We start from the raw sequence: 57,372 nt of genomic DNA, 5'->3' as shown, positions 1-57,372 counted from the left end.
GCGTTCGTCAGACTGCGCATCCAGCAACGGGTGCAGGCGCTCCAGTTGGTTCTGGCCCAACGTCAGCAGCGGCCACAAGCCATCACAGTTAATCAATTTCGGGCTTTCGGCCAGCGCGGTTAGCAGGTGCAGGCCGCGAATCTGTTCTTCGCCTTGTAATGACGCGGCCATCCATGCCTGCTTCAGCAGTATGTTGAGGGAGTCTGCCAACTGCGGGCGGCTACGCACCGAGCGCGGAAGCGCATCCAGCCAGCACAGTAGCGCTTGCCACATACCGTCCATATCCCACTCATAACGTCGGGCCAGCACCGTGAGGTCGCCTTCGCCCTGCTCCAGCAGTTTCAGCAGCCAGTGCTCCGGCAGAATTTCTGCATGGGCTCGGGTCTGGCACAGGGATGCAGCCCCTTCCAGCGCACGGGCGCAATAAGGATTAAGGCGACGTAACAGGACGGCTGAGTTTTCCATTTTTCTCTCTCTTAGGTTTTCCTGGGCACGCTACCGCCCATCGCTTTCCCTTTTGACAAGGAACCCAAAGCGCATCAGGTCAGGCAGATTGTGTAATTCTTTGCTGAACGCCTGTAAGGACAGACACTCAGCAAAAAACTGCGGACAGGTTGTACTGTCCGCATCAGGCTTACGCGGTGGCGCGTTCGTTCCAGGAATCGGAATGAATGATGTTGCCGTCTTTATAGGTCCAGGTGATTTTTTCGTAGCGCAGCTCGATCTGCTCAAGGTGGTTATGCTTCTCGAAAGAAGGATCCTTAATGTCGTGCATCACCGGATTCACTTTCACCACTTTCACGTTTTCCAGTTTGGTGTTGAAGTACTCCACTTCCTGGCCAGCATCGTTGATTTTGTACCACCGGAATTCCGCAGACTTCAGGGTCTGACCGGTGGTCACCGCCTTGTACAGATACGGGCTGGACGAGTCGATTTCTTTGGTGAACAGGAACGGGGTGTGGATACGGGTACCGGTCAGCTTGCCGGTGTTGTTGTCGGTCGGGATGTACAGGTTATGCTCCTGAGCCACCACTTCGATGCTGCCTTCACGATCCTGTACATCAACAGAACCTTTAATGTCCGCGCCGCCGTCATCTTTCAGCCAAAGGTAAACAGGAATTGCCATCGGATTTACTCCATTTAGTGTTGAGAAACGTCATCATCCTGCGATGACGCCGGGGTTTTGCCCGGTATCAGACAGGCATTGGCCTGCGGTACCAGACTAATTTCGACACGGCGGTTGAGCGCACGGCCTTCCGTAGTGTCATTGGTTGCTATGGGGCGACTTTGACCGTAGCCCTGCACCGCAAAACAGCTTTCCGGTACATCACCGTTGTCACGAATCCAGTCGCGTACCGCGCTGGCGCGTTGCAGGGATAACGACTGATTGAGCTTCGGATCCCCGGTGCTGTCGGTATGGCCTGCCACTACAATCAGCCAGCCCGGCTTCGCTTTAATACCTACCAGGGTGTTGATCAGCATTTTGGTGGACCCGACTTTGAGCGCCGATTTGCCAGAATCGAACAGCGACATGCTGTCGAGAAGGACAATTTTCGCTACCGGTTCGGACTTCGGCTGCGGTTTGGGCGGCGGAGGTGGAACCCAGGTATCAATGGCCTGCTGAATGCTCAGCCACAAACGCTCGCCCGGATAAAGCCCCAGACCGTAACGCTGCGGTGTCCCCTGGCGCTGCCAGCGTTCCAGCAGCAAGGCATCCTGTTGCAGGGCATGTAGTGACTGCGCTTTCGATGTGTAGTGCGTCATTGGAATGGCGTACCAGCGCTGCAGATCGGAGGCGATCCGCCCGATAAGAGACTGGTTGTGCAGGACGGACAAGCCAAGCGCGCTGACGATGCAAAGCAACAGAAACATCACCACACCACGCCCAGTTTTCCCGCCCTGAAGAGGCATGGCATAAGGCGCAAGCAACGGCAGAACTGGATCAGCAAAATGCCACAGCGCCGGATACGTTGAGCGGGTTGCCGTTGGTAACAGTTTCGAATGGCGGAACAACCACTGCGGCCAGATAGCCTCTGCCCGCGTACGGACTGCCCCGCTTCGAACCACTACCGCAAACGGCGTGACAGCCGGACATAGCCTGTCCGTTTTCGTCAGTTCATCCATCATCACCTGTTGCAGCAGCCCCATCGAATGAGACAAATACGGCAAACGGATCACGTTTTCAGGCAGAGCGCTCCATTCATTCAGTGTCAGCGCAGGCTCATCTGTCGGACAGACCAGCGGCGTTTTACCCCGAATCACAATCCAGGGCGTTTCCGGGCCGGAAAACTCGCCAGCCAGCACGACAGGAGGCAGATAGCCGGAAAAATTCTTTAGCTGGTTCACCTGCTGGCGTAGAACCTTCAGGGAAGCACGCAGTAGCCCTTCATCTTCATGCAAATCCGGCAGGCAGCGGAACATCACCACAAGTTGCCCGGCCATACGTGGTTCACGCGCCAGTAAACGATCAGCAAATTTGCTTAACTGATCCGTGGAACCCACTTTCAGATAACAGCCCTGCGCCGTGGTACGACACCCGCCTTCCGCAAACAGAGGGTCGTTAAGATCGCCACACAGCAGCAAAACTGGCCCGGTAAAACCTGACGGTGGGTAAACACCCTCATCAGCATGCTGCCCGGCAGGTTGCTGGCAACGATAGCGGCGACATATCAGCAACATCGCCACAATTATCCCTACCAGCGTCAGCAGGCCTTTGGTCAGCACGAAGAAATTCAGGAATCCCCACATCAGCCAAAGCGCGGCAACCAGACAAATCAGCACCGGAAATGCAGCCCGTAACAGTGCAGATTTTCGCATCAGCGCAGCTCCGGTAATTGCTGATGCAGAAGATCCTGCAACCACAGGTGACCACCAGCCCAGAGCAGTGACGTGAGTACCACAGCCAGAATGATCCAGAACCACACTGAACGCAGAACGTTGTACCGGCGCTTGCCGGTCTTCTGTACGACCAAATCAACACTCGCCTCAAGCGGCTGAACTCGCGCATTCAGGGCAGCAATGACTTCTTCACGCTGTTCTTGTCCGACGCCGAACAGGCTGAACTGCCCCTGGAACCCCAGCGCAAGAACACGCTGGTAGCAGGTCAGCACTGCCGGAACCGGTGACGGCTGACGCAGCACTTCAGCAATGCGCTCATACAAAGCCCCACCCGCACGTAACGAGCCAAAGTAACGGGCCTGCAACGGAGCTGCGCGCCAGGCTTTGATGCCTTCATCCACATCGGCCTTCTGCGGAGCCTCAGTTTCAGATTCAAAGCCCGGCGAATGCGTCTCTGCATCCGCAGACACGGGCTTGCGGTTCATCACCGCTTCATCCAGCAGGGCACACTGCGCATAAGAAATATGCGTGATGCTTTCGCTGTCGTAACCGGCGAGCTCCAGCGCCTCACGTACGTTTTCCACCTGTGCACAGCAGTTTTTATACAGCGCATTACCATCCGGAGCTCTGGCACCGTGACGCAACTGCGCCACGGTGAGCCAGGTGTCCGCCATCAGGCTGTCGATATCGATATCCTTTCTCATGAACGCAGCACCGCAAACAGTTCAAGTTCAAGCTCGCCCAATAATGACGGTACGTAGAACAGGCACACGCCCTGTTCCAGCATGTCATGCGCCGCACGGCTCTCCATATCCAGCACGAAGTACTGATTTTCCAGGCGCACCGGCAGTGCGGCAGGAACACGGCTGAGAGGGATAAGACCAATACCTTCCATTGCCACGCCGGAAATCTGGCCAACATCATCCGGGGTGCCGGCCATGGCCATTTCGGCAAATTTCTCAGCCACCTGCCAGGCAGGCAGATTTGAACGGACAGACAGGTAGAAATCAGCTTCTTCTCGCAGACGAATATCGTGCAACACCGCTTTCCAGGTCTGCTCGTCCTGGCGAATCATGTTCACGGCAACAACGCGTGACGGTAGGCTGGCTTCCAGCAGCTCACTGATAAGTTCAAATAATGGCGGGAAGGTATTTTCCGGTACCTGATGGTCATAGCCCGGAATGGCATCCAGATCGCGATCCAGTGAAAATGTCATCATACTGCCTGCAAGTCGCGCCAGTTCTGCCCACACCTGTTCAGGATGACGGGCCGGGATGCGTTCGAACTCAGTCAGCACGCGGGCGTGAGTATTCAGCGCATTCAGCAACCAGAACAACGACACGTCGGCAACCGCAAAGTCCGCCATGCGGTCGTTGCTTTCGCGGCGCATCTCCATCAGACGCTGGCGACGGGAGCGCAACTGGCGGTTCAGCAGTACCAGACGCTCGTACAACAGGCTGCTTGCGGAGAACATAGCCATCGGCGGCACAAAGTCCGGATCCAAACGCCAGCCGCCCTGGCCGTCACGAAACAGACGAGCTACGGCACAGGTCTGCCAGGCATCGTTACTTTCATGGTCAAAGCGGAAAGCAAGATTAAAACGAGCCACAGCCATTGGCTCTTCTTCCTGACCAAACGCATCCTGAACTGTCACCCACTCTTCGCGATAGCGCAGCGGACGTTCGGCAGGCACAGTTTCGGTCTGGACATTGATGATGCCGGCTTGCATCACCGGTAGTGCAACCAGCACGGTCACCCTGTCCGTCTGGCCGGAATCCGGCAGCACCACTTCCCTCGGCTCAGGCGGCAAATCACTATTTTGTGTGTCAATCAGCGTGCCATCCGGTAGCCACAAACGCAGGGTCTGCGCCTGCACCCGACCGGACGCGAGGAGTGCGTCATTGAGTTCGACACGCTCAACCCCCCAAGGAAAAGGGCTGAAAAGCAGGGACAATCCAGTACGGGAAAAAGCTTCCCACGCGGACTGCTGCTGAAACTGCTGAGGGGCCAGAAGGGCCCCTTCATTCCATAACGGACGATAAATCTTCATCCCTGGTATTCTCTCGCCTTATGATTTGGCTTTCGGCATCTGGGAAACCAGTGACAGGTTGACGTCCATACCTTCCACCTGGAAGTGCGGGATGGCATACAGCTTCACGCGAAAGAAACCGGGGTTATCCTCGATATCTTCCACTACCACTTTGGCGTCACGCAGCGGATGTGAGGCCTGCAGTTCGTCGCCAGGATCGGTCATTTCCGTTACCAGACCACGAATCCAGGTGTTCAGCTCCAGTTCCAGCAATCGGCGATCTTTAGTGGTGCCGATGTTTTCGCGTTGAATAAGCTTTAGATAGTGCGCGATACGCGACAGCAGAAAGATGTACGGCAGACGCGAATTAATGCGGCTGTTAGCGGTCGCATCCGCTGTGTCGTACAGCGCCGGTTTCTGCGTTGAGTTTGCCGAGAAGAAACACGCGTAATCGCGGTTTTTGTAGTACGACAGTGGGATAAAACCGAGGTTGGCAAACTCAAATTCGCGCGTTTCCGGGATCATCACCTCGGAAGGGATTTTCACCTGATTACCGGTACCCAGATCGTACAGATGAATTGGCAGATCCTGCACAGCGCCACCCGCTTGCGGACCACGAATCTGAACACACCAGCCGTTATTGATAAAGCTGCGAACCATGTTTGCAGCAAAAGCAAACGAAGCGTTGGTCCACAGATATTTGTTGTGATCCGGGCCTTTCACCTCTTCGATGTAGTTGAAGCTACGAACAGGTACGGTGTCAGGACCATAAGGCAGACGCCCCAGTACACGTGGCATCACCAGACCGATATAGCGGGCATCGTCCGTCTCACGGAAGGATTTCCACTTGATGTATTCAGCGCGATCAAAGTAGTTACCGATATCTTTGATGGCCGCCACATCCTCCATGCTGTCTTTCAGGAAGAATTTCGGGCCTGCCGAGCCGATAAACGGCATATGCGCCGCGGCAGAGACTTTAGCGATATTACGCATCAGCGCCACATCCTGCGCCGAGGCATCAAATTCATATGCAGAAATCAGCGCTGCAATCGGCTCTCCGCCCGGGGTGTCGTACTCATCGATATAGGTGTGTTTATACAGCCCGCTCTGGATGATTTCCGGGCTGTCCTCGAAATCCTGTCGCAGGTCTTCTTTGGACATGTCCAGCAGCTCAATTTTTACGTTCTGGCGAAAATCCGTTTTATCCACCAGCGACTTCACACCACGCCAGAGGCTCTCTGCAGCCTGAAACTCCTCATGGTGCATCACCGCATCCAGTTGGCGGCTAATCTGATAATCGAGTTCTGCAATATGATGGTCTATCAGGTTCTTATCGAGCTTTTCAATTTTAGAACCAGCTTTTGTCAGACACTCCAGAAAAACCTGCATTCCAGCGGTCAGACGCTCATCTGCGGTGGCATCAGACATTGCCTGCGCATCCTGCCAGATATCCAGAGCACTCAGTTCAGAGACCGGATTCAGGTTAATTTTTTCAAACAGAGAAGCATAAACCCCACCTGCCGCAGGACGATCCAGAACCACGCTTTCGCCACCAGCAATATTTTCATTTTGTACAGACATGAGCATTCCTTGATTAATCCGTTAAAAATAGTGAGGCAGTTAGGGTTGTTCAGGTGACAGCGCGGACAGCTCGCTGCGCAACTCAGCGCTAAGCGCCGGGTCGAGGAGGATTTTTTCCAGCTCTTTCCGGAAGGCCTGGTTATCCAGCAGGTTTGCCTTTAAATCACGAAGCAGATTGCGCATGGCGAGCATAGCCTTAAGCTGGGGAATTTGGCGGGCCACCTGTTCCGGAGAGAAATCCTTCATGCTTTGAAATGTCAGGCTAATATTGTCTTCACTGCCATCATCGGCGAGCGTATTTTTAACGGTAAGGTTAACTTTTGGGGAATATTCAGAAAGAACACTGTCGAAATTATTTTTGGAAATATTGACTTTACCACGCTCTGATAATGGCGCTGTTTCCTGCCCGTGACTAAAATCACCGGCAACCAATAATTTCAGTGGTAATTCCGTTTTTTTGCTCGCCCCACCCGTATGCAGATCAAGTTTTAAATTAATACGTGCCTTAGGCACTTCACTCTGGAAGCTGTCAGCCATTTCACTGTCCCTCTGTTTATCGCCGTGCAACTTTATGCACGACTTTTCCTGGTTCGCGATAATAGAACAATGATCTACAAAATATCAAATACACAAACCCTTAAACCGTTAAAATAAACTTATTAAGAATTTTCAGCCGAGAGTTAAGAAAAGAGCGCCCTGATAAATCAGAAAAAAGAGCTATCACCGCCGCTAAAAATGAATCTTTATAGCGAAAAAAAGCAAAGGGTAGAACATTATTAAGAATGTGATTTCACAATGATATGAATCAATATTAAGAAAATAGAAATACTCATTTGCAATAATAGATATAATTACAGAGAGAAGTAGCGGAAAAGGTAATAAAATGGCAGAGGTGATGGATAAGGTAAACACGTCGAAAACATGTTCATAGGGCAATAATTATTTTAAGGCCGATCTGAAATGTTAAATAAAAGCGTCATCAGGTGTTTCCGTTCGACCGCAAAATTTAATGCACGGCAAAAAAACTATGCTGAGGGCTTAATCCTCTGCCAAACAGAATGCGGTCAATAATTAATCGCGAAGAAAGCACTCTATTCGCAGCCTGCTGCGGCCAGGAACGTCCTCATGCGCTTTCATTTTCCACGCGTCGATAAACAGGTACGCGCCGTGTTGTTCCGGTCAAATTATCAAAAACGTCCGTTTCTGCAGTGGCTATCTTAAGACCGGTTTTTCTCAGCCGCTGCACATCGGCGGCGATGCGCTGAATACCGAACCAAAAAAGCCCGTCCAGCGCGGTTACCTGTAATCCTTCCGTCAGCGCCACTTTAAGACGCTCACGCGGCGCTTTAGTCTCTTTCGCAATCTGTTGATAAGGCGCGGCTGTATTGCCTTCGGCATCAATCCGGCGGATGCGCGTTGACAGCCGGTACTGAAATTCATCCGGAATGCCGCTCAAATCGTTTCTCAGCGTGTAGACGCAACCAAAACGCTTACCGTTGAACAGCACATTTTTCTGGCTGATTTGCAGTTCATCACGCAGGCTGGCGATCAGTTGCGGAGCGCGAATAAGCAGCAACCGAAAAGGTAATTCAAAGCTGGTGACATAATCGACATTCAGCAGCGCGATCCGCAGACGTTCTTCGGCTCCGGCCTGCATCTGACGGCACTCTTCTGCCACATCGGCCCATTGCTGCGTCAGGCGCGGCGTTTCACCCATTTCCGTAAAACTGTACTTCTCTATCTGGTAGTCAATTCTTCCGGTCACGCTGAGTTCCCTGCTGGTCACGTTACAGTATGCTTCACTTTACCAACCCAGGCGTTTAACCGGAAGTGAGTTAACGAACCGCAATCCGGTGATGCTTATGACAAAATATCCGGTAGCAGCAGTGCCAGATGGCGCTCCGCCAGCATCCGCATGGCCTGCTCGATATCCGGCGCGAAGTAGCGATCTTTATCGTAATGGGCCACCCGTTCACGCAACAAATGGCGTGCTTGCTCAAGTAACGGGCTGGAGGTTAATCCTTCCCGCATATCCAGCCCCTGACAGGCAGCCAGCCATTCCACGGCAATCACGCCGCGGGTATTAGCCGCCATCTCCCAAAGCCGACGGCCAGCAGCAGGTGCCATCGACACGTGATCTTCCTGGTTAGCAGAGGTTGGCAAACTATCGACACTGTGCGGATGCGACAACGCTTTGTTCTCACTCGCCAGCGCTGCGGCTGTAACCTGGGCAATCATAAAACCGGAGTTAACACCGCCGTTTTTTACCAGGAAGGGCGGAAGTTGCGACATATGACTGTCCATCAACAGAGCGATACGCCGCTCCGCCAGCGAGCCGATTTCAGCGATGGCCAGCGCGATATTATCAGCGGCCATCGCAACCGGCTCCGCGTGGAAATTACCACCGGAGATCACCTCATTTTCAGCGGCGAAAACCAGCGGGTTATCAGAAACCGCATTCGCTTCGGTCAGCAACACATCGGCGGCAAAACGCAGCTGCGTCAGACACGCTCCCATAACCTGCGGCTGGCAGCGTAATGAGTAAGGATCCTGCACTTTATTGCAGTTGTGATGAGACTGTGAAACCGCGCTATCATCAGTCAGCACATGGCGATAGAGAGCCGCCGCGTCGATCTGCCCGCGCTGACCGCGCACTTCGTGAATGCGCGCATCGAATGGACGACGTGAACCGAGCGCCGCCTCGGTAGTCAGCGCGCCACAAACTACTGCAGAAGCGAACAGATCTTCGGCCTCAAACAGGCCGCGCAATGCAAACGCTGTCGAGGTTTGCGTCCCGTTGAGCAGCGCCAGCCCCTCTTTCGCCGCCAGCGTCAGCGGAGCAAGCCCGGCTCTATTCAGTGCTTCAGTTGCAGGCAGCCATTCACCTTGCCAACGCGCTTTACCTTCGCCAAGTAGCGTAAGCGACATATGGGCCAACGGCGCTAAATCGCCAGATGCGCCGACAGATCCTTTCGCTGGGATCCAGGGATAAACACCCGCATTGACCATCGCCACCAACATCTGGATCACCTGCAAACGAATGCCGGAAAAGCCACGCGCCAGGCTGTTGATCTTCAGCGCCATAATCAGGCGCACCATGTCATCATCCAGCGGTTCTCCAACGCCTGCGGCGTGAGAAAGCACTAGAGATCGCTGTAAATTTTCCAGATCGTCGGTCGCGATACGCGTCTGAGCAAGCAATCCAAAACCGGTATTAATGCCGTATGCCGTACGCCCTTCCACCATGATGGCATTGACGCAAGCGACGCTGTCGTTGATGGCGGTAAAGGCGCGCTCATCCAGCGTTAACTGGTGCGGTTGGCTATAGATATCACGCAGTTGGGTCAGTGTCAGTTGACCGGGGATGAGGGTTACATTTTTCATTGTCAGCAAAGTCTCTGCAGTGAGGATATAAATACATATACTTGTCTATACATATCCACGCAAGCCAGCTTTTAACAAGAAAGATACAGTTTTGTTATATTGCGCCTGCAATCACGGTTTTACGCAAGACAGCGTGAAATGTCGCTCGCCCAACCATACGATTTAAGGCCCTATTCTCAATCCTCACATAAGTATGCATTATGCCGTTAGTGTGCAAAATGTGACCACCATCAAAAAATAATCTTAGAATTCAAGTGGAAATGAACCGTTTCAGCTTAACGTTTTTTGCGTCGCTCAAAGGCTATTTATTTAGCAATGAAAGTATTGTGTCGCCAAAGCCCGACACATTGTAAGTCACTAAAATTTCATTAAAAAAAGCCTCTTGTAAGGCCAAAAAATTAAGCGTACATTAGCCCCCGTTGGTGAGGAATTCACCCGAAATTCTGAGATGGAGCTGTGGCCGGAATGGAGATAATTCTCAATTTGGTTTTGGCGTAGTTTCACCTCTCTATACTCAGTCCTTGTTAAGGTCATTAAGTGCATACTCAAACGTATGCGGAGCGATGAACGTGAAATATTTCTTTATGGGCATTTCTGTGATGGTCATTGTGTGGGCCGGCACCTTCGCCCTGATGATCTGACCTGAGCTATTGATGCGGAAAAAAACAGGAGCCTCGCGGCTCCTTTTTTTTAGGGTTCAATATCTTCTGTTGCGCTTTTTTGCGTCACTGGCAGTAGCCCGTCGTTGCGGAACATAGTCTTAATGCCGCGTACTGCCTGACGAATACGATCGCGGTTTTCAATCAAGGCAAAACGGACATGGGTGTCGCCGTAATCGCCAAAGCCAATGCCCGGAGAGACGCACACTTTGGCGTCTTGCAGCAACTTCTTGGCAAACTCCAGCGAGCCCATCGCCGCATAGGGTTCCGGAATTTTCGCCCATACGTACATTGATGCTTTTGGCATTTCGACCATCCAGCCCGCTTCATGTAGCCCTTTCACCAGCACGTCGCGGCGGCGCTTATACTGCGCGGCAATATCACGTACGCACTGCTGATCCCCTTCCAGCGCAGCAATTGCGGCGACCTGCAAAGGCGTAAACGTGCCGTAGTCATGGTAACTTTTAATGCGCGCCAGCGCGTTCACCAGTACCGGGTTACCGACCATAAATCCAATGCGCCAGCCGGCCATATTGTAGCTTTTCGAGAGGGTGAAAAACTCCACCGCAACGTCGCGCGCGCCCGGCACCTGCATAATCGACGGCGCTTTCCAGCCATCATAAACGATATCGGCATAAGCCAGATCGTGAACCACCAGCACGTCGTAACGTTTAGCCAGCGCGACCACTTTCTCAAAAAATTCCAGCTCCACGCATTGTGCCGTTGGGTTCGACGGGAAACCCAGAATCATCATCTTTGGTTTCGGGTAACTTTCACGGATCGCGCGTTCGAGTTCATTGAAAAAATCCACGCCTTCAACCAACGGCACAGAGCGAACCTGTGCACCCGCAATCACCGCGCCATAAATGTGGATCGGATAGCTTGGGTTCGGCACCAGGACGGTATCACCGTGATCCAGTGTCGCCAGCATCAGATGCGCCAGCCCCTCTTTCGAACCGATGGTCACAATAGCCTCAGTTTCCGGATCGATCTCGACCTGATAGCGATCCTGATACCAGCGGGAAATGGCCCGACGCAGACGAGGAATGCCGCGCGAAGTTGAATAACCGTGCGTATCCGGACGCTGGGCAACCGTGCAAAGTTTCTCAACAATATGCGGTGGTGTCGCACCGTCCGGGTTACCCATACTGAAATCGATAATATCTTCGCCGCGACGACGCGCAGCCATTTTCAGTTCAGCGGTGATATTAAAAACATAAGGGGGAAGACGATCGATACGCGTAAAACGACGTTCAGGACTGAAGTCAGCCATAGATTCCTCGGAGTAACGTTAGCGCCCGGACCGTCCGAGCGACGTCGCTGTCAACACAGCGTGCTTAAAACATATCCTGAAAAATTTCCTGCTGTCGAGAGAAAAAAAGAAAAATAACAGGTAGATCTAAAAGAGGAACATCGATTTAGGAAAAGGAAATCAACCTTATCCTCTTATCGCTAAATTGCGCGTTAAATTTAACAATATGATATCAATATAATTACTTTTATTTTTCAGTACCTTTCGCCTTTCCCCACTCTCCTTTGAGCATCTTTTAATCCCCTTTTGGAAATATGGTTTTTCCTCATTGATCTAATGAATATGGTGACTGGTCATCTGCGGCCGGGTTCCTTATCATAGCTTTTTGACGTTATTCACCGAGTCCCCCGTGCACGAAATATTCGATATGTTATTAGCGGTTTTCGACCGCGCGGCGTTGATGCTGATCTGCCTGTTCTTTTTGATCCGCATGCGCCTGTTTCGCGAACTGCTGCATAAAACCGCCCACACGCCAAAAGAGTTGCTTGCAGTTACCGCGATCTTCTCCATGTTCGCCCTGTTCAGTACCTGGTCCGGCGTGCCGGTTGAAGGTTCGCTGGTTAACGTGCGTATTATTGCCGTTATGGCCGGTGGGATTCTGTTTGGCCCGTGGGTCGGAATTATTACCGGCGTCATCGCTGGGGTGCATCGCTATCTGATCGACATTGGTGGCGTTACCGCAGTTCCATGCTTTATCACCAGTATTATCGCCGGGATTTTTTCGGGGATAATTAACCGAAAAGTTCCCAAAGCGCAGCACTGGCGCGTGGGGATCATTGGTGGGATGATTTGCGAAAGCCTGACCATGATTTTGGTGGTCGTCTGGGCGCCAACCACCGCGCTGGGGCTGGATATTGTCTCCAAAATCGGTGTGCCGATGATCCTCGGCAGCGTTTGTATCGGCTTTATTGTGCTGTTAGTGCAAAGTGTCGAAGGGGAAAAAGAGGCTATCGCGGGTCGCCAGGCAAAGCTGGCGCTGGATATTGCGAATAAAACATTGCCGTTATTCCGTAACGTCAATAGCGACTCGCTGCGTCAGATATGCGATATCATTCGTCGCGATATAAAAGCCGATGCCGTGGCAATCACCAATACCGATCATGTGCTGGCATACGTTGGTGTCGGCGAAAATAACTATCGCGACAGCGACGATATTCTCAGCCCGACCACGCATCAGTCGATCAGCACAGGCGAAATTATCATTAAAAACAATGATGAAGCCCACCGTACACCTGAAATTCACTCTATGCTGGTGATCCCGCTGCGGGAGCAGAGTGTGGTCACCGGCACGTTGAAGATCTACTACTGCCATGCGCACCAGATCACCTCATCTTTACAGGAGATGGCGGTCGGGTTATCGCAAATTATCTCGACCCAACTGGAAGTTTCCCGCGCTGAGCAACTGCGTGAAATGGCAAACAAGGCCGAACTGCGCGCATTGCAAAGCAAAATAAACCCGCACTTCCTGTTTAATGCTCTGAATGCCATTTCTTCCTCTATTCGCCTCAATCCGGATACCGCCCGGCAATTGATTTTCAATTTGTCGCGTTATCTGCGCTATAACATTGAATTAAAAGACGATGAGAAGATCGACATCAAGAAAGAGCTATATCAAATTAAAGATTACATTGCGATTGAACAGGCGCGCTTTGGCGACAAATTGACCGTCATTTATGACATTGATGAAGAGGTCAGTTGTGTGATCCCCAGTCTGTTAATTCAGCCGCTGGTAGAAAACGCCATTGTGCACGGCATTCAGCCCTGTAAAGGCAAAGGTGTGGTAACGATAAGTGTGGAAGAGTGCGGCAACCGCGTACGCATCGCGGTACGTGACACCGGCAACGGCATCGCACCGGAGATGATTGCCCGCGTTGAGGCCGATGAAATGCCGGGCAACAAGATTGGCCTGCTTAACGTTCACCAGCGCGTAAAATTGCTGTATGGCGAAGGACTACATATTCGCCGCCTAACGCCGGGAACCGAGATCGCCTTTTATGTCCCGCGCTCGCCGTCCGCCATATTGTTGCCCTGACAGGAGAAGCCGATGAAGGTCATCATTGTTGAAGATGAATTCCTGGCGCAACAGGAGTTGATCTGGCTGATAAAAGAGCACAGCCAGATGGAGATCGTCGGTACCTTTGACGATGGTCTCGATGTTCTGAAATATTTACAGCACAACAAGGTTGATGCAATTTTTCTGGATATCAATATCCCATCTCTGGATGGCGTATTGCTGGCGCAAAACATCAGCCAGTTCGCACATAAACCCTTTATTGTGTTTATTACTGCGTGGAAAGAGCATGCGGTCGAAGCCTTTGAGCTGGAAGCGTTTGACTACATTCTGAAGCCGTACCAGGAGTCGCGAATTATCAGCATGCTGCAAAAGCTGGAAACGGCCTGGCAGCAGCAATCGGGTACCGCCAGCAGCCCGCAATCACGGGAAAACGCCACCATTAATCTGGTGAAAGACGAACGCATTATCGTTACCAGCATTAATGATATTTATTATGCGGAAGCGCATGAAAAGATGACTTTCGTCTATACGAAGCGGGAATCATACGTGATGCCGATGAACATCACCGAGTTTTGCAGCAAGCTGCCAACGGCGCATTTCTTTCGCTGCCACCGTTCGTACTGCGTGAATCTGGATAAAATTCGCGAGATCGAACCGTGGTTCAACAACACTTATATCTTGCGGCTGCGGGACCTTGATTTTCAGGTGCCCGTCAGCCGCAGCAAAGTTAAAGAATTCAGACAGCTAATGAATCTTTAAAGGAAATGCCCCAGCGTCTGGCGCAAATGTGCGCCGGAGCCGAGCAGCCCGGGGTTATCGTGCACAATCAGATAGACCGGAATGTCCTGCACATAGGATTTGAAACGTCCTTTATCTTCAAAGCCGCCACGGAAACCGGAGGCGGTAAAGAAATCAAGGAAGCGCGGCACAATCCCGCCCGCGATATAGACCCCGCCGAACGTGCCGAGATTCAGCGCCAGGTTACCGCCAAAACGCCCCATAATGACGCAGAACAGCGACAGTGCGCGGCGGCAGTCAATGCAACTATCCGCCAGCGCCCGTTCGGTAACATCTTTGGGTTGCAGATTCTCCGGTAAACGACCATCAGATTTCACGATCGCCCGATAGAGATTGACCAGCCCAGGACCAGAGAGCACACGTTCAGCGGAGACATGGCCAATTTCTGCGCGCAGCTCTTCGAGGATAATCCCCTCTTCTTCACTGTTCGGCGCGAAATCGACGTGACCACCTTCGCCCGGCAAACTCACCCAGCGTTTATCGACATGCACCAGATGCGCAACGCCAAGCCCCGTGCCAGCGCCGTACACAGCGATCGGCTTGCCTTCTACCGCCTCACCGCCGCCAAACTGGATCAGGTGATCTTTTTTCAGCATCGGGATCGCCATTGATACGGCAGTAAAATCATTGATAATTTCCAGATGTGCAAAGCCGAGGTTTTTCTTCATTTCCGCAATCGAGAAAGCCCATGTGTGATTCGTCATCGCCACCCAGTCGCCGGTAATCGGACAGGCAATCGCGATGCAGCCGTCTTCCACGCTGACGTCATGTTCATCAAGATAAACGCGCACTACGGCTTCCAGGCTGGGATAATCGAGGCCGGAATAGGTTTTGGCCCGGGAGATATCACCACTGTCGACATCGCACAACGCTAAGCGCGCGTTGGTACCGCCCACGTCTCCCACTAAAGCATACTTTGTCATTCTTTTACGGCTCCGCTAAAGTCAGAATAAATCTTTGGCACACTGTAAATTCAAGGCGCTGTAACAACAACGACCATAACACGAGTGCCCCAGGATAATCGATCTGCGTCACAGATTAACCCGCGGGCTGCCGCCAGATTGTTCTGCGTCGCCCCGACGTCTTTACAAGGACCTATCTATGCTTCATCCGCGAGCCAGAACACTGTTACTGCTGGCCCTGCCTGCGTTGACTATTGGCGTGGCCTCCAGCCTTGTGCTGATACTGGTAATGAAGATCGCTTCGCTGCTGCAAGCCGTTTTGTGGAGCGGTATTCCGTGGCAACTGGGCATTGCGCCCGATTCACCAGGCTGGATCTTATTGATACTGACGCTGACAGGGATCGCCGTTGGTCTGGTGATCCGTTTCAGTCACGAACACGGTGGTCCGGATCCGGTGACCGTTCCGCTGATCAATGCACCGGTGTCCGTCAAAGCGTTGCCCGGCCTGGTACTGGCGCTGATCCTCGGGCTGGCGGGCGGCGTTAGCCTTGGGCCGGAACATCCAGTAATGGTGCTCAATATTGCGCTCGCGGTGGCGCTGGGCGCTCGCGTCTTCCCGCGCGTAGCACCGCTGGACTGGACTATCCTCGCCTCAGCGGGCACCCTTGGCGCGCTGTTCGGCACGCCAGTGGCGGCAGCGCTGGTGTTTTCGCAAACCCTGACCGCCAGCAATGACGTGCCGCTGTGGGACCGTTTATTCGCGCCGCTGATGGCTGCATCGGCTGGCGCACTCACCTCCAGCTTGTTCGCCCTGCCCCATTTTGCCCTGCCCATCCCCCATTATCCCCAGTTGCATATCGTCGATATCATCAGCGGCGCGGTGGTCACTGTTTTTGCTATCGCGCTGGGTATGGTTGCTGTCTGGTGTCTGCCGCGCCTGCACCGGTTGATACACCGGCTGCACAACCCGGTGATGGTTCTTGGCGTTGGCGGCTTCCTACTTGGCCTGTTGGGGATCATTGGTGGCCCGGTCACGCTGTTTAAAGGGCTGGACGAGATGCAACAGCTGGCCTTCGCCCAGACGCTAACGGTGACGGATTACCTGCTGTTTGCGGTGGTAAAACTGGCTGCACTGGTGGTTGCTGCCGCCTGCGGTTTTCGCGGCGGGCGTATTTTTCCGGCGGTATTTGTCGGTGTGGCGCTCGGGCTAATGCTGCATGAGCATGTCGATGCCGTACCCGCCGCCGTGACGGTTTCTTGCGCGGTGCTGGGTATGGTGCTGGTGGTAACGCGCGATGGCTGGCTGAGCCTGTTTCTTGCCGCCGTGGTAGTGCCGGATACCACGCTGCTGCCGCTGTTGTGCATCGTGATCCTTCCCGCGTGGCTGCTGCTGGCCGGAAAACCGATGATGATTGTTCCCCGGCGCGATGAATAACGCTTAGCTGTTACGCGCTTCGAGTGCATGGGTGACTTCCCGTAGCAGATCCGGCAGATCGGCTTTTGGCAGCATCACTTCTATCAACGCAAGGCGGTGGTGATGCGCCGCCGCTTCCAGCGCTTCCGCCAATTGCACGGTTTCACTCACGCGCCAGCATTCTGCCTGGCAGTCCACGCTTAAAGCATGGGGAAGATGGGTCCAGTTCCCGTTATAGCGCTGTTTTGCGCCGTGAATAGCGCGTTCGACCGTATAACCATCATTATTGAGCAGTAAAATAATCGGCCGTTGCCCGTCACGCAGCATCGATCCCAGCTCCTGAATGGTCAGTTGCGCCGCGCCATCGCCAGTGATCAACACCACCCGGCGTTCCGGGCAGGCGGTTTGCGCACCAAACGCGGCGGGCAGGCAGAAACCAATCGATCCCCACAATGGCTGAACCAGCAGTTCCGCTCCGGCAGGCAGACGCAGGGAAGCTGCGCCAAACGCGGCTGTCCCCTGATCCGCCAGCAGAATGTCATCAGGACGAATAAACGCCTGTACCGTCTGCCAGAGCGTCTCCTGATTGAGTGTTCCTTGATGAACCGGGGCGTGAGCAGCCTGCAGCGGGCGATGATTCGCCGCGGAATACGCTCTGGCACGCACGAGCGGAATCAACGCATTTATCGCCTCCCGCATCGGAATGCCGCTAAACCACACGTCGCCGACGCGGGCAGCAAACGGCTGGATTTCAATGGTACGCTCCTGCGCAAGCCGCTGGGTAAACCCGGCGGTCAGCGTATCGGTAAAACGCGTGCCGATACAGATCACCGTATCCGCCCCCTCTATCGCCTCTCGCACTGGCGCCGGGCTGGCCGCGCCGCTGTAGGTGCCAACAAAACCGGGTTGCGTTTCATCAAATAACCCTTTCCCCATTAGCAGTGTGGCATGCGGCAGCGGCGCATCTTTCATCCAGCATTGCAGCATCTTATGAACGCCAAAACGGCGGGCGAGAAAATCCGCCAGCAACGCCACGCAAGAACTGGTTGATAACATCGCCTGCACATGCTGACGAAAGGCATTCAGACACGCTTCGTTTACCGGGAACGGGGAAATTGTGAGAGCGTTTACAGGCGGGGTGGCAGGCATTTTTGCCACATCTGCAGGCAGCATCAGATAGCCCGGCCGGGACTGTGTCAGCATCACTTCGAGCACACGATCGATCTCATAGCAGGCATTTTGCGCCGTTAAAATGGCGCGTGCGGCGGTGACCGGCTCGCTCATCCGGTAAAAAGGGTGGAAATCGCCGTCGCCAAGCGTGTGGTGCAGCAATTCACCCCGTTGCTGTACACCGCTACAGGGCGCACCAACGATATGCAATAGCGGAACATATTCGGCATAGCTGCCTGCCACGCCGTTGATTGCGCTCAGTTCGCCCACACCGAAGGTGGTTAGCAACGCGCCCGCGCCCCGACAACGCCCGTAACCATCGGCGGCATAGGCGGCATTAAGCTCATTCGCGCAACCCACCCACTGCACGGCCGGGTGTTGAATCACATGATCGAGAAATTGCAGGTTATAGTCACCCGGCACACCAAAAAGATGGTGGATACCGCAGCCGGCGAGCCTGTCGAGTAAGTAGTCGGCAATTGAATAATCACTTTGCATAACGTTGTTCCCAGAGCTTTGACGTTGATCTGAGTATTAAAGAAGTGTGATGGGAGTCCAGGATGGACGCTCTATTCCAGGTGGAAAGTAAGCTTTACGACACAACCCGGTGTACTCTCGTTGAAGCCAACTTTGTGTAAACGTATACACTCAATCTACAACGACTAAAAAGGAGCACGGCATGGCTTTTCAGGCAGATCCTTCCCGTTATCAAAACATGGCTTATCGCCGCTGCGGCGACAGCGGATTAAAGCTTCCGGCCATTTCACTTGGGCTATGGCATAACTTTGGTGATACCACTTTGCTGGAAAATAGCCGTCAATTAGTGCAGCACGCTTTCAATCTCGGTATTACGCACTTCGACCTTGCCAATAACTATGGGCCACCGCCGGGATCCGCAGAATGCAATTTTGGCCGTATCCTGCATGAGGATTTTCACTCCCTGCGGGACGAACTGATTATTTCCACCAAAGCCGGTTACACCATGTGGGGTGGCCCGTATGGTGACTGGGGTTCCCGTAAGTATTTGATTGCCAGCCTCGATCAAAGCCTGCGCCGGATGGGGCTTGAGTATGTGGATATTTTCTACCATCACCGCCCGGACCCGGAAACACCGCTAAAAGAGACGATGCGCGCGCTGGATCATATTGTGCGCCAGGGCAAAGCACTGTACGTCGGCCTGTCTAATTACCCGGCAGCACAAGCGCGAGAAGCAATTGATATTCTTAATGATCTTGGAACACCTTGCCTGATTCATCAGCCCAAATATTCGATGTTTGAGCGCTGGGTTGAAGACGGATTGCTGGATGTGCTGCAGGAAAAAGGGGTCGGCAGTATTGCCTTCTCTCCGCTGGCAGGCGGGCAGCTAACCGATCGTTATCTGCAGGGGATCCCGGCGGATTCACGTGCTGCCAGCGGCAGCCGTTTTCTCAACCCGGAGCAGCTCACCACGCAAAAACTGGACATCGTGCGCGTGCTGAATGCGTTGGCGCAACGGCGTGGTCAGAAGCTGTCGCAGATGGCGCTGGCATGGGTGCTGCGGGATGATAAGGTGACGTCAGTGCTGATTGGCGCCAGCAAAATAAGCCAACTCGACGATGCGGTTGGCATGCTGCAAAACCGTCACTTCACTGCAGATGAACGTGCTGAGATCGATGCAATTCTGAGCAGTACAAAATAAATACCGTTTTAGCAAAAAGTGCTCCCATTCACGATTTAAGAGTTCCGCCAATAATACGGGGTATTGCCGCCCCGTAAAATTGTTGTAACAGGCCGTTTCGGCCCGATCGTGAGGAGAAGAGTATGTTCAGGTCACTGATTCTGGCAGCAGTGTTAATGGCTTCAGCGCCACTGGTCGCTAATGCTGGCGAAATCACCCTGTTGCCGTCGATTAAATTGCAAATTGGCGATCGCGATAATTATGGTAACTACTGGGACGGCGGACGCTGGCGTGACCGGGACTACTGGGGTCGTCACTATGAATGGCGCGGTGACCGCTGGTACAGACACGATCGCGGCTGGCATCGCGGCTGGGATAAGCACAAGGCTTACGAACGCGGCTATCGTGAAGGCTGGCGCGACCGCGATGATCATCGCGGCCCAGGGCGCGGCCATCACCACTAATTTTCGTGCCGCATAGCGCTCCGCTAACCGGCATTTAACACCCAGCCCGCAGCGCTAAACGCCTGCGGGCATTTTCATTATAAATCCGCAAGTGTTCCGATCAGCAGCCAGCCATTCAAGCTCACCACCAGCACCACAATTAACCAGCCTGTACGTTTCACCAGCGGACTATTTACCAGCCCGCCCATCAATTTTCGGTCGCTGGTAAAGACCAGTAACGGCACCAGCGCCAGTGCAATGCCGAAGCTCAACAGCACCTGGCTCATCACCAGGATACGGGTCGGATCCAGCCCCAGCCAGATAACGATAAACGACGGCATCATAGTAATGCTGCGGCGCACCCACAGCGGAATGTGAAAGCGAACAAACCCCTGCATCACCACCTGCCCCGCCAGGGTCCCCACCACGGTGGAAGAGAGACCAGCCGCCACCAGGCTCAGCCCAAAAATGGTTGCCGCTGCATGGCTTAAAAGCGGTTCCAGCGTCAGATAAGCCTGATCGAGATCGGCCACGCCGGTATGTCCGTTAAAATGAAACGCCGCCGCAGCCGTCGCCATCATCGCCAGATTAACAAAGCCGGCAATGGTCATGGCAATGCCTACATCCCATTTTGTCGCCGAGTAGCGCTCGCGCTGCGTGCCCTGATGCAGATGCTGCGTCAGCGACGAGTGCAGGTAAATCACGTGTGGCATGATGGTTGCGCCCAGCACACCAGCAGCAAGGAACACGGCGTCAGTTCCCGGCAAGCTGGGGATGACAATGCCTTGCGCCAGTTGCGCCAACTTCGGCTGAGAAAAGGCCAACTCAACAATATATGCCGCTGCCACAAACAGCAGCAGCCCGCCAATAACTTTCTCGAGCGGTTTTTGCCCGCGACGTTGCAGCATCAAAATAAGGAATGTTGCAATACCGGTGAGGACTGCGCCTTGCAGCAGTGAAACGCCAAGGATCAATTTGAAGCCAATCGCGGCACCAATAAATTCAGCCAGATCGGTCGCCATGGCGATGATTTCCGCCTGAACCCAGTAAAACCACACCAGCGGACGCGGATAGTGATCGCGGATCTGCTCGGCGAGATTTTTTCCGGTAGCGATACCGAGTTTGGCAGACAGTAGCTGGATCAACATCGCCATGATGTTGGCCCACACGACAACCCACAGCAGCTGGTAGCCAAAGCTGGCTCCTGCCTGGATATTGGTGGCGAAATTCCCCGGATCGATGTAGCCAATCGCGGCAATAAACGCAGGCCCCATTAACGCCAGCTTTAACTTGCGCGCTGCACGCCCACTGCTACTCTCAACGCGACTATTGTTCATTTATTGCCCCTAAATATAGCCTTTGCTATGTTTCATGCTAGCAAAATGAGAATGATTATCAAGTTCATTTAATGTGGATTTACCTGATTTCTCTGATAGCCAGAAACGATAGAAGGGCCGGATCGCAAGGATGGTGACGGCGATAGCAGGAACCATCGTCGAATTATGTTAAGAGTGTAGCATTTCAACGCAACTTTTCACTCCTTTACTTAACATAACAGAAATGTATGTTTGATCACTATTTTTGAGTCTGGTCACAGGACATCAATATAGTGCGTGTTTGATCTCGTTTTCTTTCCGCTTGTTACATAGAATGTGCACGAAATTTCTACCCGTCTCATATTTGGAGCAAATATGTCCCGCGTTCTGCACTTTGTCCTGGCGCTTGCTGTTGTGGCGCTGCTTGCCCTGCTTTTCAGCAGCGATCGCAAGAAGGTCCGCATTCGTTTTGTTATTCAACTGCTGGTGATTGAAGTTTTACTGGCCTGGTTCTTCCTGAACTCTGATATTGGCCTTGGCTTCGTGAAAGGCTTCTCCGAAATGTTTGAAAAACTGCTCGGTTTTGCCAACGAAGGTACTAACTTCGTCTTCGGTAAAATGAATGACGAAGGTCTGGCGTTCTTCTTCCTGAAAGTGCTGTGTCCGATCGTCTTTATTTCCGCCTTGATCGGTATTCTGCAACACATTCGTGTGCTGCCAATCATTATTCGCGCCATCGGGACGGTGCTTTCCAAAGTTAACGGCATGGGCAAACTGGAGTCCTTTAACGCCGTCAGCTCCCTGATTCTGGGTCAGTCCGAAAACTTTATCGCCTATAAAGATATCCTCGGCAAAATGTCACGCAACCGCATGTACACCATGGCCGCGACAGCAATGTCTACGGTTTCCATGTCCATCGTCGGCGCGTACATGACCATGCTCCAGCCGAAATATGTGGTAGCGGCGCTGGTACTGAACATGTTCAGCACCTTTATTGTTCTGTCGTTGATCAACCCGTACCGTGTTGAAGAGAGCGAAGAAAACCTGCAGATGGCAAAACTGCACGAAGGTCAGAGCTTCTTCGAAATGCTGGGTGAATACATTCTGGCAGGCTTTAAAGTGGCGATTATCGTGGCGGCAATGTTGATCGGCTTTATCGCGCTGATCTCCGGCCTGAACGCGCTGTTTGCTGCTATTTTCGGCATCTCCTTCCAGGGCATTCTCGGTTACATCTTCTATCCGATCGCCTGGGTTCTGGGTGTGCCGGCGCACGAAGCGCTGCAGGTCGCCAGCATTATGGCAACCAAACTGGTGTCTAACGAATTCGTGGCAATGATGGATCTGCAAAAAATCGCAGCGAATCTCTCCCCGCGCTCTGAAGGCATCCTGTCGGTATTCCTCGTTTCCTTCGCAAACTTCTCCTCTATCGGCATTATCGCAGGCGCGATCAAAGGCCTGAATGAAGAGCAAGGCAACGTCGTTTCCCGCTTTGGTTTGAAGCTGGTGTACGGCTCAACGCTGGTCAGCGTGCTCTCTGCGGCCATCGCCGCGCTGGTTATCTGATAGCGACGCAAGCGACAAAAAACCGGGGAATTCCCCGGTTTTTTTATTCGTTCTCAGCCAACGGCTGCGGCTTGCCAAATAAATATCCTTGCAGATAATCCACTCCCGCCTCCAGCAGCAGTTCGCGTTGCGCTTCGTTTTCCACATACTCCGCCACAACGGTAAGAGATTTTGCTTTCGCCAGTTCGCAAATCGCTTTCACAATCATCACATCCTGCCGATCCTGGAGAATATCCCGCACAAAGCAGCCATCGATCTTGATGATATCCGCCTGCAAACGTTTCAGGCGCTCAAAGTTGGCATAACCGGTACCGAAATCGTCGATAGCAATTTTGAACCCTGCCTGGCGCAATTGCTGGATGTTAAGAATGCTGACTTCGGAATTGGAAAAGGCCTGCTCTTCGGTGATTTCGATAATCACCGTCTGCGGCGCTATCGCATAACGCTCAAATAACGCCAGAAACTGCGGAGCAAAGGCTTTTTGCATCAGCGTCATCGGCATCAGATTCACGGAAAATCGCGCATACGGGCCGGTTTGTGGGTGCCGCTGCATCCATTGCAGCAGGCGTTCAATTACCAGCATATCGAAGCGTGTTCCGAGATTGAACTGGGCGATAACGGGGATAAATTGGTCTGGCGTCATGATCTCGCCATCGCTGAAAAGGCGGGTAAGAATTTCCTGATACCCCTGCCCGTGCGCATCAACAATTGGCTGGCCGTAAAGCTGGATGCCGTTTTCATCCAGCGCGCGTTTGATCTTATTGAGCAGTAAAATGCGATCCGTCGTCTGGTCCGTCACCGTTTGCAGGCTGTTCGTGAGCGCCAGCACCTGATGCTGCACACTGGCCTCCTCGGCCAGCCAGCTTAATTGGCCAAGCGTCTGGTGCAAATCTTCGCCGCACGCGTGCAATTTGCCCCATGAGGCGCCAAATTCGATATCAAGCCCGACATTGTTCCAGAAGATGCGCCCGCTATTCAGATAATCGACCATATGCTGTAACCGCCCCGCCGTTTCCGGCCCCCTCAGCAACAGTAACAGCTCGCCCCCTGGCAACTGAAAAAAACGTTCCCCTTCCTGCAATAACGGCTGCAGGCGACGGGCAACGCTGCGCTTTACATACACGCGCATCATCATGCCGAAGTGTTTACTGAGGAACTCCATATTCTTCATATGCAGGCAACACACCACATCGTTTGGCTGTTGCTCCAGTTGTTTCTCCAGCGCGCGCAGATTCGCCAGGCCGGTTAACGGATCGCTCATTGCCTGTAACTGCCAGCGTCTTTTCAGCCACTCGCTGCGATGGTAAACCTGCGTCATATACAACAGGCAAATGGTAAAGCTGATCAACACCGACATAACAAATGCCAGCGAGTAGTCCGAGCTCACCCCTTGCAGGAAGTTGTTGTTATAGGCCAACAGCAAAAAAGCCGAAACAGACCAGCTAAGAGTAATAAATGAATAACTTAACCTGCTGATACCCAGCGTAAAAATAATGAAAATAACCGGCACCAGATAACCCGCAATATAGTCAGCTTTAAAAGGCGCACACAAAACAATAACGATAGTTATTAATATGCTTAACCAGCTAAACATAAATAAGCGATTTTTCGCCGATAAAAAAGGGCGAATGCTGCGATACCAGAATGCACGTGCGAATTGCGGATTGATTATCATCCGTAACGGATAATAGATAATCATGGTAAAAATGAGCGCTGCGCAAATCAGACTTTGTATATCTATTATTGAGAAAATGATTGTACCGGAGCCGAAAAAATTCGAAAGATTAATTGGATAGTTAAACCAGACTCCCGCAATATACATTGAAGCTTTTATGCTAATGGGTGCGACAAATCCCATCCATACGGTACGCACCGCCATGTCTTTGTTCGGAATGCCGTGGCGCCAGCGGGCACCGAGCCGCCAGCGAACAATAGCGCAGATAACAAATACAGGAATGAGCTGACAGAATAACAATACCGTCGCTTCAGTAACAGGAAGGTGTAAAGAAATCTCATTTACCATCCCGAAACTGATAAGTATTGGAATTATTCCATGTCGGCCGAATAAGAGAATGATCGCCAGCACTACGCTTAACGGTAGCCATGCCAGATATAGGCTCGACGCATCAACAACTGCACGCGGAGAAATAAATCGGGAAACAGTGAGCGCAACCAGGCATAAAATTAACGCAAGCAGGAATTTTCTTATACAACTATTTTTGCTATATATCATCTATGTTAATTAAATGATCCTGGCCGAAGAAAAGAATAGCCAGAATAATAGGTTTATTCATTTAATGAATCAAGTTATCAGACCGACAAACACCTTTCATTACTGCGGCCTTACCGGACTAATACTTTTTCAGTTTTTATTGTAAGAAATTGACAAAGCGGAAGCTGAAAAGCAAAAACCCCCGCGTAAACGCGAGGGTTTGAAATTTTGGTGGAGCTAAGCGGGATCGAACCGCTGACCTCTTGCATGCCATGCAAGCGCTCTCCCAGCTGAGCTATAGCCCCACAATTTATCTTTACGCACCAACTCCGTTGGGTTCGGAATTTGGTGGAGCTAAGCGGGATCGAACCGCTGACCTCTTGCATGCCATGCAAGCGCTCTCCCAGCTGAGCTATAGCCCCATTGCGTAAAGCGTGTCGTGTTGACGGGCGGCATAATATGAATTCCCTTGCCAGGTGTCAACGGCAAAATCGTACCGCGTCAATCAATCGCTGAAAAAGCATGCAAATTAAGGACATTGCGTAACTCCTCGCAGTCAGTAGTTAAACGTGTCACATTTTCCCGTAAAATGGTGCTATAACATAAGCCACTAATTACCCTTACAACTATTCGGGAAATTACATGCTCAAGGAACGAATGACACCAGAAGAGTTAGCCAGTCTTACCGGATACAGTCGGCAAACCATCAATAAATGGGTACGCAGAGAGGGCTGGATCACCTCGCCAAAACCCGGCGTGCAAGGGGGAAAAGCCCGGCTGGTGCATGTAAATGAGCAAGTCCGCGCTTTTATTCGCAGCGCGCAGCGTAGCGAAGAGCCAGCCCCTGCGATGCGCACGATCGGTAACAACTCACTTGAAGCTTTGCTTATTTCGTTGGCGAAAGAGATGACCGACGCCGAGCAAAAGCAGCTCATCTCTCTACTCTTACGTGACGGCATAACCGGGTTATTGCAACGTCTTGGCATCCGCGATCAGAAATAAAATGATGAAACTCGCTAACAAAATGACGACTGAAGAGCTAGCCGATTTTCTTGGTGTTGCCAGACAAACCGTTAATCGCTGGATCCGTGAACAAGGTTGGCAAACGGAAGCGCTACCCGGTATCAAAGGTGGTCGCGCAAGGCTGATTCACATCACCAAAGAAGTGCGGAGCTTCGTGATGAAAACGCCCTCCATGCGCCAGCGTCATTCTCCTTACTCCATCGCCGAACCAACACCATCTTATACGAGTGAAAACAGTTCGCTGCGGGAGATCGTCAAAGTCTTACAGAACATGACGCCCGAAGAACAGAAGCTGCTGGCGGTGTTACTGGCCCGAGAAGGAATCTGCGGGTTTTTGCAGCGTCTCGGCATAACGCAGACGATCGATGAGTAAAAAAAACCGGCCCTGATGGCCGGTTTTTAGTTTGTACGTTTAATGCGTATGCGGGTGGTTCTCCCGACGATACGCACCCGGCGGCTGATTAAACGTGCGGGTAAAGGTACGCGTGAAGGTTTGTTGCGAATCAAAGCCGTACTTCAGGCAGATATCGTAAACCTTCTGATTGGTATTGAGTAAATCCTGCGCGGCAAGCGACAGTTTACGCTCGCGAATATAACGTCCAAGACTCTCCCCTTTGTACTGCAAGAAGAGGCGTTGCAGGTGCCATTTGGAATAGCCCGCGTGCGCTGCAATATCATCAATACGTAACGGTTGATGGAGATTGTCGTCGATCCACTCGACGATAGTGTCGATAACCTGAGCGGAAATAGTCATACTGCGCTCCCCCTCTGCTCTTCGATTAATAAACGGGTTTATTCCCACCAGGCACGGAATTCCTGCGCATCGTTAGCCGCAAGAACCGGTTCGCCCAGCATCGGTGTGAGTAAACGAAAACTTTTGCCCCGACTTGCTGCCGCCAGCCGTTTGTACGGATCGTCCCATGTGTGTTTTGCCAACACAAAACGCCCCGCGTGGCCCGGCAGAACCGCGCGTGCATTAATCTCTTCCGCCGCCTGTGCGGCCTGTTCCGGCATCATGTGGATGTACTTCCAGTCTTCGTCATACTGACCGTTTTCCATGATGGCGATGTCCACCGGGCCAAACTGCTCGCCGATGGCTTTAAAATGCGGGCCGTAGCCAGTATCGCCGCTGTAATAGACCTTACGCTGATCGGTGACGAACATAAAACTGGCCCACTGCGTCTGGTTACGTTTCAGACCGCGCCCGGAAAAATGGCGCGCCGGCAGCACATGTACCGCCAGTTCATCGTCGATCGCTACCTTCTGCTGCCAGTCCGCTTCACGAATAATCTGCGGATTCATGCCCCAGTAACGCAGGTGAGAACCGACGCCCAGCGGCGTTACGACCTGTTTGATTTTCGGCATCAGCGCTTTGATGGTGGCGTAATCCAGGTGGTCATAGTGATCGTGAGAAATGATCAGCAGATCGATCTCCGGCAGGCTCTGCGCTGTCCATGCCTCATTCCCGGCAAACGCTTTATTGAGAAATGAAAACGGCGCGGCGTAGTCGCTCAGCACCGGATCGATCAGGATACGTTTGCCCGCCAGTTGCAGGTACCACGAAGAGTGCCCCATCCATACCAGCGTGTCCTGTTCCACAGGCAGGCTGGCAAGATCCGTTTGCACCATTGGCAGCGGCTGCTGCGGACGGACATTTTCCCGTTTGGTGACCAGAAAATCCCACCACGCGGCCAGCATATTTTTCTTGCCGGTAAAGCCTGGCGTCGGCAGCGTATTTTGAAATTTGCCGTCACGGTAATGGGGTGATTTTTCGACTTCCGTAAGCTGTTCGCCTTGCGGCGCTTTGCCAAATCCGGCATTCAAAACAAAGGGTAAACTGGCGGCGGACGCAACGAGCATAACCATGACCACGCTGAAAATGAGACGCTTCATATCCTGACCCGAAGAAATCGCTCCAGTCCGTAGAGACGATATGAACTAAACTTGATTATGAGTGAGTAAGCACTCATTATAGAAAGCAACAGCAAACCGTCAAGATCATTTTCTTTCTTTGACATTCGACGTTGCAGCGCCCAGGTGGGCATGTTTCAATCGTGGTTTTTATAACGTGTGAGGAAAAATGTAGTGGCTCGTCCAAAGAGTGAAGACAAAAAGCAAGCGTTACTGGAAGCAGCAACCGAAGCCATCGCGCAGTCCGGGATCGCCGCTTCCACCGCCTTAATAGCCCGCAATGCGGGAGTTGCGGAAGGAACGCTGTTTCGCTACTTCGCCACCAAAGACGACCTGCTGAACGCACTTTACCTGCATCTGAAAACAGACCTGTGCGGCACCATGCTGGAGAATCTCGATCGCACCATCAACGATCCGAAAGTGCATACGCATTCGGTCTGGGACAGCTATATCGACTGGGGAATTCGTCACCCCAACGGCCACTGCGCAGTGCGGCAAATTTCCGTCAGCGAAAAACTGCGCCCGGAAACCCGCCAGCAGGTTACCGATATCTTTCCGGAGCTGCATGAGCTCTGCCACCGCTCGGTATTGCCGGTTTTTCTCGACGGCGAATTCGCGCCGTTTGGCGATGCCATTTTCCTGACGCTGGCGGATACCACCATCACCTTTGCCAGCCGCGATCCTTCCCGCGCCAAAGAGATCAAACGCCTCGGTTTTGAAGCGATGTGGCGCGCACTGACCGCTGAGGGGATAGATGGACAGTAAAACATTGCGGGCCTGCGCGCACCGTATTGCGCTTGAGATGCCATTTACCGAGCACTGCTGGCCGTTTGGCCCGGAATATGATGTGTTCAAAGTGTGCGGCAAAATTTTTATGCTAACCGCCACTGCCCACGGCAGAGCACTGGTGAACCTGAAAGCAGAGCCGCAAACTTCCCTGCTCAACCAGCAAATCTACCCCAGTATTGAACCGGGGTATCACATGAACAAAAAACACTGGATTTCCGTCTATGCAGGGGAAGATATCGACGAATCGCTGCTTGCCTCGCTGATTCAGGCGTCGTGGGATCGGGTGGTGGATGGCCTTTCGCGCAAAGAGCAGCAGCGCCTGCGCCCTACGCGTTCTCAGCCAGCCAGCTAAGCGCCCGCTCCCCCGCTGCATCCACCGGCAGATAAACCAGCAGCCGCGAACCGTTACGCGGTGCTGAGTACCAGTACATTTGCTGTAAGGTAAACTCTCCCAACTGCGGATGGGTAAACAGTTTCAGCTTGTTTTCCACGCCGCGCACATCCAGATATTTCCGCCACAGCGTGGCAAATTCGGTCGATGCCGCGCAAAAGCGCGCCAGCTTCGCTTCCCATAACGGATCGCCACGGTGCTCCGCCATCGCCGCACGAAAATAGGCCACAAATGTCTGCAATATGCTGTCATCGCTGCCAAGACGGTTGCGCCACTGCGGATGCGTCAGATAAAGGTAGATGCAATTGCGCTCATCTTCGGGGATTTCAGCGAACTTAATCCCCATCAGACGCTCAAAAGCGACGTTCCACGCCACAATATCAAAATTAGGTTTCTGAATACTGGCCGGTTGCGGCAACAGGCTATCCAGCAGGCGGCGCGTGCCCTCGCTAATTCCCTCGCATTGCGGCACATTCAGCGTTTCGGCAGGCGTTAATCCGGCGAGTAAAAACAGGTGCCGCGTTTCGGTGGGCGAACACTGCAACGCGCTGGCAATGGCCTGTAAAACCGCTGACGAAGGGTTCACATCCCGTCCCTGCTCCAGCCAGGTATACCAGGTGACGCCAACATCGGCCAGCAGTGCCACTTCTTCACGTCGCAGCCCCGGCGTGCGCCGCCGACCACTGCGCGGCAGCCCCAGACGCTGCGGATCGAGGCTCTCCCGGCGGGCGCGTAAAAATGCGCCGAGCTGTTTGCGGTTTTCATCCTGGATGGTTACATCCATCATCCGATCGCTTATTAGCGTCATTACACCCTCCAGCATGGTAGTGCCAGTACCAGTATACGTAAGAACTGGTACCCGTTTTTCTAATCGGTGATGCTACGTCTATCTGATGAATGACGCAATGGAGTCACCATGAAAACGTCTGCTGTTTCACCAGGCCGGGCAGGCCTGATCCTTCTGCTGACCGGGCAGATGCTGCCCCAGATAGATACTTCAATCACCAACGTTGCGCTCGATTCGATCACCCAGTCGTTGCACACCAGCGCCACGCAACTGGCGTTAATCGTTGCCCTGTACGGCGTGGCGTTTGCCGTCTGTCTGGCGATGGGCAGCAAGCTGGGCGATAACTTTGGCCGCAAACGCCTGTTTTTAGCGGGCGTAGCGCTGTTTGGCCTCGCCTCGCTGCTGTGCGGTCTGGCGAACTCCGTCTCCGCACTGTTGGCCGCCCGTACGTTGCAGGGTATCGGCGCGGCGCTGATCGTGCCGCAAATTCTCGCCACGTTGCATGTCACGTTAAAAGGCACCGCGCACGCTCGCGCCATTAGTCTGTATGGCGGTATTGGCGGCGTGTCATTCATTATTGGCCAGATGTGCGGTGGCTGGCTGGTATCAGCGGATATCGCCGGGTTGGGCTGGCGCAACGCCTTCTTTATCAACGTCCCGATTTGTCTGCTGGTACTGGCGCTGAACCGCTACCTGCCGGAGACGCGCAACGACACCCGGACACGTATTGACTGGCAGGGCACGTTCGCACTGGCGCTAATCCTCTGCTGCCTGTTATTCCCACTGGCGCTCGGCCCGGAGCTGCACTGGCCGTGGCCGACACAGGCCGCGCTGCTGGCGCTGTTCCCGCTGGCTCTGTGGATGCGTACCAGCGCCTTGCGACAACAGCGCACCGGTCTGGTTCCGCTGGTGCCGCCGCATCTGCTTAAGCTGCACAGCGTTCGTTTTGGTCTGCTGATTGCGCTGCTGTTTTTCACCGCGTGGTCCGGCTTTATGTTCTGCATGGCGCTGACGTTGCAGGCGGGCATGGGAATGACGCCGTACCAGTCCGGTAACAGCTTTGTGGCGCTCGGTATCGCCTATTTTGTCTCCGCCTGGTATGCGCCGAAACTGATTGCCCGTTACAGCATGCGTACGATTTTACTGACCGGGCTGGTCATTCAGGTGAGCGGCCTGCTGGCGCTGATCGCCACATTACAACTCTCCGGGCGGCTGGTCGGCGTGCTGGCGCTGGCGCCTTCCACTGCGCTCATTGGTTACGGCCAGGCGCTGATTGTGAACAGCTTTTACCGCATCGGAATGCGGGATATCACCACGCAGGATGCGGGCGCTGGCAGCGCGCTGCTCAGCACGCTGCAACAGTCGACACTGGGTCTCGGCCCGGCCGCGCTCGGCAGCGTATTTCTCTATCTGGTGGGTCAGTCAAACGGCAATTACAGCACCGCGCTGAGCGGCTTTCTGGTGACAGAAGTGGTCATGATGCTGGTACTGGCAGCCGCAGCAGTCAGCGCGCGCCAGCAACTGGCTCACCGTTGTCCGGCCAGTTAAAGAACGCTATCCGTTGTCGCGAAACAAGGTTAGTGTTATCACTTTGTAAAGAAAGGAGCGAAGCGGTGGAACTCGATATTTATCAGGTGGACGCGTTCAGTGCGCGTCCTTTTTCCGGCAACCCGGCGGGCGTATGCATCACGCCGCACGGGCTGGAGAGCGGGTTAATGCAGCAGATTGCCGATGAGATGGCAGTGTCGGAAACCGCGTTTCTCAATCTTGCTGATAACAACCTGCGCTGGTTCACACCGCAGGCCGAAGTGGATTTGTGCGGCCACGGTACGCTGGCGACGGCGCATATCCTGCGCCAGACCGGGCGGCTGCAAGCGGGTGAAACGATCACGTTTCAGACGCTCTCCGGCCCGCTATCCGCCACGCTCGGCGCAGAGAGTATCCAGCTCGATTTCCCGTTACTCACCCCGCAACTGCACAGCGCGGTGCCGCCGGCTTTACTCGATGCGCTGGGGCTGGAGCGCGGGCAAGTGCGTGATTACGGCCTGTTTGGCCCTAAGCAGTTGGTGGTGGTTGATGATGCGCAGATCGTGCGGGCATTGCAGCCGGACTTCCAGGCCCTGAGCGCATTACCGGGACGCGGCGTGGTCATTACCGCGCCAGGCGATGGGGAATATGACATGCTGTCGCGCTATTTTGCGCCGTGGGTTGGCGTCAATGAAGATCCGGTCACCGGCTCGGCGCACTGTGCGCTGGCAGCCTACTGGTCAGAGCGACTGGGTAAGCGCTCGCTTACCGCTTACCAGGCATCACGGCGCGGCGGCGTGCTGGCGCTTCACTGCACCAACGATGGCCGCGTGCTGATGAGCGGCGCGGCACATACGGTACTGGCAGGAACATTACACCTTTGAGGGCAGACGTGACACCATCCGCCAGCGGAACCAGATCTGCGCGAGCAGGATCAGCACCCCGCCAATAATTTTTTGCAGCGGCAGACGCTCGCCGTACCAGAGGGAGGCGGCAATCACCGTCAACAGTGGCTCCAGCACCATAATAATGGCGGCGCTGGCAACGGCAGCATATTTCTGCCCCTGCAATTGCAGGCCAAAGCGCAAGCTGGTGGCGATCAGGATGCTGGCCGCCAGCCAGCCTGCGGTGCTGGCGGTGAACGGTTGCGTCCATGACTCAAACAGCGCCGAAATCGCTAATCCGGCGATACCGGTAATCGCCAGTTGCACCGCCGTCAACGGCAGCAGCGGCACTTCCCGCGCACAGCGGCTGGTATAGCAAAAGTAGATCGATTGCACGAACGCCGTCAGCAGGAACCAGCCCTGGCTGGCGTGAAACGTAATTGGCGTATGCAGGCTTAACAGCCCGAGGCCAATAATCGCCACCGGCAGACACTCCCAGTACGCGCGCGCCGGACGGGTGTGCATCATTCCCCAAGCAACCAGCGGCACAAAAAGCATCGACAGGCTCATGATAAATGCCCCCTCGCCCAGCGACGCCGTGGTCGATACCGACCAGATCCACAGACAGAGGTTAAGCGCCATCCACAGGCCGCTAATCACCACCTGGCGCATTTTCTCCCACGGAATCCGCTGTCCACGGCAAAACGGCAGCAGCACCAGCGCGGCGCCGAAAAAACGCAGCCCGAGAAAGGCAAAAACCGGCATACCAGAAATCGCCTCGCGGGAGAAAATCCAGCCACAGGCGGCAATCATGGTGGTCAGAACGAGGAAGAGGTCGGCTTGTCGTTGCCGGGTCATGTCAGCTCCAGAGCAATAAAAAAGCCAGCGCGGACGGCTGGCGAAATTTTTCCTTATCATGCCTGAAATATCAGGCGCTGGCGCGGGAAATATCACGTCAGTCCATCGTTATGCTTTCTGATATTACGTCAGAGAATCAACGGAAGTCAGCAAACTCGCGGACAGTGGTAAAAATTCCCGCCGGATCCGGCGGGAAGAGAGCGGGATTACGCGCGCTGCGGTGCGCGACGCAGCAGCTTGAAAGCCACGAACAGGAATGCGATCCACGCTGGCAACAGCACGGCTGACAGGCGCATATCTTCCATGGTGTACATCAACACGAGGATCATCAGCATAAAACCGATGCACAGATAGTTGCCCGCCGGGAAGATCAGCGCCCTGAATTGCGGATCGCGCCCTTTACGGCGCATCGCTGCGCGGAACTTCAGGTGCGCCAGCGAAATCATGATCCAGTTCAGCAGCAGGGTCGCCACCACCAGTGCCATCAGCATGCCGAACGCTTTTTGTGGCAGCAGATAGTTCACCAGCACCACCAGCGAGGTGATGGCCGCCGAGAGAAACAGCGAGTTGATCGGCACGCCGCGACGGCTGACGCGAGTCAGAAACGCGGGCGCGTTACCCTGCACAGAGAGGCCAAATAACATACGGCTGTTGGAGTAAACCCCGCTGTTATATACCGACAGAGAAGCCACCAGAATCACGAAGTTCAGCGCAGAAGCCACCAGATTGCTGTCCAGATCGTGGAAAATCATTACAAACGGGCTGCTGTTCGCTTTGACATCAATCCACGGATAAAGCGCCAACAGCACGACCAGCGAACCGATATAGAACAGCAAAATGCGGTACACCACCTGATTCACCGCTTTCGGAATGGTGGTGTGCGGCTCGCTGGCTTCGGCGGCAGTGATGCCAATCAGCTCCAGACCGCCGAAAGAGAACATAATCACCGCCAGCGCGAGAATCAGCCCATGCCAGCCGGTGGCGAAAAAGCCGTTGTAACGCCAGAGATTATCGAAGCTGGCGCGTTCACCACCGTGACCGGTAAACAGCATCCACAGGCCAAAAGCGATCATACCGATGATGGCGATCACTTTGATCAGCGCAAACCAGAACTCGGTTTCGCCGTACAGGCGCACGTTCACCAGGTTGACGGCGTTGATAATGACAAAGAACGCGGCCGCCCAGATCCAGGTCGGCACCAGCGGGAACCAGTACTGCATATAGATCCCGGCGGCAGTCAGCTCGGCCATGCCCACCAGCACAAACATTGCCCAGTAGTTCCAGCCAGAGAGGAAACCGGCAAACGGTCCCCAGTATTTATAGGCAAAGTGCGAAAACGAACCGGAAACCGGCTCTTCTACCACCATTTCGCCAAGCTGGCGCATGATCAGGAAAGCAATAATCCCGGCGATGCCGTAACCCAGCAGCACGGCAGGCCCGGCCATTTGAATCGCCGGGCCAATACCAAGGAATAACCCGGTACCAATCGCGCCGCCCAGCGCAATTAACTGAATATGACGGTTTTTTAATCCCCGTTGTAGTGTCGGCCCTGTTTCCGGCCCGGCATCGGTTACGTTACCCGCTGCCTGTGACGCGTTTTTCACGTCCTTCCCCTTTCTGGTTTTATCGAAGGGGCACCTTTTAACATCTCAGGTCAGGGCTGGCAAGAAATGGAAAAGAGAGGAAGGATAAACAATGCGAATCGTCATATCATCAATGCTTACCCCTACACCCTTCACAGGAGATAACAATGAAAATAGCCCACGTCGCGCTCTGGACGCGTAACCTCGACGCTCAGCGAATATTCTGGCGCGACTTTTTTTCCGCCAGCAGTAATGAAAAATATGTCAGTAAAAATCGCGCGGGATTCGCCTCGTACTTTATCTCGCTAAAAGATGGCCCGACGATTGAGCTGATGACGCTGCCGGAACTGGCCGATGCGCCAGCAAACCCGGAATTTGTCGGCTGGGCGCACATCGCCATTACCGTTGGCCGCGTCGAAACCGTGGATGCGATGGCAGAAAAAGCGCGCCAGCAGGATAAACTCGCCAGCCCGGCAAGATGGACTGGCGATGGTTTTTATGAAGCGGTGATCCTCGATCCAGACGGCAACCGTATCGAACTGGTCGCCGAATAGCGCGACCAGCGGCGTTACGCTTCCAGCCGGAATTGCTGCACGCTTTGCGCAAGCTGCTGCGCCTGATCCTCAAGCGAAGTAGCGGCTGCGGCCATCTGCTGCACCAGTGAAGCGTTCTGTTGCGTTACGCCGTCCATCTCGTTCACTGCGATGGTCACCTGGCCAATACCTTTGGCCTGCTCATCCGATGCACTGACGATCTCGGTAATGATCGACTGTACCGAGTTCACCGCTTGCGTCATCTCCTGCATGGTTTTCCCGGCGTCGTTAACCAGTTGAACGCCGGTTTCCACTCGCTTGCCGGACTCTTCAATCAGCGCGCCAATCTCTTTCACGGCGTTGGCGCTGCGCTGCGCCAGGTTGCGCACTTCTGAGGCCACCACCGCAAAACCGCGCCCCTGCTCGCCCGCCCGCGCCGCTTCTACCGCGGCGTTCAGCGCCAGGATATTGGTCTGGAAAGCAATGCTGTTAATGATGGCGGTGATATCGCCGATCTTGCGCGCGCTGTCATCAATTTGCGCCATGGTAGACACCACCCGACTGACCAGCGCCTCGCCACGGCTGGCGATCTGCGTGGCATTCGCCGTCAGTACCGTCGCCTGGTGCGCGTTTTCCGCGTTATGTTTCACCGTCGCGCTGAACTGCTCCATACTGGCGGCCGTTTGCTCCAGCGCCGACGCTTGCTGCTCGGTGCGCGACGAGAGGTTGATATTACCGCTGACAATCTCCCCGGCGCCCTGGCGCACGGAATCGCTGGCCTCTTTTATCTGGCCGACAATCTGCCGCAACTGCGCCTGCATGGTATGCAGCGCATAGAACAGGCTGCTGCGATCGCCCTGCTTAACGTGGATAGCGTTATCCAGCTTGCCATCCGCCACGGAGAGCGCAATGGTCGCGCCTTCCAGCGGCTCGCCACCAATCGGCTTCAGCACTTTGCGGCTGAAGAGAAGCCCCAGCAGCGCACTGACCAGCAATATGCTGATCACGCCAAGAATAATAGCGCTGAAAAGCTGGCGATTCGCCGCCGCCATCACCTGGCTTACCGGCGCGACAACGCCGAGATACCAGCTATCGCTGCTGTTGCCAATGGTAATCGGTTGCCAGGTAACCAGAGCTTTCTCACCGAGGATCGGATCGTCCTGCTCTACCACGCTGCTGCTGAAGTTATCCGTTTTGCCGGGATACGGTTTGCTGGTCAGGCTCTTATCCGGATAAGAAATCACTTTCCCGGCGGTCGAGAGCAGTACCGCGTAGCCGCCGCCCGCCCACGGTTTGATCTGATTCACTGCCTGCTGCAACGATGCCAGCGAAATATCGGATGTCACCACGCCGTGCAATTTGCCGTCGCTGACAATCGGTGCTGCCACCGAGGTCAGCAGCGTCGGCACACCGTTATAGGCATAGCTGTAGGGTTCAATCAGCGTATCTTTCTGGCTTTTCTGCGGCAGCAGATAGTAGTCACCCTGGCCCGGTGTCAGATAAGAGAGCAGCGGATGCATTTTGTAGCTGCCGGAGGGATCGCGATCGACAAAGAAGGCATAACGCCCTTGTGGTGCCTGATCGGGCTTGCCGGTGAATTCCGCATCGCGCCCATCATAGGCATTTTCTTCAAAAATGACCGAAATGGAGAGGTAATCCGGGTTATCGCGCAGGGTGGATTCCATGAGCTTATCCGCCACTTTACGATCGGTAACGCCGCCCTGCGGCAGGGCAATCAAGCTATGTCCGAGGTTATGCGCCACATCGCGGGCGTAACTGAGTTGCTGCTGGATTTTCAGCGCTTCGCTTTGCGCGATCTGCTGGAGATAATGTTCGGCGAGACTTTTTTGCGCATGACTGGATTGCCAGCTCAGCACCCCAATCGTTACCACAAAGCCAAGGGTGATGGTGATGGCACCCGTCAGCAGCATTTGCGCGCGGGTACTCATTTTTTTACTCACGAGTGGTCTGGCCATTACAGCTCTCCTGGTATAAACCTGCTACATCATTATTCCTTTCATCACATGCTCCCTGATACCTGCTCTATCGGCGTACATTTTTTGATCTTTAATTGTTACCAGTGAGGTTACGCAGGTGTAAAAACGCGCGCGCAAAATCATAATCAGCGGTATGAAGGGGCGGGATGGTGTCGCGACGGGTAACCCACGGAGCTTGCCGCTTAATGCAGCAGTTTATGCTGTGGTTTTCGCAGAGGAATTTTTGCAACAGGAGAGCGCCCCGGCACGAGCCAGGGCGGGAAGCGTTAGCCTTTGTCGTCTTTCGGGCCGAGGAAGTAAAAGCCAAAGGGCAGCGAGCCAATAATGGTAAACATCAGGCTGTAAATCGCCACCCAGGCGCCCTGAATGATAAACATCGAGGTGGTCCACGTTTCCATCGGCAGATTGTACTGCTCTTCCACGCCCTCGAAGGCGGCTTTCGAGATCACGCTGACGGCAATACAAAACACAATCACCACCGCCGTGATAAATTTTTTCCCCTCGCGGGTACGCAGTTTTTCCAGCATAGAAACCTCCTGTCATGTGGCTTTTCTGTGCCGCGAGTGTAACCGATCTGCTGTCGAATTGTTGTGAAGAGTGAAGAAAAACGGCTAACAGTGACGGCATTTTGCTTTCCCATCGCCGCTGCGCATCATGGCGGCCACGCTTTAACGACGCTGTTTTTATATTATTTTTACTGCCGCGTATTTTCTTTTTACGCAGCGTTTATATCCAAATAAAAATGGCTCTTTTATGCTGAGTTCATCGCCGCAAGGCCTGACAGAAAGAACACCATGAACTCGTTGATGACTATTCCACTGCTGAAAAATATCCGCACACTGTTTACTTCCATGCCCATTCCGGCGCTATCAACTCCATCTAATGGAACAGAAAGTGATATCAAAATCAAGCAATTGCAGGAAACGCTTACTGACGAAATAAAAGATTACCTGAACCGTTATCCTGAGACAAAACATGTGGATATTTATCTGAACGATACCCATGGCATATTCAGGGGAAAAAGAGTCTCCGTGGATAATTTATTTTCCATGAGCAAAGGATGTTATTTTCCGCAATCTGTTTACGCCATGGATCGCGAAGGGAAAATCATCTCATCCGATACGCTGATTAATGAAGAGCCGGATAATTTATGTCTGCCCGTTCCCGGCACACTGCGACCCGGCGCTCACGATCCGCAGCATAATGCGCAGTTGCTGTTAACCATGCTTGATGAAAACAACCGGCCTTATGCGCTGGAACCGGCGGCGATCCTGCAAAATGTGCTACGCCAGTTTCATTATCACGGTCTCTATCCGGTCGTCGCCCCGAAATTGAGTTTTACCTTGTTGATCCTGCCGCGCCGAAAACCCGTCCGCAGGGCTGTTTTCATATGGCGGTGCCCTCCACCTACTCGGCGTTTATCGAGGAGCTGGAAAGCCTGGCAGCAGCGCAGCGGCTTCCGCTTTCCGGCGTGGTGAGTGAAGCCGAGGCCGGACAGTTTGAACTGAATATGCCCCACTCGCATCACGTCGTCGAAGCCTGCGAACAGATCCTGGCGCTGCGTCGGCTCACCGGCACGGTGGCCGGGAAATTTGGTTTTCAGGCCAACTTTATGGCCAAGCCCTTCTCCGGGCTGGCGGGTAACGGCCTGCATTTCCATATCAGCCTCAATGACATTCACGGTGAAAATGTTTTTGCCTGTCCCGCCGAGGAACTCAACGATATGGTGCGCCTCTCGCTGGCCGGGATGCTGGAACTGATGCCGGCGTCGGTGGCAATTATGGCGCCTGGGGTTAACGGATTCCGCCGTTTACGCAAGAACCTCAGCGAACCGCTCTTTCATTCATGGGGTTACAACAAACGCAACGCCGCCTTGCGTATTCCCTGTTCCGACGCCCGCAACCGGCGCATCGAATATCGCCTCGCAGGCGCAGATGCCAACCCCTATCTGGTGATGGCCACCATCCTTAGCGGTATCTTGTACGGTCTGGAGCGGGTCGATGACGATACGCTGGCGAATTTCACCCACACCGCGCCGACATTACCGCTGTTCCAGCAACCGGCGCTGGAGATATTTCGCCAGAATAGCTATCTGGCAGAGCATCTCGGCAGTGCGTTCTGCGAGCAGTGGTATAGCGGCAAAATGGCGGAACTGAACTGGTTTGAAAGTCTCGTCACGCAGCAAGAGCTGGCCTGACCCGCTGCGCCGCACTTAGCTGGCCTGCGGCAATGTGAAATCCCCTTCCCCCAACGGGCGCTGCATCAGCACGGTATCCAGCCAGCGCCCGTGCTTCATCCCCACGCTTTTGAGCGTGCCGATCACCACAAATCCGGCGCGGCGGTGTAGCCGTAACGAACCTTCATTTTCGCTGTTGCCGACGTTGGCAATCAGTTGCCGGTAGCCCTGCATTTCAGCCCATTCCACTGCGCGGGCTAGCAGCGCTTTACCTGCGCCCTGGCGACGAAACGCCTCATCAACGTAGATGGAATCCTCCAGCGTATACTGGTAAGCGCGGCGCTCGCGGTAGCGGGAGAGATAGCAATATCCCCGAACCTCGCCGTCCTGCACGGCCACAAACCACGGCAGCCCGGCAAGGCGGATTTTCTTAAGCCTTGCGCGCATCTCGTTGATATCCGGCGCTTCGGTCTCAAAAGTGGCGTTCCCCTGCGTCACGTGGTAAGCATATATCTGCGTAATCGCGCGCAGATGTTGTTCTTCTGCCTCAATAATTTCCATCATCCGTCCTCTGTCCTCGCTTTTGCACAGGTTATCTGCCGCGCGGCAAAACAGGCACCGGGCGGTACTTATAACCGCGATAAGGAAAACTTTGCCATGGCGCAATTTAGCCTCGACCAGTTGGCGACCTACAAACTGGTGATCGCCCGGGGGAGTTTTACCGCTGCGGCCGAAGTGCTGGGTATTTCGCAACCGGCGGTCAGCCTGCAAATCCGCCAGCTTGAGCAGGCGCTGCAGACGCGGCTGATTGAGCGCACCGGGCGCAGCCTGCAACCGACCGCCGCCGGAAAAACCTTTCTCGCCCACTGTGCGGAAATCGAAAACGCGGTCAGCGCTGCCGTGCAGTCTGTCGCAAAGCATCAGCAGGAGATCAGCGGCAGCGTCACGCTCGGTACTGGCGCAACCACCTGCATTCATCTGTTGCCGCCCGTGCTGCAACAACTGCGGGAAGATTTTCCGTTACTGACCGTTGGCGTGCGCACCGGCAATACCACGGATATTGTGCGCGCGGTGGAAGAGAATCGTATCGATATTGGCCTGGTGACGCTGCCTGCGAGCGGGCGCAACCTCGCCATTTCACCGCTGTTTAATGAAGATTTTGTCGCCATCAGCGCCAGCCACTCACCTGCGCAGCCCGCGGCCACGCCTGCGCTATTGCAGGCCTTACCGCTGATTATCTTTGAGTCCGGTAGCAGTACCCGCCAGTTGATTGACGGCTGGTTAACCGCCGCCGTCACGCCGGTGATGGAGCTTGGTAGCATTGAAGCCATCAAACGCATGGTGCGCGCCGGTCTCGGTTACAGCCTTGTGCCTGAAGTCGCCGTACAGGCTGATGAGGATCAACGCGGGTTGCGCGTACAGGCGCTACAACCGCCGTTACAGCGCACGCTGGCGCTGGTGATGCGGCAGGATAAGGTGGTCAATCGCGGGATGAAAGCGGTGCTGAACAGCCTGAAACAGGCGGGCAGGACGCCCGCCTGCGAAACGCATGCTTAGAAGTCGTAGCTCATGGAGACTTTCAACTTCCGCGCATCACCCTGGTAGATATAGGTGCCGTTGTCTTCGACGCTGGCCCAGTATTTCTCATTGGTGACGTTATCCACGCCGACACGCCAGACCATCTCGTTTTTATCCTGATTGAGGTGCATACGGTAGCGTACCCCAAGATCCAGCGTGGTGTAGCTGTCGAGTTTTTTGGTATTGGCGTTATTCGCATACTGCGAACCGGTATGGTTGATCCGTGCCGTCGCCGTCAGGCCGTCAACCGGTTTGATGTCGTATTCCGCGCCCAGTACGCCATAGAAGCGCGCCACGCCAATAGGCCGGTTCCCCTGGTTAATGCCATCTTCGGTTTTGGTCAGCTCAGCATCGATCCAGGTGGCGCTGCCGTTCAGGCGCAGGCCAAGCATCGGTTCACCGAACAGATTCAGCTCAACGCCACGGTTACGCTGCTCGCCGTTCAGCGCGTAGATATTGGTATCGCTGTTCTGAATGGCGGTCGGTTTCTTAATTTCAAACAGCGACAGCGTACCGCCCACGCGGCCAAAATCCGTTTTTACGCCGACTTCATTCTGTTTCGAGTGCGCAATGCCGGTGGTCTGATACTGGTTAGCGGCGCCTTCCGGCGCGGTGCTGCCCGGTTGCAGCGCTTCGGTATGGTTCGCATAGAAGGAGACCACTTCCCACGGCTTATAAACGATGCCGTAAGTCGGCATCCAGCGATCCTGGATAAAGCGCGCAGTGTCATCTTCTGCGCCCGTCGCATTGCTGTAGCTGTGAACCCATACTTTCTGGTAACGCGCGCCCGCCGTGAACAGCACGGTGTCGTTCAGAACGCCCAGCGTATCGCTCAGCAGCCAGCCCTGTGAGCGGGTGCGGCCGGTGGTCAGCGGATCGCTGTAGTTGCCGCCGACGTAGCTGTAATCAGGCATCGCAACCGACGAGTTATCATAGATGTTCACTGCCGGGTTATCCGCCGTGGCCGACATACGCCACGCCACCTTGTCCCGCTTGATATTGGCCGAATAGCCTACGTTCACTTTGTGCGACACAAAGCCGGTATCGAAGTTACCGCGCACCCCGGCCATGCCGCTCCAGGAGTCGCTGATGCGGTTGGTGTCGAGGCGGCCAATCGTCGCATCGCCCTGCTCATCATTCACTTTCGGCGCGCCGTAAATCCCCTCTTCATGCGAGTGCTGGCCGCCGAACGCGGCATATGCCGTCCAGATATCGGTCAGATCATATTCCGCGCGCGCCAGGCCAAATTCGTTTTCGATATTGCTGTACGCCCACTGCTGGCTGTAGTTTTTGGTGTTGCTCGGAACCTTCGGCACAAAATCCACTGCGCTGATGTTCACGCCCATCGAGCCGCCGTGGAAGGTCTTTTTCTGATAGCCAAGATCCAGCGAGCTGCGGAAGCGATCGCTGCGATAATCGAGGCCAATCGACGCCGCCGTAGTACGACGGTTGTCATCTTCAACGGTGGCTTCGCCTTCGCGGTGCAGCAGGTTGACGCGCACGCCGAACTGATTGTTATCGCCATAGCGACGGCCAACGTCCAGCGAACCGCCAAGCTGTGAACGCGAGGAGTAATCGACGCCGACGCGCGTCAACGGCGTATCATCGGCATGTTTCGGTTCAAGGTTGATCATCCCGCCGACGCCGGAGGACGCCGCGCCATTCATCAGGGCATTGGCACCTTTAAACACTTCCACGCGTTCAAGCATCTGGGTATCGACCACCTGGCGCGGCACAATACCGGCCAGACCGCCCATCAGCATATCGTCGCCATCCAGCTCGAAGCCGCGAATACGGTAGGTTTCCGCCATGTTGCCGTAACCCTGGCCGACCTGCACGCCAGCATCATTGCTGACCACATCGGCAATGGTTTTCGCCTGTTGATCCTGCACTAACTTCGAGGTGTAGCCGATCACGTTAAACGGCACATCCATCGCCTTCTGTTCGCCCATCATCCCGAGGCGACCACCGTACGCGACCTGACCATCCAGATACGCCGGAACCAGCGCATCGCCGCCCGGTTTGAAGTCGCTGCCGGTAGTCGACTGCACCACAATGGTGTCGTCTTTCGTCTGGCTGGTGTTGGCATTTGTCGTCGCGGCCTGCGCTGAGTGCGCCGCTGCGCCAATGGCCAGCGCAAGTAACGTCTTGCGCAAAGAAGGATGGATCGTTTTGCTGTTATTCATCATCGACTCATATCGAAGTGTGTGGAAAAACGGCCCGTTTCCGGGCCAGGTTGATTACTGGTTAAGGGCGATGCGGACGACGCTGTCCGGCCCGTTGGTAGAGTGATCTTTGTTGAATGCCTGTTTAACGGTGACAAACAGCGTCTGGCCGTCGGCAGAGAGCAGCAGGCTGTTCGGATTCGGCGGCAGATCCCAGCTCTGCTTCACCGCAAGGCTGGTGGCATCGAGGCTCAGCACTTTTCCTGCTTCACGCTGGGTAAGGTAGATTTCGTGGCGTTTCGGGTTGAATTTCACCGCCAGCGAACCGCCCAGATCGAGCTGTTTCAGCACTTTGCCGCTATGGATATCCAGCACCAGAGTGGTTTTGGCTTTTGAGTTATCGGTAACGAACAGACGCCCGGTCTCGCTGTCTTCGGCAATATTCAACAGCAGCGCCGGTTTATCACCGAGCGGTTTCCAGCGTTGTTCAATGCGGTTGTTGCGCGGGTTGACGACCAAAATTTCGCCGCCGCCGTTCGCCACATACAAGCGCTGAGTTTGCTCAGACCAGTGCAGGCCCGTGACCCATTTCCCGGCATTTTTAATCCGCGCTTTCACTTTCAGGGTTTTGGCGTCCACCACCCACACCAGCGCCGGATCGGCCACCGCGCCAACATACAGCACACCGTTGTGCAGCAGGATTTCACGCGCGCCGTACGGCAACCCTTTCTCATTGCGTTCCGGGAACAGCGTGCGGGCCAGCACTTTGCCATTGCTGGTGTCGATAGCGCTGATGCCACCATCAAGGGAGTTGGTAACGTAAACGGTTTTGCCGTCCGGGGAGATCGTCATACCGAAGTTTTTCAAATCGGTATGGGTGGAACCGAGGGTTTTCAGCGTCGCAGGATCCAGTTTGTACACCACCCCGCCCTGCACATCTTTAAAGCCTTCCGCACTGGAAACGTATAGCGCATCGCCCTGCGGGCTGAGCGCCATTTCATACAGGCCGCTCGCCAGATCGCGTTTTTGCACATTCGCCGGTAATTGCGCGGCAGCCGTTTTTGGCGTTTCGGCGGCAGGTTGCGCCGATGTGGTGTGCTGAGCGCTGCAACCGGCCAGTACCAGGGTTGCCAGCAGGGCCAGCGCGGGGGTTTTTATCGTCATCGGAAATCCTTACCGTTAATGTCATCAACAGGCGAGCCAGCGCGTGACGCTCAGGTGCGTACTTTTTGATGAAGGCAGTTTTGCCCGGCGCAGCTCGCCACTTCTTTGTGTCCCTGTAAGCGTTTACGCCTACTGTTTTTGCGGGAAAATTCCGTGCTGCGCCCACAAACACTAAAGAGAATGAGAACTATACTCATTATCTTCATTCAGGCAAGAACTATTGTCGCGTTGCGTTGTCAGGGGGAAAACACGCCGGCGAGGAACAACCGGCGCGGATTGAGGATATTGGGAAGAGATTACAGGCCGAGCGCTTTTTCCACTACCGGTTGCGCGGGTTGGCCGTCGCGCGTGGTGACGCCTGCAAGCCACGTTTTCAGCAGCTCCGGGCGTTTTGCCAGCTCAGCTTTGGCCGCCGCCTGCACATCTTCTTGCTTATCCAGCACGCGAGCGATCACCGCGTTTTCCAGCGCGACATCAAATTTCAACTGGCTGAAAAAACGGTTGGCATTCGGGCATGCTGTGGCGAAATCTTTGCGTGTCACCGTATTCACGGTGGCGCTGCCGTAGTTCGGTCCGAAATACGCATCGCCGCCGCTCAGGTAAGCCAGTTTGAAACGTGTATTCATCGCGTGCGGCTCCCAGCCAAGGAAGACGATCCACTGCTTACGCTCCACCGCACGCGTCACTTGCGCCAGCATGCCGCTTTCGCTCGATTCCACCAGTTGCCAGTTTTGCAGGCCGAAATCGTGTTTATCGATCATCTTTTTCAGGTTCTGGTTAGCAGGCGCGCCCGGCGCAATGCCGTAAATTTTGTTGTCGAATTTCGCCGCGTATTTTTGCAGATCGGCAAAATCTTTCACCCCGGCCGCCGCGACATAATCCGGCACGGCCAGCGTAAAGCGCGCCGCAGGCAGGTTCGCGCCCAGCACGTTAATCGAACCATCGGCGGTAAATTTGCTGATGACCGGCTCCTGCGCAGGCATCCAGTTGCCGAGGAACACATCGACCTGCCCGGTTTTCAGCCCCTGAAACGCCAGTGCGACAGAGAGGTTTTGCACCTTTTGCTGGTAACCCAGCGCATTAAGTACCACGCCGGAGAGCGCGTTTGTCGAGGCGATATCCGTCCAGCCCGGATCGGACTGGATAATCGTCGCGCAACGGGCTTCGTCGGCGGCGTAACTGCTCAGTGAAACCCCGCCAGCCAGCGCCAGCAGTAAAAGTTTGCTCACACGTTTTTTCATTGTTATTTCCCTGCCGGTTGTTTTAAAGGACGCGGATAACGGGCAAAAGCTTCCTGTTCATCCAGCGTTTGATGGTTACGAATGTAGCGTTGCGACGCCTCCTGATGCGGTTGGAAATCCCACTTCGGAATGGCATCGCTGCCTGCAATACGGGTTAGAAACAGCCGCCGTTTCTGGCTCGCCAGCACCTGCTCGCGCAGCGCAGGCAGATCCCAGCGGCGGGAAACTTCGGCGGCAAACTCAGCGCTGACCTGCTGGTAATCGCTGTTTGCCGCCAGGTTTTGCCGCTCATCTGGATCGTTTTGCAGATGGAAAAGCTGCGGCGCTTCGCTGAAGGAGTGAATGTATTTCCACGGGCCGCGACGGATCATCAGCATCGGCCCCAGCGCGCCTTCGGCGAGGTATTCGCTGCAGGCACCATCCGGCCCCGTTTCGCCGCGCAGATGCGGCACCAGGCTGTTACCATCCAGCGGCGCAATCGCCTGCGCTTTACGGTCTTCGCCGCTTGCCAGCTCAACCAGCGTCGGCAGCAGATCGACCAGAGAAACGCTGTGAGCAATGCGGCGCGGCCCAAAGCGCGCCGGGTTATGCACGATAAACGGAATGCGCACCGCATTTTCAAAGAAGGTCATTTTGTACCAGAGATCGCGTTCGCCGAGCATTTCGCCATGATCCGCTACCACCAGCACCACGGTATCTTCCGCCAGCCCGGTTTCTTGCAGGGTGTTGATGATTTCGCCAAAGCAGTCATCAACATAAGCCAGCGCACCGTAATAAGCATGACGCGCGCGGCGGATCTGCTCATCGCTGAGCAAGCCCTCTTCCAGTTGATACATCGCCCGCAGACGCGCGGAGTGCGCATCCTCTTCGACATCCTGCTTGCGGGTTTTCGGCATATCGATCGCTTCCTTGCGAAAACGGTCAAGGTAACGGCGCGGAATGGCAAACGGATCGTGCGGATGGGTGAGCGACAGCAGCAACATAAAAGGTTGTTCCGCCGGGCGACGCGCGGCGTCATACAGCCGCTGGCGCGCCAGAAACAGCGCTTCATCGTCAAAATCAAGCTGGTTGGTGCGCACGCATTCGCCCGCTTCCAGCACCGAACTCATATTGTGATACCAGTCGAGGCGGCGCTCCGGTCGTTCCCAGTCCGGCGTCCAGCCAAAATCAGCCGGGTAGATATCGGTGGTCAGGCGCTCATCAAAACCGTGTAACTGATCCGGGCCGCAGAAATGCATCTTGCCGGAGAGCCAGGTACGGTAGCCCTGCTCGCGCAGGTAGTGGCAAAAAGTGGGCGAATCGGCATGAAACTCGGCGGCGTTATCATAGACGGCGTTGCGCGAGATAAATTGCCCGGTCATCAGCGACGCCCGCGACGGCGCGCACAGCGGGCTGTTGCAGTAGGCGGATTCAAACACCACCCCTTCGTCGGCTAATTTATCGATATTCGGCGTCAGGCTAACGTTATTACCATAAGTTTTTAATGCGCTGGCGGTTAATTGATCGGCCATCAGAATAACGATATTCGGTTTCTTTATAAGCATACAGCGTCCAACAATAAAATATTCAATTAAAACGTGATAGGTTTATCTCACGCTTATTAAACTCCGTGAAGGGGTTATTTCTTTATCATGAAATAAGGTGGATTTATGGCAGACAAATTACAGCTTCCGCCTTTACAGGCTTTAGTGGTATTTGAAGCAGCAGCGCGATTAGGTAATTTTACCGCCGCAGGCAATGAGTTAGGACTTTCGCAACCGGCAGTTAGCCAGCGTATTCAGACGCTGGAAAGTCGGCTTAATGCACCGTTATTTGAACGGCGGCATCGCGGCGTGCAATTAACCGAATCCGGCCATAGCCTGTACCTGATTGTTCGCAGTAGCCTGAACGACATCAGCGAGCAGCTGGAGCGCACGCGTCGCCAGCGCAGCGTGCTGCGTATCGATACCGATATGGGCTTTGCCAGCTACTGGCTGCTGCCGCGCATGGAGCGGTTGCAGGCGCTGATCCCCGGCGTGGAAGTGCAGGTAACCACCTCGCCAAATGACTACAATTTCCGCGACAGTAATGCCGATTTGGCGATCTATTTCGGCCTCGGCAACTGGCCGGGCGCGCAAACCCAGCGGCTGTTCCCGGAGATCGTCTTTCCTGTTTGTAATCAGGAGATTAAACAGAAAATTGGCGCTGAAAATAACGCCGAACAGTTGCTGCGCTACCCGCTGTTAAAGCTGCCGGAAACCCGCCCGCAGCGCTGGATAACCTGGGAAGACTGGTTCCGCCACCATCAGGTTTACGGCCAGAGCCACAGCGCCTCGCGCACCTTTAACGCCTACTCGCTGGTGATCCAGGCCGCGCTGGAAGGCCAGGGCATTGCGCTCGGCTGGCAGCCATTGATTGCGCCGTTTATCGCCAGCCACCAGCTGGTACAGTGCGGCCCGCAGGTGCGTACCGAACGCGGTTATTATCTTATTTCCGCCAGCCATAAACCGCCCAGTACGCAGCAGGAAAAAATAAAAGCCTGGTTATTAGATGAAGCCTGGGGATTTCATGAAAATAGCGCATTGATTGCCGGAATATAAATAAGCTAATGCGGAAAAAGCATATCCGAAAACTTAAAATCAATTCTCCCTCCTTTTCTTTTACGCTAGGGTGTAAACATCTTCCCGATAATAAAGCATGAACTATGTCACAACCGTTATTCGAGTTAAGCGCGGTCAATAAATCTTATTATTCCACGCGCAAAAAACGTCTATTTTCCCGGCGCGATAACCACATCGCAGTGCAAGCGTTGCAGGATATTAATCTGCAAATCTTTGCCGGTGAAATATTTGTCATCGTCGGTTTATCCGGTTCGGGTAAATCGACGTTGCTGCGCACGCTCAATCACCTTATCCCGGCCAGCTCCGGCGAGGTACGCTTTCAGGGACAGCCGCTTGCCGCGTTATCCGATCGCGAACTTATCGCGCTGCGTCGTGAACAGATGGGCATGGTGTTTCAGTCGTTTGCCCTGTTTGACGAGCGCAACGTGCTGGAAAACGTGGCGTTCGGGCTGGAAGTGGCGGGCGTTCCGCGTGAAGCGCGGGAAGCACGGGCGCAGGCCATGCTGGAGAAAGTCGGGTTGAGCCATGTGGCAAAACAGTATCCGCACCAGCTTTCCGGCGGAATGCAGCAGCGCGTCGGGCTGGCGCGGGCGCTGGTGGTGAACCCGTCGGTATTGTTGATGGATGAAGCCTTTTCCGCGCTCGATCCGATTATCCGCCGTGAAATGCAGTCGCTGTTGCTGGTGCTCCAGGCCGAGGCGCAGCGGACAATCGTTTTCGTCACCCACGATATGGAAGAGGCGCTGCGGCTCGGTTCGCGCATCGCCATTATGGAAAAGGGCAAACTGGTGCAAGTAGGGAAACCGGAAGCGCTGATCAACGCGCCCGCCACGCCTTATGTGCGTCACTTTTTCTCCGGCGTTGATGTGTCTCGCTGGCAAATGGCGGAAAACTACGCCGATATCTGGACGACACGCTAAGGAATACCATGGCTTATCCATTAGATTTTAGTCGGCAGATTGACGATGCTGTCCACGCGCTGCTGGCCCATGCTGGCGGGTTATTTGACGGGATCGCCCGGGTAATCGATCTGTTTGCCGGTAGCCTTGAGCAGCTCATTAGCGCGCTGTCGCCGTGGGGGCTGGTGGCGCTGGCAGTGGTGGTTGGCGCATGGCGGATCGGCAAAGGGTTTGCGCTGTTTGCCCTGCTCGCCACGCTGTACATCATTTACAGCGGTTACAGCGATCATGCGGCGATCACGCTGGCGCTGACCTTATCTTCCACCTTTTTCAGCCTGCTGCTCGGCATTCCGCTTGGCATCTGGAGCGCCCGCCGCGCGGCCGTCGGCAGCGTGGTGCGCACTCTGCTCGATTTTATGCAGACCATGCCCGCGTTTGTCTATCTGATCCCGGCGACCATTCTGTTCGGCCTCGGCAGACCGCCGGGCATTTTCGCCACCATTCTGTTTTCCATGCCGCCGGTCGTGCGTCTGACGGATTTAGGCATTCGCCAGGTGAACAGCGCCCGGCTGGAAGCGGGTATCGCCTTTGGTTGTACGCCGTGGCAGTTATTGTGGAAAGTGCAATTACCCGCCGCGCAGCCGTCGATCATGGCCGGAGTGAATCAAACGATAATGATGGCGATGTCGATGGTGATCATCGCCTCGATGGTCGGAGCCGGTGGGCTGGGGAATGATATTCTCAGCAGCATTCAGCAACTGGAAATTGGCCTCGGTTTACAGAGCGGCATCGTGGTGGTGCTGATGGCTATTTTGCTGGATCGCCTCTCAGCCAGTTTTGCCCGCCGTCCGGTGGATCAATAACCGCGAAATTGCGCGCGTTGCCAGGCGCCGTCAACCAGCTCGGCGGCCGCCTGCGCCTGATCGCGGAAGTTCGCGCCGTAGTGCTCCATCAGCGCGGCGTGGCGGGTCAGATAGCGCATCCCCTCTTCATCTTCGGCAATGCTTTCCAGAAACCACGCCGGCACGCCTTTTTCCAGCGTCTGCTTAGTTAGCGAAGCGTTGAATTGCGTGCGCAGAGAAGCGTCGGTAATCCACGAGGGTTGCTGACGAACCATATTACCTTTAATCGCTCGCAGCGCCCGCTGTGAACGTCGGTAATGTTCGTTAAGCCTCGCGGAATTCCACGCTTTCACAAATAGCAGTAGCAGTACCGGGATCACACACCAGAGTAGGCTCATCGTTCTCTCGTTATCTCTGTTTGCCGCTCCCCGATAGTACTGACAAAAAATTACAAAAGCCTTTACAAAGATCAATATTTAGTGTTGAGAACGATACCCGGCAATCAACCTGCTGCCGGGCACAGAAGAGGATAAAAGGCGGGAGTTTAACGCTGCATGCCCCAGCGTTTGACGGTGACTTTCTCAAGGCTGGCGAACACCACGCCTTCGACCAATAAACCAATAGCGATCACCGTAACCAGCCCGGCAAAAACGCGGTCGGTGAACAACTCGTTGCGGTTCTGGAAGATATACCAGCCCAGACCGCCCTGCCCGCTGGAAGCGCCGAACACCAATTCGGCGGCAATCAGCGTGCGCCAGGCGAAAGCCCAGCCGATTTTCAGCCCGGAGAGGATGGCCGGTAAGGATGCCGGGATCAGGATCGTCACCACATAACGCGGGCCGCTAAGACCATAATTGCGCCCGGCCATGCGCAGGGTCTCCGGCACACCGCTAAAACCCGACCAGGTGTTCAGCGCAATCGGCCACATCACCGAATGCACCAGCACAAAGATCAGGCTGGCATTGCCAAGACCAAACCACAGCAGTGCCAGCGGCAACAGCGCAATCGCCGGTAACGGGTTGAGCATCGCCGTGAGCGTGCTGAGCAAGTCGCGGCCAAACTGCGTGGTCACCGCCAGCGCGCTGGCTACCAGCGCCAGCACGCTGCCAATCAGATACCCTTTCAGCAAAATGCTCAGCGAATTAATAATCTTCTGCGGCAACTCGCCGTTGCGCATATCTTCGCTGAAGGCGTGCCAGGTTTGCAGCACGCCGGGCAGCATCAAATCATTGTGTTGCACGCGCGCGGCGATTTCCCATAACGCCAGCACCAGCAGCACAATAAAGGTTTTACGTAACCACGCCATATTCCACAGCCGCTGGCCGAGCGGTAACGGCGCTTCAACGGCCACATCGCGCAGCGGCGGCAGTTCACGTTCAAATTCAGGACGAATGTAGGGTGGCTGCGACATACGCGGGCTCCTCACCAGAAACAGGAGATGTGCGGTTTCCGCCAGAGGGGAACAGCAGATCGTGAATATGCTGCGCGGCATGCTGGAATGCCTCGCTACCAAAATCGTTGAGCGTGAACTGATGGCAGTTCAGCTCGGCGCGAACCCGTCCCGGGTGCGGCGACAGCACGAGAATACGGCTGCCGACCACCAGCGCCTCTTCAATGGAGTGCGTGACAAACAGCAGGGTAAAGCGCTCCTCTTCCCACAGCGCGAGCAACTCCTCCTGCATGGTGCGGCGCGTCAGCGCATCCAGCGCGGCAAACGGTTCATCCATCAACAAAATGCGCGGCTTCATCGCCAGCGCGCGGGCAATTGCCACGCGCTGTTTCATGCCGCCGGAAAGGGTATGCGGCATCGCATCGGCAAACCCGGCCAGCCCAACTTTATTGAGAAAGTGCAGCGCCGTTTCTCTGGCTTGCGCGCGATTGGCTTTGCGGCTCGCCAGTAGCGGGAACATGATGTTTTCCAGCACCGTTTTCCACGGCGGCAACTGATCAAACTCCTGGAACACCATCATCCGCTCCGGGCCAGGCGCAGTGATCGCCTCGCCCTGCAACGTGATCTCACCGCCGCGCGGCGTCAGAAAACCGCCCGTCGCTTTCAGCAGGCTCGATTTCCCGCAGCCGGAAGGGCCAAGCAGAATAAAGCGGTCGCCAGGCCAGACATCAAAACTGACATCGTGGGTTGCCCGCACCAGCCGTTCGCGGGTGCGGTATTCAATATCAACATGGCTGACCTGCAACAGCGGCCCGTCGTTGTGGTGAGTTGCCATCGCGGCCTCCTGTGTGGTGGTTTAACTGCCTGGGTTTTCCCACGCTTCGTCGAAGAAGTAGTCTTTCCACGAGGCGGCTTTATTTTTCAGCACGCCAAGTTCATGGAGTTTTTCGGCGTACACACCGGTGCGCTCCGGCGAAATGGTGAAGCTAATTTCCGGGTCATTCACAATCTTCTGCACCAGCGGTAATGGCAGCCGTGATTTTTCCACGCGAATATAGGTTTCCGCCGCCGCATTTTTATCGGCGTTGATGATTTTGGCGGCGTCGCTCAGGGCGCGATAAAACGCCTTATAGGTTTTCGGGTTCTCGTCGTGGAATTTCTGTGTGGTGTAAAGCACGTTAAAAGTGGCCTGTCCGCCCAACACATCATACGAACTGAGAATTTTATGGACGTTGCTGTGTTCCAGCGCCTGATACTGGAACGGCGGGCTGGAGAAGTGGGTAGTAATTTCCGAACCACCGGCAATTAACGCTGCGCTGGCATCCGGGTGTGGCAGGCTGACGCTAATATTGTCGAAGCGTTTAAAATCGGCATCGCCATATAATTTGGCGGTTTCAATCTGTAATGTCCGCGACTGGAAACCGACGCCCGCAGCCGGGACGGCAATTCTGTCTTTATCGCTTAAATCTTTAATGCTTTTTACCGCCGGGTTATTACTGAGCAAATAGTTGGGCATGGAACCGAGCGAGGCAATGGCTTTTACATTCTGCCGATCTTTGGTGCGATCCCACAGCGTTAATAGCGGCGGCACGCCTGCGGAGGCCACATCCAGCGCGCCGGAGAGCAGCGCTTCATTCATACCGGTAGCACCGGAAATGGTGCGCCACTCAACCTGAATATCCAGTCCCTCTTTTTTACCTTCTTTTTCAATTAGCTGTTGGTCGCGTACCACGTCCAGAATTAAATAACCAATGCCAAATTGCTGTGCAATGCTAATTTTCCCTTCCGCCAGCGCGGAGGGGCTGATACCGCCAAGCGTAGCAAGCGCCAAAACGCCTGCGAGCGTCTGGTGTAATCTTTTCATCTCTGTTCCCCGTTTTTTTAATTTTTCAAAAAGAAAATGATTGGCTGGCGGGGTCAGAAAAAGGAAATGATTTAATCTGCAATGCTTAGTTAAAAATTAACAATAGTCAGATAAGGCGCAGGCGTTATTCAGTGGGCGGGAAAGGATAGTTATTTTTAATGGTTAGGTGACAAATATATCCTCGTTATAGTCGAAAGCTCCTCTTTATTTCCTTAATGAGTTCAGGGTTTATGCCGTTATTTTCACATCAACAATTGCGCACGCTGCTGCAACAGCATCTGCTGCGGGTGAACACGCCTGCGGATATTGCGCAAAAAGTCGCAGATAATCTGGTTGAAGCCTCATTAAAAGGCCACGACTCTCACGGCGTCACGCTGCTGCCGCGCTATATCCGCGCCATCCTCGCAGGCGATCTGCAAGCGGATGCTCGCCTGCGCACGATACGTGATGCAGGCGCGGTGCTCTCCTTCGATGGCGGTCACGGTTTCGGCCAGTTGCTGGGCGAACAGGCGATGCGGGCCGGGATCGATCGCGTGCAGCAATATGGCGTGGCGCTGGTCGGCTTATCCAATTCACATCATCTCGGGCGCATTGGCGCATGGGCGGAACAGGTTGCCGCTGCCGGGCTGGTATCGATCCATTTTGCCAATGTGGCGGCCCCTTCGGCGGTGCTGCCGTTCGACGGGTTGCGGGCACGGCTCGGCACCAACCCCTTCTGCGTGGGTATTCCGCTGGCGGATCGCCCACCGGTGGTGCTGGATTTCGCCACCAGCGCTATCGCCGGGAACAAAGCTCGTGTGGCGTGGAATGAAGGTCGCCCCATCCCGCCAGGCTGCGCGGTGGATGCTAACGGTGAGCCGACCACCGATCCCGGCGTATTGATGAGCGAGCCGCGCGGTGCGCTGCTGCCGTTTGGCGGGCACAAAGGCGCCGGACTGTCGCTGATTTGCAGTCTGCTGGGCGCTGCGCTGACCGGCGGCGAAACCGAAAGCCATGACATTGCGCCGCGCGCAGGCATCATCAACAACATGCTGTCGATTTTGTTCGATCCCAAAAAGCTAGGCGCGGGCGAAAGTTATCAGCAGGAAGTGCTGGCACAGGTGGAGTGGGTTCGTCACGACCAGCAGGGCCGCGACGTGCAGATCCCCGGCGAGCCGGAGCAGCGGGCCCGGGCGCGCCGAATTGAAGAAGGGATCGCCATCGATGAGGTGAGCTGGCAGGAGTTTGTCGCCCTGGAATCCTTAACGGCATGAAGTCGCACAAAATTTGGGGTTGATCGCAAAGATGATAAAGATTATCTTTCTCATTACCGAATAGTTGAGTCAAACACTCAGGTATTCGGTACGACATTGCTCACATTGCTTCCAGTATTTTTTGCCCGCCCGTCAAGAGCGGGCTTTTTTTTGTCAGTGCAACTTCTCTTACCGCCAATATTTCACTTAAGTAGCAATAATCTTCCGTTATTCATCGAGTTACCTAATTGAAATCAAACCGTCACAAATGCCCCATAACCTAGGATTATTCTTAATACAGGGTTTTGCGTGGATGATGGACATACCGATCTCTTCCCGGCAGCTTAACGCGGGTATTTTGCGCCTTGCCGTCCCGCACGTGACGCCGGACGCCAATAACCTGCAGGTGATGTCGCTGTTCAACGAACACAAATCGTTGATCGGTCTGCCGGTGCTGGAAAAAAACCGGCCTATCGGCATGATTAACCGACATATTTTCCTCTCGCAGATGAGCCGCCCCTTTTTCCACGAGCTCTACGATCAGAAGAGTTGTATCGCGTTTATGGATAAAAACCCGCTGATTGTCGATGCGGATGCGGGTCTTGACTATCTCTCCGGGCGGGTCATTGAAACCGGCGACAAAGCGGTGACCGAAGGTTTTATCCTCACTGAAGAGGGGCAATATGTCGGCATTGGCCTCGGCATCGATCTGATTCGTACCGTTTCCGATTTGCAGGCCAAACAGCACCTGCAAATTATGCAAAGCATTGAATATGCGCGCATTATCCAGGAATCCATGCTCAGCCGTTCACGTACTGCGATTGATAAAACCCTGCAAGACTGGTGCCTGCACTGGCATCCGCGCGACTGCGTTGGCGGCGATATTTATGCTTTTCAGCGCGCGGAAAATGGCTGGTTGATAGTGCTGGCCGATTGCACCGGACACGGCGTGCCGGGCGCGTTTATGACTTTTATCTTCTCCTCGGCGCTGGAAAAAGCGCTGACGCTGGCACCGATTGACGCGCCGGAGCAACTGCTGAGCCATATCAATCAACATATAAAACAGACGCTCAGCCAGATGCATCCGTCGGCGGACAGCGGCCAGTCAAATGATGGTTGCGACGCCATTGCCCTGTTTGTCGATACAACAAACGAACAGATGTGCTGGGCCAGCGCCCGTATGCACGCTTTTCTGCTGGGCGCAGAAACCCAGCAGAGCGAGGTGCTGGAGAGTTGCCGCAAAGGCGTGGGTTATACCGATACGCCGGTGGATTACCAGTGGCAGCGTTATCAGGCGCCGCTGCGCCGAGGCGATACGCTGTTGCTGGTTTCCGATGGCGTCACCGATCAGCCCGGCGGCCCGCGCAACGTGATGTTTGGTAAGAAACGTATTCAGTCATTGTTGGCGCAACACCGTGCGCTACCGCTACCTGCGCTTTCCGACGCCCTGCTGACGTCGCTGAAAGCGTGGCAGGGGCAGCAAACGTCACGCGATGACATGACATGGTTTGGTTTTCGTTGGTAGATAAAAGCATGCAAATAAACGACCTGCAGGTCAAAGACGCCGTTCTGTTACCCCTTTTTACGCTGCAACGGCAAAACGCCGTTGAGCTTTTTTATACCGGCTATTTTTCCCAGCAACATATTGTTTCGCTGGGTGAAGTGATCCGCGCCTGGCTGGATAAACATGAATCCTCCGCCGTGACGCGCCGCAAACTCTTCTCGGCCTTTATCGAGATGGGGCAAAACATTGTGCGCTACTCCGCCGACGATCGATTTTTATCGGCCGTTGAACACGAGCTGCGCTTTGGTTCGGTCTGTTTTCATATGGATCAGACCCATTACTACCTGGAAACGGCAAACCTGGTGGGGCCGGAAGCCTCCACCCTGCTGCAAACGAACCTTGAAGTGTTGCGCGGTATGTCGCAGGCAGAAATCCGCGACGCCTGGAAGCAGGGGCTGAAAAGCGAAGCGCCGGCAACCAGCAAAGGGGCCAATATCGGTTTGTTGACCATGGCGCGCGATACCAGCGTTCCGCTGGAGTATCGCATTCATCCACTGGCGGCAAGCTCCCTTTCCGCCTTTCACTTAAAGGCAACGTTTTGCCATGACTGATATGACATTGACGCCTGCTATTGAATTGTCCGCCACCGCCGCCACGCCGGAGGTGAAATTTGATTTTGCCGCGCAAAAGCTGCTGCTGAAAGGCGAAGCCTACCCGGAGAATGCCGCCGCGTTCTTCCGTCCGCTGCTGGATGCGCTGGAGAACTGGTTGCAAAGCGGCCAACAAACCAGCGCGCCGCTGCAATTGCACGTCGCGCTGAGCTATTTCAACAGTTCCAGCACCAAGCTGTTGTTTACGCTGTTTGAGATCCTGAATAACCACGCGAAAAACGGCGCGCCGTGTGAGCTGCACTGGTACTACGACCCGGAAGATGACATCTCCGAAGAGTTTGGTCAGGAGCTGCGCATCGACTTCCCATCACTGGCTGTGTTTCTTATCCCGGACATCACCGCATGCTAGATATTAATGAGCTCTTCAGGGAGGAATATTCCGTACTCGAAGATGCCCGGCTGGCGGCTGCCGATGCACAGCTTCCGGCAGAGGTCTGCCGCGAAAAGCTGTGGGTCGTTTCCAGACATTAC

Annotated in this window: 53 protein-coding genes, 2 tRNA genes and 1 pseudogene (2 of these 56 only partly in view); 24 read left to right on the top strand and 32 right to left on the bottom strand. The window is 54.6% G+C overall.

Annotation, left to right across the window (positions count from 1 at the left end; genetic code table 11):
• From tssH to hutH, 9 genes are all read right to left on the bottom strand, one after another.
• A protein-coding gene (gene tssH, locus AWR26_RS07760; RefSeq protein WP_064564756.1) for a type VI secretion system ATPase TssH crosses the window boundary here: on the bottom strand, nt 1-465 show its 5' end (the start). Its footprint begins 2,175 nt before the window's first position; only the first 465 of its 2,640 coding nucleotides appear in the window; the start codon lies at nt 463-465; its stop codon lies beyond the left edge, outside the window.
• A gap of 169 nt (nt 466-634) precedes the next feature.
• A complete protein-coding gene (gene hcp, locus AWR26_RS07755) occupies nt 635-1,126 on the bottom strand; it encodes a type VI secretion system effector Hcp (RefSeq protein WP_043952827.1) in 492 nt (163 codons plus the stop codon).
• A gap of 14 nt (nt 1,127-1,140) precedes the next feature.
• Nucleotides 1,141-2,817 carry an OmpA family protein gene (locus AWR26_RS07750; protein ID WP_064564754.1) on the bottom strand — a complete coding sequence of 559 codons (1,677 nt, stop codon included), beginning with the start codon at nt 2,815-2,817 and terminating at the stop codon, nt 1,141-1,143.
• Complete coding sequence (gene tssL / locus AWR26_RS07745) at nt 2,817-3,542, bottom strand: type VI secretion system protein TssL, short form (RefSeq protein ID WP_064564752.1); 726 nt, start codon at nt 3,540-3,542, stop codon at nt 2,817-2,819. Before tssL ends, AWR26_RS07750 begins: the two co-directional genes overlap by 1 nt.
• The gene (gene tssK / locus AWR26_RS07740) at nt 3,539-4,888 is read right to left on the bottom strand and encodes a type VI secretion system baseplate subunit TssK (RefSeq protein WP_064564750.1); all 1,350 of its coding nucleotides are present in this window, start codon (nt 4,886-4,888) and stop codon (nt 3,539-3,541) included. The genes tssL and tssK overlap by 4 nt, the downstream gene beginning before the upstream one ends.
• Before the next feature lie 18 nt (nt 4,889-4,906).
• Nucleotides 4,907-6,454, bottom strand: coding sequence for a type VI secretion system contractile sheath large subunit (gene tssC / locus AWR26_RS07735; RefSeq protein WP_064564748.1), 1,548 nt, complete (start codon nt 6,452-6,454; stop codon nt 4,907-4,909).
• A 33-nt stretch (nt 6,455-6,487) separates the two neighbouring features.
• A complete protein-coding gene (tssB, locus tag AWR26_RS07730) occupies nt 6,488-6,985 on the bottom strand; it encodes a type VI secretion system contractile sheath small subunit (protein WP_064564746.1) in 498 nt (165 codons plus the stop codon).
• Between the two features lie 586 nt (nt 6,986-7,571).
• Nucleotides 7,572-8,213, bottom strand: a complete 642-nt coding sequence (locus AWR26_RS07725; RefSeq protein WP_139227903.1) for an ECs1377 family protein — start codon at nt 8,211-8,213, stop codon at nt 7,572-7,574.
• A 95-nt stretch (nt 8,214-8,308) separates the two neighbouring features.
• Nucleotides 8,309-9,832: a histidine ammonia-lyase gene (gene hutH / locus AWR26_RS07720; protein WP_064564742.1), complete on the bottom strand. Its 1,524-nt coding sequence runs from the start codon at nt 9,830-9,832 to the stop codon at nt 8,309-8,311.
• 569 nt (nt 9,833-10,401) lie between these two features.
• Between hutH and ypdK the strand changes: the two genes are divergently transcribed.
• The gene (gene ypdK, locus AWR26_RS07715) at nt 10,402-10,473 is read left to right on the top strand and encodes a membrane protein YpdK (protein ID WP_099458783.1); all 72 of its coding nucleotides are present in this window, start codon (nt 10,402-10,404) and stop codon (nt 10,471-10,473) included.
• A 49-nt stretch (nt 10,474-10,522) separates the two neighbouring features.
• Here the strand turns inward: ypdK and alaC are convergent, their stop codons facing one another.
• Nucleotides 10,523-11,764 (bottom strand): alanine transaminase, encoded by a 1,242-nt coding sequence (gene alaC / locus AWR26_RS07710; protein ID WP_064564740.1) that lies wholly within the window; start codon nt 11,762-11,764, stop codon nt 10,523-10,525.
• Nucleotides 11,765-12,152: 388 nt separating this feature from the next.
• Between alaC and AWR26_RS07705 the strand changes: the two genes are divergently transcribed.
• Nucleotides 12,153-13,835, top strand: a complete 1,683-nt coding sequence (locus AWR26_RS07705) for a sensor histidine kinase (protein ID WP_071892631.1) — start codon at nt 12,153-12,155, stop codon at nt 13,833-13,835.
• A gap of 12 nt (nt 13,836-13,847) precedes the next feature.
• Nucleotides 13,848-14,576 carry a LytR/AlgR family response regulator transcription factor gene (locus AWR26_RS07700; protein WP_064564736.1) on the top strand — a complete coding sequence of 243 codons (729 nt, stop codon included), beginning with the start codon at nt 13,848-13,850 and terminating at the stop codon, nt 14,574-14,576.
• Here AWR26_RS07700 and glk read toward each other — a convergent pair.
• A complete protein-coding gene (gene glk / locus AWR26_RS07695) occupies nt 14,573-15,538 on the bottom strand; it encodes a glucokinase (RefSeq protein WP_064564734.1) in 966 nt (321 codons plus the stop codon). The two genes, AWR26_RS07700 and glk, sit on opposite strands and share 4 nt — an antisense overlap.
• Nucleotides 15,539-15,716: 178 nt before the next feature.
• Here glk and AWR26_RS07690 point away from each other — a divergent pair, with 178 nt between their 5' ends.
• Nucleotides 15,717-16,952: an ion channel protein gene (locus tag AWR26_RS07690; protein WP_064564732.1), complete on the top strand. Its 1,236-nt coding sequence runs from the start codon at nt 15,717-15,719 to the stop codon at nt 16,950-16,952.
• Nucleotides 16,953-16,955: 3 nt separating this feature from the next.
• Here the strand turns inward: AWR26_RS07690 and AWR26_RS07685 are convergent, their stop codons facing one another.
• Nucleotides 16,956-18,599 (bottom strand): alpha-keto acid decarboxylase family protein, encoded by a 1,644-nt coding sequence (locus AWR26_RS07685; RefSeq protein WP_064564730.1) that lies wholly within the window; start codon nt 18,597-18,599, stop codon nt 16,956-16,958.
• Nucleotides 18,600-18,780: 181 nt separating this feature from the next.
• On the opposite strand from AWR26_RS07685, the gene mgrA reads away from it, so the two are divergent.
• Nucleotides 18,781-19,779, top strand: a complete 999-nt coding sequence (gene mgrA, locus AWR26_RS07680; RefSeq protein ID WP_064564728.1) for an L-glyceraldehyde 3-phosphate reductase — start codon at nt 18,781-18,783, stop codon at nt 19,777-19,779.
• Nucleotides 19,780-19,901: 122 nt separating this feature from the next.
• On the top strand, nt 19,902-20,222 hold the full coding sequence (gene ypeC, locus AWR26_RS07675) for a DUF2502 domain-containing protein YpeC (protein ID WP_043952812.1): 321 nt from the start codon (nt 19,902-19,904) through the stop codon (nt 20,220-20,222).
• 77 nt (nt 20,223-20,299) lie between these two features.
• On the opposite strand, the gene AWR26_RS07670 is transcribed toward ypeC, so the two are convergent.
• On the bottom strand, nt 20,300-21,538 hold the full coding sequence (locus AWR26_RS07670) for an Nramp family divalent metal transporter (RefSeq protein ID WP_064564726.1): 1,239 nt from the start codon (nt 21,536-21,538) through the stop codon (nt 20,300-20,302).
• 354 nt (nt 21,539-21,892) lie between these two features.
• Between AWR26_RS07670 and AWR26_RS07665 the strand changes: the two genes are divergently transcribed.
• The gene (locus tag AWR26_RS07665; RefSeq protein WP_007370980.1) at nt 21,893-23,080 is read left to right on the top strand and encodes a NupC/NupG family nucleoside CNT transporter; all 1,188 of its coding nucleotides are present in this window, start codon (nt 21,893-21,895) and stop codon (nt 23,078-23,080) included.
• 43 nt (nt 23,081-23,123) lie between these two features.
• On the opposite strand, the gene AWR26_RS07660 is transcribed toward AWR26_RS07665, so the two are convergent.
• The 3 genes from AWR26_RS07660 to AWR26_RS07650 form a co-directional block, all read right to left on the bottom strand.
• Nucleotides 23,124-25,313 carry an EAL domain-containing protein gene (locus AWR26_RS07660; RefSeq protein WP_064564724.1) on the bottom strand — a complete coding sequence of 730 codons (2,190 nt, stop codon included), beginning with the start codon at nt 25,311-25,313 and terminating at the stop codon, nt 23,124-23,126.
• A gap of 208 nt (nt 25,314-25,521) precedes the next feature.
• Nucleotides 25,522-25,597, bottom strand: a tRNA-Ala gene (locus tag AWR26_RS07655).
• Between the two features lie 41 nt (nt 25,598-25,638).
• Nucleotides 25,639-25,714: transfer RNA gene (locus tag AWR26_RS07650), tRNA-Ala, on the bottom strand.
• A 220-nt stretch (nt 25,715-25,934) separates the two neighbouring features.
• Between AWR26_RS07650 and AWR26_RS07645 the strand changes: the two genes are divergently transcribed.
• Both AWR26_RS07645 and AWR26_RS07640 read left to right on the top strand, forming a co-directional pair.
• Entirely contained in the window at nt 25,935-26,294 is a 360-nt protein-coding gene (locus AWR26_RS07645) for a YfeC-like transcriptional regulator (protein ID WP_064564722.1), read from the top strand.
• Nucleotide 26,295: 1 nt separating this feature from the next.
• On the top strand, nt 26,296-26,688 hold the full coding sequence (locus AWR26_RS07640) for a YfeC-like transcriptional regulator (protein WP_064564721.1): 393 nt from the start codon (nt 26,296-26,298) through the stop codon (nt 26,686-26,688).
• Nucleotides 26,689-26,727: 39 nt separating this feature from the next.
• Here AWR26_RS07640 and AWR26_RS07635 read toward each other — a convergent pair whose 3' ends face one another.
• Both AWR26_RS07635 and AWR26_RS07630 read right to left on the bottom strand, forming a co-directional pair.
• A complete protein-coding gene (locus AWR26_RS07635; protein WP_043952807.1) occupies nt 26,728-27,069 on the bottom strand; it encodes a RamA family antibiotic efflux transcriptional regulator in 342 nt (113 codons plus the stop codon).
• 38 nt (nt 27,070-27,107) lie between these two features.
• Nucleotides 27,108-28,208, bottom strand: a complete 1,101-nt coding sequence (locus AWR26_RS07630; RefSeq protein ID WP_064564719.1) for an MBL fold metallo-hydrolase — start codon at nt 28,206-28,208, stop codon at nt 27,108-27,110.
• 192 nt (nt 28,209-28,400) lie between these two features.
• Here AWR26_RS07630 and AWR26_RS07625 point away from each other — a divergent pair, with 192 nt between their 5' ends.
• Both AWR26_RS07625 and AWR26_RS07620 read left to right on the top strand, forming a co-directional pair.
• Complete coding sequence (locus AWR26_RS07625) at nt 28,401-28,991, top strand: TetR/AcrR family transcriptional regulator (RefSeq protein ID WP_043952805.1); 591 nt, start codon at nt 28,401-28,403, stop codon at nt 28,989-28,991.
• Entirely contained in the window at nt 28,981-29,367 is a 387-nt protein-coding gene (locus tag AWR26_RS07620; protein ID WP_064564717.1) for an MmcQ/YjbR family DNA-binding protein, read from the top strand. The genes AWR26_RS07625 and AWR26_RS07620 overlap by 11 nt, the downstream gene beginning before the upstream one ends.
• Here the strand turns inward: AWR26_RS07620 and AWR26_RS07615 are convergent.
• A complete protein-coding gene (locus AWR26_RS07615; protein WP_064564715.1) occupies nt 29,342-30,214 on the bottom strand; it encodes a helix-turn-helix transcriptional regulator in 873 nt (290 codons plus the stop codon). The genes AWR26_RS07620 and AWR26_RS07615 overlap by 26 nt on opposite strands.
• A 108-nt stretch (nt 30,215-30,322) precedes the next feature.
• Between AWR26_RS07615 and AWR26_RS07610 the strand changes: the two genes are divergently transcribed.
• Nucleotides 30,323-31,741: an MFS transporter gene (locus tag AWR26_RS07610; protein WP_064564713.1), complete on the top strand. Its 1,419-nt coding sequence runs from the start codon at nt 30,323-30,325 to the stop codon at nt 31,739-31,741.
• A gap of 65 nt (nt 31,742-31,806) precedes the next feature.
• Nucleotides 31,807-32,604, top strand: coding sequence for a PhzF family phenazine biosynthesis protein (locus AWR26_RS07605; protein ID WP_064564711.1), 798 nt, complete (start codon nt 31,807-31,809; stop codon nt 32,602-32,604).
• On the opposite strand, the gene AWR26_RS07600 is transcribed toward AWR26_RS07605, so the two are convergent.
• Both AWR26_RS07600 and pheP read right to left on the bottom strand, forming a co-directional pair.
• On the bottom strand, nt 32,593-33,462 hold the full coding sequence (locus tag AWR26_RS07600; RefSeq protein WP_064564709.1) for a DMT family transporter: 870 nt from the start codon (nt 33,460-33,462) through the stop codon (nt 32,593-32,595). The two genes, AWR26_RS07605 and AWR26_RS07600, sit on opposite strands and share 12 nt — an antisense overlap.
• Nucleotides 33,463-33,668: 206 nt before the next feature.
• Nucleotides 33,669-35,066 (bottom strand): phenylalanine transporter, encoded by a 1,398-nt coding sequence (gene pheP / locus AWR26_RS07595; protein ID WP_064564707.1) that lies wholly within the window; start codon nt 35,064-35,066, stop codon nt 33,669-33,671.
• 146 nt (nt 35,067-35,212) lie between these two features.
• On the opposite strand from pheP, the gene AWR26_RS07590 reads away from it, so the two are divergent.
• The gene (locus tag AWR26_RS07590) at nt 35,213-35,599 is read left to right on the top strand and encodes a VOC family protein (RefSeq protein ID WP_064564705.1); all 387 of its coding nucleotides are present in this window, start codon (nt 35,213-35,215) and stop codon (nt 35,597-35,599) included.
• 14 nt (nt 35,600-35,613) lie between these two features.
• Here AWR26_RS07590 and AWR26_RS07585 read toward each other — a convergent pair whose 3' ends face one another.
• Together AWR26_RS07585 and AWR26_RS07580 are read right to left on the bottom strand one after the other, a co-directional pair.
• The gene (locus AWR26_RS07585; protein WP_064564703.1) at nt 35,614-37,554 is read right to left on the bottom strand and encodes a methyl-accepting chemotaxis protein; all 1,941 of its coding nucleotides are present in this window, start codon (nt 37,552-37,554) and stop codon (nt 35,614-35,616) included.
• Between the two features lie 287 nt (nt 37,555-37,841).
• On the bottom strand, nt 37,842-38,102 hold the full coding sequence (locus AWR26_RS07580; protein ID WP_007370964.1) for a DUF2534 family protein: 261 nt from the start codon (nt 38,100-38,102) through the stop codon (nt 37,842-37,844).
• Between the two features lie 267 nt (nt 38,103-38,369).
• Between AWR26_RS07580 and AWR26_RS07575 the strand changes: the two are divergent.
• Nucleotides 38,370-39,772, top strand: a pseudogene (locus AWR26_RS07575) (glutamine synthetase family protein).
• Nucleotides 39,773-39,787: 15 nt separating this feature from the next.
• Here AWR26_RS07575 and AWR26_RS07570 read toward each other — a convergent pair.
• The gene (locus AWR26_RS07570; RefSeq protein WP_064564702.1) at nt 39,788-40,312 is read right to left on the bottom strand and encodes a GNAT family N-acetyltransferase; all 525 of its coding nucleotides are present in this window, start codon (nt 40,310-40,312) and stop codon (nt 39,788-39,790) included.
• A gap of 96 nt (nt 40,313-40,408) precedes the next feature.
• On the opposite strand from AWR26_RS07570, the gene AWR26_RS07565 reads away from it, so the two are divergent.
• Nucleotides 40,409-41,308, top strand: coding sequence for a LysR family transcriptional regulator (locus AWR26_RS07565; RefSeq protein WP_064564700.1), 900 nt, complete (start codon nt 40,409-40,411; stop codon nt 41,306-41,308).
• On the opposite strand, the gene AWR26_RS07560 is transcribed toward AWR26_RS07565, so the two are convergent.
• The 4 genes from AWR26_RS07560 to betC all read right to left on the bottom strand — a co-directional run bounded on the left by AWR26_RS07560 (nt 41,305) and on the right by betC (nt 47,443).
• The gene (locus AWR26_RS07560; RefSeq protein WP_064564698.1) at nt 41,305-43,518 is read right to left on the bottom strand and encodes a TonB-dependent receptor; all 2,214 of its coding nucleotides are present in this window, start codon (nt 43,516-43,518) and stop codon (nt 41,305-41,307) included. The two genes, AWR26_RS07565 and AWR26_RS07560, sit on opposite strands and share 4 nt — an antisense overlap.
• Nucleotides 43,519-43,569: 51 nt before the next feature.
• Entirely contained in the window at nt 43,570-44,658 is a 1,089-nt protein-coding gene (locus AWR26_RS07555; RefSeq protein ID WP_064564696.1) for a YncE family protein, read from the bottom strand.
• 296 nt (nt 44,659-44,954) lie between these two features.
• A complete protein-coding gene (choX, locus tag AWR26_RS07550; protein ID WP_064564694.1) occupies nt 44,955-45,899 on the bottom strand; it encodes a choline ABC transporter substrate-binding protein in 945 nt (314 codons plus the stop codon).
• Between the two features lie 2 nt (nt 45,900-45,901).
• Nucleotides 45,902-47,443, bottom strand: a complete 1,542-nt coding sequence (betC, locus tag AWR26_RS07545; protein ID WP_064564692.1) for a choline-sulfatase — start codon at nt 47,441-47,443, stop codon at nt 45,902-45,904.
• A gap of 105 nt (nt 47,444-47,548) precedes the next feature.
• Here betC and AWR26_RS07540 point away from each other — a divergent pair, with 105 nt between their 5' ends.
• The 3 genes from AWR26_RS07540 (at nt 47,549) to AWR26_RS07530 (ending at nt 50,261) form a co-directional block, all read left to right on the top strand.
• The gene (locus AWR26_RS07540) at nt 47,549-48,478 is read left to right on the top strand and encodes a LysR substrate-binding domain-containing protein (RefSeq protein ID WP_064564690.1); all 930 of its coding nucleotides are present in this window, start codon (nt 47,549-47,551) and stop codon (nt 48,476-48,478) included.
• A 104-nt stretch (nt 48,479-48,582) separates the two neighbouring features.
• On the top strand, nt 48,583-49,419 hold the full coding sequence (locus tag AWR26_RS07535) for an ATP-binding cassette domain-containing protein (protein WP_064564688.1): 837 nt from the start codon (nt 48,583-48,585) through the stop codon (nt 49,417-49,419).
• 8 nt (nt 49,420-49,427) lie between these two features.
• Nucleotides 49,428-50,261 (top strand): ABC transporter permease, encoded by an 834-nt coding sequence (locus tag AWR26_RS07530; protein ID WP_064564686.1) that lies wholly within the window; start codon nt 49,428-49,430, stop codon nt 50,259-50,261.
• On the opposite strand, the gene AWR26_RS07525 is transcribed toward AWR26_RS07530, so the two are convergent.
• The 4 genes from AWR26_RS07525 to AWR26_RS07510 all read right to left on the bottom strand — a co-directional run bounded on the left by AWR26_RS07525 (nt 50,255) and on the right by AWR26_RS07510 (nt 53,494).
• On the bottom strand, nt 50,255-50,638 hold the full coding sequence (locus AWR26_RS07525) for a hypothetical protein (RefSeq protein ID WP_064564684.1): 384 nt from the start codon (nt 50,636-50,638) through the stop codon (nt 50,255-50,257). The genes AWR26_RS07530 and AWR26_RS07525 overlap by 7 nt on opposite strands.
• 146 nt (nt 50,639-50,784) lie before the next feature.
• Nucleotides 50,785-51,651 carry an ABC transporter permease gene (locus AWR26_RS07520; RefSeq protein ID WP_064564682.1) on the bottom strand — a complete coding sequence of 289 codons (867 nt, stop codon included), beginning with the start codon at nt 51,649-51,651 and terminating at the stop codon, nt 50,785-50,787.
• Entirely contained in the window at nt 51,623-52,465 is an 843-nt protein-coding gene (locus AWR26_RS07515; RefSeq protein ID WP_043952788.1) for an ABC transporter ATP-binding protein, read from the bottom strand. The genes AWR26_RS07520 and AWR26_RS07515 overlap by 29 nt, the downstream gene beginning before the upstream one ends.
• Before the next feature lie 21 nt (nt 52,466-52,486).
• A complete protein-coding gene (locus AWR26_RS07510; protein WP_064564680.1) occupies nt 52,487-53,494 on the bottom strand; it encodes an ABC transporter substrate-binding protein in 1,008 nt (335 codons plus the stop codon).
• A 230-nt stretch (nt 53,495-53,724) separates the two neighbouring features.
• Here AWR26_RS07510 and AWR26_RS07505 point away from each other — a divergent pair, with 230 nt between their 5' ends.
• From AWR26_RS07505 to AWR26_RS07485, 5 genes are all read left to right on the top strand, one after another.
• Nucleotides 53,725-54,747, top strand: coding sequence for a malate/lactate/ureidoglycolate dehydrogenase (locus AWR26_RS07505; RefSeq protein WP_064564678.1), 1,023 nt, complete (start codon nt 53,725-53,727; stop codon nt 54,745-54,747).
• Between the two features lie 295 nt (nt 54,748-55,042).
• On the top strand, nt 55,043-56,251 hold the full coding sequence (locus AWR26_RS07500) for a SpoIIE family protein phosphatase (RefSeq protein ID WP_064568975.1): 1,209 nt from the start codon (nt 55,043-55,045) through the stop codon (nt 56,249-56,251).
• An 8-nt stretch (nt 56,252-56,259) separates the two neighbouring features.
• Nucleotides 56,260-56,841: a SiaB family protein kinase gene (locus AWR26_RS07495; protein ID WP_227122625.1), complete on the top strand. Its 582-nt coding sequence runs from the start codon at nt 56,260-56,262 to the stop codon at nt 56,839-56,841.
• A complete protein-coding gene (locus tag AWR26_RS07490; RefSeq protein ID WP_064564676.1) occupies nt 56,834-57,250 on the top strand; it encodes a DUF1987 domain-containing protein in 417 nt (138 codons plus the stop codon). The genes AWR26_RS07495 and AWR26_RS07490 overlap by 8 nt, the downstream gene beginning before the upstream one ends.
• Nucleotides 57,244-57,372 carry the 5' end (the start) of a GGDEF domain-containing protein gene (locus AWR26_RS07485; RefSeq protein ID WP_064564674.1) on the top strand. The gene runs 645 nt beyond the window's last position, so 129 of the gene's 774 nt are visible here — the first part of the coding sequence; it begins with the start codon at nt 57,244-57,246; its stop codon lies off the right edge, out of view. The genes AWR26_RS07490 and AWR26_RS07485 overlap by 7 nt, the downstream gene beginning before the upstream one ends.

The organism is Kosakonia oryzae (assembly GCF_001658025.2).
Lineage (GTDB): Bacteria > Pseudomonadota > Gammaproteobacteria > Enterobacterales > Enterobacteriaceae > Kosakonia > Kosakonia oryzae.
Note: the sequence above shows the minus strand (reverse complement) of the source record. Positions and strands in the feature narration are given on the sequence as shown.

Bases quoted from the DNA above. Each gene is read 5' to 3' on its own strand.
- AWR26_RS07645 (WP_064564722.1), top strand. From the start codon at position 25,935: ATGCTCAAGGAACGAATGACACCAGAAGAGTTAGCCAGTCTTACCGGA.
- hcp (WP_043952827.1), bottom strand. From the start codon at position 1,126: ATGGCAATTCCTGTTTACCTTTGGCTGAAAGATGACGGCGGCGCGGAC.
- AWR26_RS07670 (WP_064564726.1), bottom strand. From the start codon at position 21,538: ATGAACAATAGTCGCGTTGAGAGTAGCAGTGGGCGTGCAGCGCGCAAG.
- AWR26_RS07630 (WP_064564719.1), bottom strand. From the start codon at position 28,208: ATGAAGCGTCTCATTTTCAGCGTGGTCATGGTTATGCTCGTTGCGTCC.
- hutH (WP_064564742.1), bottom strand. From the start codon at position 9,832: ATGAAAAATGTAACCCTCATCCCCGGTCAACTGACACTGACCCAACTG.
- AWR26_RS07580 (WP_007370964.1), bottom strand. From the start codon at position 38,102: ATGCTGGAAAAACTGCGTACCCGCGAGGGGAAAAAATTTATCACGGCG.
- alaC (WP_064564740.1), bottom strand. From the start codon at position 11,764: ATGGCTGACTTCAGTCCTGAACGTCGTTTTACGCGTATCGATCGTCTT.
- AWR26_RS07660 (WP_064564724.1), bottom strand. From the start codon at position 25,313: ATGATATATAGCAAAAATAGTTGTATAAGAAAATTCCTGCTTGCGTTA.
- tssB (WP_064564746.1), bottom strand. From the start codon at position 6,985: ATGGCTGACAGCTTCCAGAGTGAAGTGCCTAAGGCACGTATTAATTTA.
- AWR26_RS07690 (WP_064564732.1), top strand. From the start codon at position 15,717: ATGCTTCATCCGCGAGCCAGAACACTGTTACTGCTGGCCCTGCCTGCG.
- glk (WP_064564734.1), bottom strand. From the start codon at position 15,538: ATGACAAAGTATGCTTTAGTGGGAGACGTGGGCGGTACCAACGCGCGC.
- tssC (WP_064564748.1), bottom strand. From the start codon at position 6,454: ATGCTCATGTCTGTACAAAATGAAAATATTGCTGGTGGCGAAAGCGTG.
- AWR26_RS07560 (WP_064564698.1), bottom strand. From the start codon at position 43,518: ATGATGAATAACAGCAAAACGATCCATCCTTCTTTGCGCAAGACGTTA.
- tssK (WP_064564750.1), bottom strand. From the start codon at position 4,888: ATGAAGATTTATCGTCCGTTATGGAATGAAGGGGCCCTTCTGGCCCCT.
- AWR26_RS07685 (WP_064564730.1), bottom strand. From the start codon at position 18,599: ATGCAAAGTGATTATTCAATTGCCGACTACTTACTCGACAGGCTCGCC.
- AWR26_RS07495 (WP_227122625.1), top strand. From the start codon at position 56,260: ATGCAAATAAACGACCTGCAGGTCAAAGACGCCGTTCTGTTACCCCTT.
- AWR26_RS07490 (WP_064564676.1), top strand. From the start codon at position 56,834: ATGACTGATATGACATTGACGCCTGCTATTGAATTGTCCGCCACCGCC.
- AWR26_RS07530 (WP_064564686.1), top strand. From the start codon at position 49,428: ATGGCTTATCCATTAGATTTTAGTCGGCAGATTGACGATGCTGTCCAC.
- AWR26_RS07620 (WP_064564717.1), top strand. From the start codon at position 28,981: ATGGACAGTAAAACATTGCGGGCCTGCGCGCACCGTATTGCGCTTGAG.
- AWR26_RS07615 (WP_064564715.1), bottom strand. From the start codon at position 30,214: ATGACGCTAATAAGCGATCGGATGATGGATGTAACCATCCAGGATGAA.
- AWR26_RS07520 (WP_064564682.1), bottom strand. From the start codon at position 51,651: ATGTCGCAGCCACCCTACATTCGTCCTGAATTTGAACGTGAACTGCCG.
- AWR26_RS07700 (WP_064564736.1), top strand. From the start codon at position 13,848: ATGAAGGTCATCATTGTTGAAGATGAATTCCTGGCGCAACAGGAGTTG.
- AWR26_RS07540 (WP_064564690.1), top strand. From the start codon at position 47,549: ATGGCAGACAAATTACAGCTTCCGCCTTTACAGGCTTTAGTGGTATTT.
- AWR26_RS07515 (WP_043952788.1), bottom strand. From the start codon at position 52,465: ATGGCAACTCACCACAACGACGGGCCGCTGTTGCAGGTCAGCCATGTT.
- tssL (WP_064564752.1), bottom strand. From the start codon at position 3,542: ATGAGAAAGGATATCGATATCGACAGCCTGATGGCGGACACCTGGCTC.
- AWR26_RS07500 (WP_064568975.1), top strand. From the start codon at position 55,043: ATGGACATACCGATCTCTTCCCGGCAGCTTAACGCGGGTATTTTGCGC.
- AWR26_RS07510 (WP_064564680.1), bottom strand. From the start codon at position 53,494: ATGAAAAGATTACACCAGACGCTCGCAGGCGTTTTGGCGCTTGCTACG.
- AWR26_RS07750 (WP_064564754.1), bottom strand. From the start codon at position 2,817: ATGCGAAAATCTGCACTGTTACGGGCTGCATTTCCGGTGCTGATTTGT.
- AWR26_RS07570 (WP_064564702.1), bottom strand. From the start codon at position 40,312: ATGGAAATTATTGAGGCAGAAGAACAACATCTGCGCGCGATTACGCAG.
- AWR26_RS07665 (WP_007370980.1), top strand. From the start codon at position 21,893: ATGTCCCGCGTTCTGCACTTTGTCCTGGCGCTTGCTGTTGTGGCGCTG.
- betC (WP_064564692.1), bottom strand. From the start codon at position 47,443: ATGCTTATAAAGAAACCGAATATCGTTATTCTGATGGCCGATCAATTA.
- choX (WP_064564694.1), bottom strand. From the start codon at position 45,899: ATGAAAAAACGTGTGAGCAAACTTTTACTGCTGGCGCTGGCTGGCGGG.
- AWR26_RS07525 (WP_064564684.1), bottom strand. From the start codon at position 50,638: ATGAGCCTACTCTGGTGTGTGATCCCGGTACTGCTACTGCTATTTGTG.
- AWR26_RS07640 (WP_064564721.1), top strand. From the start codon at position 26,296: ATGATGAAACTCGCTAACAAAATGACGACTGAAGAGCTAGCCGATTTT.
- AWR26_RS07610 (WP_064564713.1), top strand. From the start codon at position 30,323: ATGAAAACGTCTGCTGTTTCACCAGGCCGGGCAGGCCTGATCCTTCTG.
- AWR26_RS07590 (WP_064564705.1), top strand. From the start codon at position 35,213: ATGAAAATAGCCCACGTCGCGCTCTGGACGCGTAACCTCGACGCTCAG.
- AWR26_RS07505 (WP_064564678.1), top strand. From the start codon at position 53,725: ATGCCGTTATTTTCACATCAACAATTGCGCACGCTGCTGCAACAGCAT.
- AWR26_RS07585 (WP_064564703.1), bottom strand. From the start codon at position 37,554: ATGGCCAGACCACTCGTGAGTAAAAAAATGAGTACCCGCGCGCAAATG.
- AWR26_RS07635 (WP_043952807.1), bottom strand. From the start codon at position 27,069: ATGACTATTTCCGCTCAGGTTATCGACACTATCGTCGAGTGGATCGAC.
- AWR26_RS07565 (WP_064564700.1), top strand. From the start codon at position 40,409: ATGGCGCAATTTAGCCTCGACCAGTTGGCGACCTACAAACTGGTGATC.
- AWR26_RS07600 (WP_064564709.1), bottom strand. From the start codon at position 33,462: ATGACCCGGCAACGACAAGCCGACCTCTTCCTCGTTCTGACCACCATG.
- AWR26_RS07555 (WP_064564696.1), bottom strand. From the start codon at position 44,658: ATGACGATAAAAACCCCCGCGCTGGCCCTGCTGGCAACCCTGGTACTG.
- AWR26_RS07535 (WP_064564688.1), top strand. From the start codon at position 48,583: ATGTCACAACCGTTATTCGAGTTAAGCGCGGTCAATAAATCTTATTAT.
- ypeC (WP_043952812.1), top strand. From the start codon at position 19,902: ATGTTCAGGTCACTGATTCTGGCAGCAGTGTTAATGGCTTCAGCGCCA.
- mgrA (WP_064564728.1), top strand. From the start codon at position 18,781: ATGGCTTTTCAGGCAGATCCTTCCCGTTATCAAAACATGGCTTATCGC.